The 57671-nt window shown below is 69.2% G+C and carries 50 protein-coding genes and 3 tRNA genes (1 of these 53 running past the window's edge); 46 read left to right on the top strand and 7 right to left on the bottom strand.

The features are described from left to right. Positions 1-1474, top strand: partial view of an AbgT family transporter gene (locus FIF60_RS13980; protein ID WP_144186705.1) — the 3' portion only. It extends 62 nt beyond the left edge of the window; only the last 1474 of its 1536 coding nucleotides appear in the window; its start codon lies off the left edge, out of view; it ends in the stop codon at positions 1472-1474. 40 nt (positions 1475-1514) lie between these two features. Next, positions 1515-3347: an SLC13 family permease gene (locus tag FIF60_RS13975; protein WP_144186704.1), complete on the top strand. Its 1833-nt coding sequence runs from the start codon at positions 1515-1517 to the stop codon at positions 3345-3347. A gap of 209 nt (positions 3348-3556) precedes the next feature. Here the strand turns inward: FIF60_RS13975 and FIF60_RS13970 are convergent, their stop codons facing one another. The 6 genes from FIF60_RS13970 to FIF60_RS13945 all read right to left on the bottom strand — a co-directional run bounded on the left by FIF60_RS13970 (position 3557) and on the right by FIF60_RS13945 (position 8103). Then, positions 3557-3871: a c-type cytochrome gene (locus FIF60_RS13970; RefSeq protein ID WP_144186703.1), complete on the bottom strand. Its 315-nt coding sequence runs from the start codon at positions 3869-3871 to the stop codon at positions 3557-3559. A gap of 154 nt (positions 3872-4025) precedes the next feature. Next, entirely contained in the window at positions 4026-4496 is a 471-nt protein-coding gene (locus FIF60_RS13965) for a CopD family protein (protein WP_144186702.1), read from the bottom strand. Continuing rightward, positions 4493-5140, bottom strand: a complete 648-nt coding sequence (parA, locus tag FIF60_RS13960) for a ParA family partition ATPase (protein WP_144186701.1) — start codon at positions 5138-5140, stop codon at positions 4493-4495. The genes FIF60_RS13965 and parA overlap by 4 nt, the downstream gene beginning before the upstream one ends. 9 nt (positions 5141-5149) lie before the next feature. Next, a complete protein-coding gene (locus tag FIF60_RS13955; protein WP_144186700.1) occupies positions 5150-6433 on the bottom strand; it encodes a D-amino acid dehydrogenase in 1284 nt (427 codons plus the stop codon). Positions 6434-6435: 2 nt separating this feature from the next. Beyond that, positions 6436-6783 (bottom strand): aldehyde dehydrogenase, encoded by a 348-nt coding sequence (locus tag FIF60_RS13950; protein WP_144186699.1) that lies wholly within the window; start codon positions 6781-6783, stop codon positions 6436-6438. A 6-nt stretch (positions 6784-6789) separates the two neighbouring features. Beyond that, on the bottom strand, positions 6790-8103 hold the full coding sequence (locus FIF60_RS13945; protein ID WP_144186698.1) for a sulfite oxidase: 1314 nt from the start codon (positions 8101-8103) through the stop codon (positions 6790-6792). Here FIF60_RS13945 and FIF60_RS13940 point away from each other — a divergent pair. From FIF60_RS13940 to FIF60_RS13930, 3 genes are read left to right on the top strand one after another with little or no spacing between them, the layout of a single operon-like run. Then, positions 8102-9634: an NAD(P)H-hydrate dehydratase gene (locus tag FIF60_RS13940; protein ID WP_144186697.1), complete on the top strand. Its 1533-nt coding sequence runs from the start codon at positions 8102-8104 to the stop codon at positions 9632-9634. The genes FIF60_RS13945 and FIF60_RS13940 overlap by 2 nt on opposite strands. Positions 9635-9658: 24 nt before the next feature. Further along, complete coding sequence (locus tag FIF60_RS13935; RefSeq protein ID WP_144186696.1) at positions 9659-11056, top strand: malonyl-CoA decarboxylase; 1398 nt, start codon at positions 9659-9661, stop codon at positions 11054-11056. 26 nt (positions 11057-11082) lie between these two features. Beyond that, the gene (locus FIF60_RS13930; RefSeq protein WP_408869870.1) at positions 11083-13494 is read left to right on the top strand and encodes a transketolase; all 2412 of its coding nucleotides are present in this window, start codon (positions 11083-11085) and stop codon (positions 13492-13494) included. A 15-nt stretch (positions 13495-13509) separates the two neighbouring features. Here the strand turns inward: FIF60_RS13930 and FIF60_RS13925 are convergent, their stop codons facing one another. Continuing rightward, positions 13510-14628 (bottom strand): aminotransferase class V-fold PLP-dependent enzyme, encoded by a 1119-nt coding sequence (locus FIF60_RS13925; protein WP_144186695.1) that lies wholly within the window; start codon positions 14626-14628, stop codon positions 13510-13512. Positions 14629-14875: 247 nt separating this feature from the next. Here FIF60_RS13925 and FIF60_RS13920 point away from each other — a divergent pair. The 41 genes from FIF60_RS13920 to FIF60_RS13720 form a co-directional block, all read left to right on the top strand. Next, positions 14876-14960, top strand: a tRNA-Leu gene (locus FIF60_RS13920). A 54-nt stretch (positions 14961-15014) separates the two neighbouring features. Next, positions 15015-16340 (top strand): trigger factor, encoded by a 1326-nt coding sequence (tig, locus tag FIF60_RS13915; RefSeq protein WP_144186694.1) that lies wholly within the window; start codon positions 15015-15017, stop codon positions 16338-16340. Positions 16341-16398: 58 nt separating this feature from the next. Then, positions 16399-17037, top strand: a complete 639-nt coding sequence (gene clpP / locus FIF60_RS13910; protein ID WP_144186693.1) for an ATP-dependent Clp endopeptidase proteolytic subunit ClpP — start codon at positions 16399-16401, stop codon at positions 17035-17037. A gap of 162 nt (positions 17038-17199) precedes the next feature. Further along, complete coding sequence (gene clpX, locus FIF60_RS13905) at positions 17200-18459, top strand: ATP-dependent Clp protease ATP-binding subunit ClpX (protein ID WP_144186692.1); 1260 nt, start codon at positions 17200-17202, stop codon at positions 18457-18459. A 241-nt stretch (positions 18460-18700) separates the two neighbouring features. Continuing rightward, a complete protein-coding gene (lon, locus tag FIF60_RS13900) occupies positions 18701-21133 on the top strand; it encodes an endopeptidase La (RefSeq protein ID WP_204251201.1) in 2433 nt (810 codons plus the stop codon). Between the two features lie 284 nt (positions 21134-21417). Next, on the top strand, positions 21418-21693 hold the full coding sequence (locus tag FIF60_RS13895; protein WP_144186691.1) for an HU family DNA-binding protein: 276 nt from the start codon (positions 21418-21420) through the stop codon (positions 21691-21693). A 109-nt stretch (positions 21694-21802) separates the two neighbouring features. Next, positions 21803-21877, top strand: a tRNA-Val gene (locus FIF60_RS13890). 86 nt (positions 21878-21963) lie between these two features. After that, a tRNA-Asp gene (locus tag FIF60_RS13885) sits at positions 21964-22040 on the top strand. 182 nt (positions 22041-22222) lie between these two features. Beyond that, positions 22223-22588: an NADH-quinone oxidoreductase subunit A gene (locus FIF60_RS13880; protein ID WP_158639215.1), complete on the top strand. Its 366-nt coding sequence runs from the start codon at positions 22223-22225 to the stop codon at positions 22586-22588. A gap of 19 nt (positions 22589-22607) precedes the next feature. Beyond that, entirely contained in the window at positions 22608-23168 is a 561-nt protein-coding gene (locus FIF60_RS13875; RefSeq protein ID WP_144186689.1) for a NuoB/complex I 20 kDa subunit family protein, read from the top strand. 10 nt (positions 23169-23178) lie between these two features. Next, positions 23179-23799 (top strand): NADH-quinone oxidoreductase subunit C, encoded by a 621-nt coding sequence (locus tag FIF60_RS13870; RefSeq protein WP_144186688.1) that lies wholly within the window; start codon positions 23179-23181, stop codon positions 23797-23799. Between the two features lie 5 nt (positions 23800-23804). After that, a complete protein-coding gene (locus FIF60_RS13865; protein ID WP_144186687.1) occupies positions 23805-25007 on the top strand; it encodes an NADH-quinone oxidoreductase subunit D in 1203 nt (400 codons plus the stop codon). Continuing rightward, positions 25004-25705, top strand: a complete 702-nt coding sequence (locus FIF60_RS13860; RefSeq protein ID WP_144186686.1) for a complex I 24 kDa subunit family protein — start codon at positions 25004-25006, stop codon at positions 25703-25705. Before FIF60_RS13865 ends, FIF60_RS13860 begins: the two co-directional genes overlap by 4 nt. 6 nt (positions 25706-25711) lie before the next feature. After that, positions 25712-27016 (top strand): NADH-quinone oxidoreductase subunit NuoF, encoded by a 1305-nt coding sequence (gene nuoF / locus FIF60_RS13855; RefSeq protein ID WP_144186685.1) that lies wholly within the window; start codon positions 25712-25714, stop codon positions 27014-27016. Positions 27017-27020: 4 nt separating this feature from the next. After that, positions 27021-29081, top strand: coding sequence for an NADH-quinone oxidoreductase subunit NuoG (nuoG, locus tag FIF60_RS13850; RefSeq protein WP_144186684.1), 2061 nt, complete (start codon positions 27021-27023; stop codon positions 29079-29081). A gap of 6 nt (positions 29082-29087) precedes the next feature. After that, positions 29088-30104 carry an NADH-quinone oxidoreductase subunit NuoH gene (gene nuoH, locus FIF60_RS13845; RefSeq protein ID WP_144186683.1) on the top strand — a complete coding sequence of 339 codons (1017 nt, stop codon included), beginning with the start codon at positions 29088-29090 and terminating at the stop codon, positions 30102-30104. A 78-nt stretch (positions 30105-30182) separates the two neighbouring features. Beyond that, entirely contained in the window at positions 30183-30671 is a 489-nt protein-coding gene (gene nuoI, locus FIF60_RS13840; protein WP_144186682.1) for an NADH-quinone oxidoreductase subunit NuoI, read from the top strand. A 13-nt stretch (positions 30672-30684) separates the two neighbouring features. Next, positions 30685-31368: an NADH-quinone oxidoreductase subunit J gene (locus tag FIF60_RS13835; protein ID WP_204251200.1), complete on the top strand. Its 684-nt coding sequence runs from the start codon at positions 30685-30687 to the stop codon at positions 31366-31368. Further along, positions 31368-31679 carry an NADH-quinone oxidoreductase subunit NuoK gene (gene nuoK / locus FIF60_RS13830; protein WP_144186680.1) on the top strand — a complete coding sequence of 104 codons (312 nt, stop codon included), beginning with the start codon at positions 31368-31370 and terminating at the stop codon, positions 31677-31679. The genes FIF60_RS13835 and nuoK overlap by 1 nt, the downstream gene beginning before the upstream one ends. A 7-nt stretch (positions 31680-31686) precedes the next feature. Next, complete coding sequence (gene nuoL, locus FIF60_RS13825; protein ID WP_456305153.1) at positions 31687-33618, top strand: NADH-quinone oxidoreductase subunit L; 1932 nt, start codon at positions 31687-31689, stop codon at positions 33616-33618. A gap of 1 nt (position 33619) precedes the next feature. Then, positions 33620-35134: an NADH-quinone oxidoreductase subunit M gene (locus FIF60_RS13820; RefSeq protein ID WP_144186679.1), complete on the top strand. Its 1515-nt coding sequence runs from the start codon at positions 33620-33622 to the stop codon at positions 35132-35134. A gap of 15 nt (positions 35135-35149) precedes the next feature. Next, positions 35150-36577 carry an NADH-quinone oxidoreductase subunit NuoN gene (gene nuoN, locus FIF60_RS13815; protein ID WP_456305154.1) on the top strand — a complete coding sequence of 476 codons (1428 nt, stop codon included), beginning with the start codon at positions 35150-35152 and terminating at the stop codon, positions 36575-36577. Continuing rightward, complete coding sequence (locus tag FIF60_RS13810; RefSeq protein ID WP_144186677.1) at positions 36574-37305, top strand: biotin--[acetyl-CoA-carboxylase] ligase; 732 nt, start codon at positions 36574-36576, stop codon at positions 37303-37305. Before nuoN ends, FIF60_RS13810 begins: the two co-directional genes overlap by 4 nt. Positions 37306-37310: 5 nt before the next feature. After that, positions 37311-38090, top strand: coding sequence for a type III pantothenate kinase (locus FIF60_RS13805; protein WP_144186676.1), 780 nt, complete (start codon positions 37311-37313; stop codon positions 38088-38090). Beyond that, positions 38087-39736 carry a ribonuclease J gene (locus tag FIF60_RS13800; protein WP_144186675.1) on the top strand — a complete coding sequence of 550 codons (1650 nt, stop codon included), beginning with the start codon at positions 38087-38089 and terminating at the stop codon, positions 39734-39736. The genes FIF60_RS13805 and FIF60_RS13800 overlap by 4 nt, the downstream gene beginning before the upstream one ends. 3 nt (positions 39737-39739) lie before the next feature. Next, positions 39740-39988 (top strand): DUF1467 family protein, encoded by a 249-nt coding sequence (locus tag FIF60_RS13795; RefSeq protein WP_144186674.1) that lies wholly within the window; start codon positions 39740-39742, stop codon positions 39986-39988. Between the two features lie 337 nt (positions 39989-40325). Beyond that, positions 40326-40727 carry a hypothetical protein gene (locus FIF60_RS13790; protein ID WP_144186673.1) on the top strand — a complete coding sequence of 134 codons (402 nt, stop codon included), beginning with the start codon at positions 40326-40328 and terminating at the stop codon, positions 40725-40727. Between the two features lie 74 nt (positions 40728-40801). After that, positions 40802-42118, top strand: a complete 1317-nt coding sequence (proS, locus tag FIF60_RS13785) for a proline--tRNA ligase (protein WP_144186672.1) — start codon at positions 40802-40804, stop codon at positions 42116-42118. Between the two features lie 4 nt (positions 42119-42122). Next, positions 42123-43373: a lipoprotein-releasing ABC transporter permease subunit gene (locus FIF60_RS13780; RefSeq protein WP_144186671.1), complete on the top strand. Its 1251-nt coding sequence runs from the start codon at positions 42123-42125 to the stop codon at positions 43371-43373. Next, on the top strand, positions 43366-44058 hold the full coding sequence (locus FIF60_RS13775) for an ABC transporter ATP-binding protein (RefSeq protein ID WP_144186670.1): 693 nt from the start codon (positions 43366-43368) through the stop codon (positions 44056-44058). The genes FIF60_RS13780 and FIF60_RS13775 overlap by 8 nt, the downstream gene beginning before the upstream one ends. A 32-nt stretch (positions 44059-44090) precedes the next feature. Then, positions 44091-47525 carry a DNA polymerase III subunit alpha gene (gene dnaE / locus FIF60_RS13770; RefSeq protein ID WP_144186669.1) on the top strand — a complete coding sequence of 1145 codons (3435 nt, stop codon included), beginning with the start codon at positions 44091-44093 and terminating at the stop codon, positions 47523-47525. Positions 47526-47781: 256 nt separating this feature from the next. Continuing rightward, positions 47782-48588, top strand: a complete 807-nt coding sequence (gene rpsB / locus FIF60_RS13765) for a 30S ribosomal protein S2 (protein ID WP_144186668.1) — start codon at positions 47782-47784, stop codon at positions 48586-48588. 26 nt (positions 48589-48614) lie between these two features. Next, positions 48615-49517 (top strand): translation elongation factor Ts, encoded by a 903-nt coding sequence (gene tsf / locus FIF60_RS13760; protein ID WP_144186667.1) that lies wholly within the window; start codon positions 48615-48617, stop codon positions 49515-49517. A gap of 2 nt (positions 49518-49519) precedes the next feature. Next, the gene (gene pyrH, locus FIF60_RS13755) at positions 49520-50281 is read left to right on the top strand and encodes a UMP kinase (RefSeq protein ID WP_144186666.1); all 762 of its coding nucleotides are present in this window, start codon (positions 49520-49522) and stop codon (positions 50279-50281) included. A gap of 67 nt (positions 50282-50348) precedes the next feature. Then, positions 50349-50924, top strand: a complete 576-nt coding sequence (gene frr / locus FIF60_RS13750) for a ribosome recycling factor (RefSeq protein ID WP_144186665.1) — start codon at positions 50349-50351, stop codon at positions 50922-50924. A 108-nt stretch (positions 50925-51032) separates the two neighbouring features. Beyond that, positions 51033-51707 carry a polyprenyl diphosphate synthase gene (uppS, locus tag FIF60_RS13745; RefSeq protein ID WP_144186717.1) on the top strand — a complete coding sequence of 225 codons (675 nt, stop codon included), beginning with the start codon at positions 51033-51035 and terminating at the stop codon, positions 51705-51707. Positions 51708-51717: 10 nt separating this feature from the next. Next, complete coding sequence (locus FIF60_RS13740; RefSeq protein ID WP_239451630.1) at positions 51718-52569, top strand: phosphatidate cytidylyltransferase; 852 nt, start codon at positions 51718-51720, stop codon at positions 52567-52569. Beyond that, positions 52566-53759 carry a 1-deoxy-D-xylulose-5-phosphate reductoisomerase gene (gene dxr, locus FIF60_RS13735; protein WP_239451629.1) on the top strand — a complete coding sequence of 398 codons (1194 nt, stop codon included), beginning with the start codon at positions 52566-52568 and terminating at the stop codon, positions 53757-53759. Before FIF60_RS13740 ends, dxr begins: the two co-directional genes overlap by 4 nt. A gap of 70 nt (positions 53760-53829) precedes the next feature. Further along, positions 53830-54993, top strand: coding sequence for an RIP metalloprotease RseP (gene rseP / locus FIF60_RS13730; protein ID WP_239451628.1), 1164 nt, complete (start codon positions 53830-53832; stop codon positions 54991-54993). 95 nt (positions 54994-55088) lie between these two features. Next, complete coding sequence (gene bamA / locus FIF60_RS13725; protein ID WP_239451627.1) at positions 55089-57434, top strand: outer membrane protein assembly factor BamA; 2346 nt, start codon at positions 55089-55091, stop codon at positions 57432-57434. Positions 57435-57436: 2 nt separating this feature from the next. Continuing rightward, positions 57437-57671 (top strand): hypothetical protein (locus FIF60_RS13720; protein ID WP_204251199.1); only part of this gene is annotated, 235 nt, incomplete at its 3' end.

Here is a 57671-nt window from a genome sequence, read left to right as displayed (position 1 = left end):
CGGCAATGCGGTACCGCACCCCGTCGTCATCTTCGTGATCCTGATCGTCGCCGTGATCCTGCTCTCGGCCCTGCTCGCGCTTCTCGGCGCGCGCGTCTCTTACGACGTCTACGATGTCGAAACGGGCCAGATCGTCCGCGCGGCGACGGAAGCGCGAAGCCTGCTGACGATCGACGGCATCCGCTTCATGTACACCGGCGTTGTCGGCAACTTCATGAGCTTCCAGGCCGTCGGCGTAATCATCGTCGCGATGGTCGGCGTCGGGGTCGCCGAGGAATCGGGGCTGATCAAGGCGCTCATCCGCAAGCTCGTGGCGTCCTCCCCAGCCTGGTCGCTCTCCTACATCCTTACCCTGGTCGGCATCCTTTCCTCGATCGCGGCCGACGCGGGCTACCTCGTCGTCATCCCGCTTGCCGCGGCGGCGTTCTACAGCGTCGGCCGCCACCCTCTGGCGGGGCTCGCACTCGGCTTCGCCTCGGTGGCGTCGGCCTTCATGGTGAACTTCCTCGTCGTGCCGGTCGACGGCATCCTCGTCGGCATCACCAACGACGCGATCGCGCTCGTCGACCGCAACCGCTCCGTCGGCCTGCTCTCGAACCAGTGGTACGAGATGGCCTCGGTCATCCTGCTCACCGTGCTGATCGCGCAGCTGACCGAGCGTGTCATCGAACCGCGCCTCGGCGCCTACACGGGCGACTACAGCCTGCCGGAGGACGTGGAGGACGAGGCGGAGGTGGAGGCGAGGGGCCTTCGCTGGGCGCTCTGGGGCTTCCTCGGCGCGGTCGCCTTCATCGCGCTGATCACGCTCCCGCCCGGCGCCCCGCTGCGTGACCCGGTGAGCGGAGACATCATCGGCACCACGCCCTTCATGCAGAGCCTGATCGTCTCGATCGCGCTCATCTTCGTCGCGGCCGGCGGCGCCTATGGCTACGGCGCCGGAACGCTCGCCGACAGCGCGGCGGTCGTGGGCGCGATGCAGAAGGCGCTCGGCAGCCTCTCGGGGCTGATCCTACTCCTGCTCGTGATCAGCCAGTTCCTCGCCTTCTTCAACTACTCGAACATGGCCACCCTCGCTGCCGTCTCGCTCGCCGACGTGCTGACGGAGCTCAACCTCGATGCCCTGTGGCTGCTCATCGGCTTCATCATCGTCGTGTTCATCCTCGACCTCGTGATCACCGGCGCGATCCCGAAATGGGCGATCTTCGCGCCAATCTTCGTCCCGCTCCTGATGCGCCTCGGCGTCGAGCCCGACGCGGTGCTCGCCGCCTACCGCACGGGCGACTCGCCGATGAACGCGATCACCCCGCTCAACGCCTATTTCGCGCTCATCGTCACCTTCGCGCAGCGCTACCAGAAGGAAAGCGGGGTGGGCACGGTCATCGCGCTGATGCTTCCCTACATCGCAGCCCTCTGCGTGGTATGGACCGTGTTTTTCGCACTCTGGCACGTCTTCGGGCTGCCCTGGGGGATCTGACCTCGATGACCGACCTCATGCGCGACCGGTGCCGCGGCCGATGACGCTCGACCTCGCGCTCGTCCTCGGCCTGCTTCTGTCGGTGATCGTGATGTTCGTGATGAACGTGCCGCGGATGGATGCCGCAGCGCTGATCATGATCGTCGCCCTCCCCTTCACCGGCGTGATCACGATGAACGAGGCGATCGCCGGCTTCGCCGACCCGACGATCGTGCTGATCGCCGCGCTCTTCGTCATCGGCGAGGGGCTCGTTCGCACCGGCGTCGCGCGGAGGCTGGGCGACTGGATGTACGCCCGGGCCGGGGACAGCGAGACGAAGCTTCTCGTCCTCCTGATGCTCGCCGTGGCGGGGCTCGGCTCGCTGATGAGCTCGACCGCGGTGGTCGCGATCTTCATCCCCGTCGTTCTGCGCATCTGCCAGCAATCGGGAACGCCGCCATCGCGGCTGATGATGCCGCTCTCCTTCGCCGCGCTGATCAGCGGCATGCTCACGCTCGTCGCCACCGCGCCGAACCTCGTGGTGCATGGCGAGCTGCTGCGGCAGGGCTTCACCGGCTTCGGCTTCTTCTCGATCGCGCCGTTCGGCCTGCCCGTGCTCGTGCTTGCCATCCTCTACATGCTGGTTGCGCGCCGCTTCCTCGGCCGCGGAGAGGCAGGGGACGCCAGGACCATCCGTCGTCCGACGGTGCGCGACTGGATCGAGCAGTACGGGCTCGACGCACGCGACCACCGCGTCGGCCTCGCCCCGGGCTCGCCGCTGATCGGCCAGCGCATCGAGACGCTCGGGCTGCGCGATCGGGGGGTGAAGCTGCTTGCGGTGGAGCGGCCCCGGCGCTTCGGCATCGACATGCTGCGTGCCGCGCCGGAGCGAATGCTCCAGGAGGGCGACATCCTGCTGATCGACGTCGTGGGCGAGGACGTCGACATGGATGCGGTGCGGGCCGAATTCGGTCTCGAGCAACTCCCGCTCGACCCCGGGATCGGCTTCTTCACCGACCGCGTGCACGCGATCGGCATGGTCGAGGTTGTCGTGCCGGCCGACAGCTGGCTGGTCGGCCAGACCGTCCGCCAGGCCAAGCTGCGCGACGAGACGTCGCTGGTCGCGATCGGGATGAGGCGCGGCAGGAAGGTAATCGCAGCGCCGCTCCTCGAGGAGACGATCCAGGCCGGCGACACGCTGCTGCTCGTCGGGTTCTGGGACGATCTCAGGCGCATCCAGTCGGTGCGCAACGACCTCGTCCTGCTGAACATGCCGGCCGATCTCGACGACGTCGCCCCGGCGGCCGACCGGGCCGTGCACGCGCTCGGATCGCTCGTGCTCGTCGTCGTGCTGATGGTCACGGGCGTGGTGCCGAACGTGCAGGCCGCGCTCATCGGCTGCCTTCTGATGGGGCTGTTCGGCTGCGTGGACATGACATCCGCCTACCGGGCGATCTCGTGGAAGAGCCTGGTCCTGATCGTCGGCATGCTGCCCTTCTCGCTGGCGCTGCAGCGCACGGGCGGCGTCGATCTCGCCTCCGAGGCGCTCGTCGCGCTCGTCGGCGATGCTGGGCCGAGGGTCGTGCTCGGGCTGCTCTTCGCCGTCACGGCAGCGCTCGGTCTCTTCATCTCGAACACGGCGACGGCCGTACTGATGGCACCGGTCGCGCTCGCGCTCGCCGAGGAGCTCGGCGCCTCGCCCTATCCGTTCGCGATGATCGTCGCGCTCGCGGCTTCGACGGCGTTCATGACGCCGATCTCATCGCCCGTGAACACGCTCGTGGTGGGGCCGGGCAACTACACGTTCGGGGATTTCGTGCGGATCGGCGTCCCGTTCTCGCTCGTCGTGCTCGTGGTCAGCGTGCTGCTCGTGCCGCTGATCCTGCCGCTGTAGGGGAAGGAGGGATGGGGGAGCCAGGGAGGAGGGTCATCGGAGGCCCCGGTTTTCCTTGAGTAGGCTAGGAAACCGGGGGTCCGACCCGCGGCAGTACCTTCTCGCCGCGTTTGAGGAGCATCGCATGCAGCGGTTACGCTGGCGTTAACGGCACGCGACGGTTGCGTTGCACCGAGGCAAACAGCTGCGTCGCACGCGGCCAAGCCGCCTCAGCGGCTCCTCAGACCAAGGATATAGGCAACGAGGTCATCGGTTTCATCGCGCGTGAGGCTCAGGTCTGGCATGCGGCCGTGTGGCGTCCGCAGGAACACGTTGAGCGACATCGCGGTCGTCGAAGGCATCTCGGCGATCGAGCGAAGTGTCGGTGCCCCGTCGGTCGCCGGTCCCCGTGTCGGGCCGACGGCGTGGCAGCCCGTGCACCAACGCTCGGCGATGCGCGCGCCGGAGACGGGGTCGCCCAACGGGTCCTGCGCGGCGGCAGGCAGGGCGAGGCCAAGCGTCAGAGCCAGGATCATCCATCGCATGCGGCACGCTCCCCATAACTGGGGGCAGCTTGCCCCGGCGCGGCGAGGGGTACCTTGACCGGGATCAATCCGGCTCGGCGGCATCGCGTGCCTGCCTTCTGGTGCTCACGGCCATCTGGTCGCTGCTCACGCCAGCGTAGTCTCGGACGGCCTCTCAGAGCCCCCAGCGCCCGAAGCCCGCGACGACCGAGGTGACGAGGCCGAGAACGAGGTTGGCGGTGATGAGAATGCGGACGCGGTTGGCGGCCGCCGCTGCCGCGGGGCCTTCGCCGCGTGTCATGGCGGCGCGGAACACGGCGTAGGGGCCGAACCAGATGGCGAGGAACACCACCGCCATGACCACACCGGCGAGGTTCATGATGTGCACATGCACGCCCGCATCGCGGAACCCGCCATACCAGCCGAACAGCATCGCCCAGCCGGTGATCAGCAGGATCGGCATCGCATGCCACACGATCAGGAAGAAGCGGCGGAAAACCTGCGCGTGCAGGAGCAGCCTCTGCGCCGGCTCGAGGACGGAGAGGGACGGGCGAAGCACCAGGATGGCGAAGGCCATCCCGCCAACCCAGACGATGGCGCCAAGAAGGTGCAGGACGAACAGCGTGGTGGGGATCGTCGCCGTCATCGCCGTTCCTTTCCGAGCCAGGGCGAGAGCGAGGCGGCGAGCGCGCGAACCTCTTCTGCCGCCAGCGTGCGCGGCGCGCTCTCCGTCACGCCGAGGCCGGCAGCCATCGCCATCGCGTAGGCCGAGCGGTTGCCGAGCGAGGCTTCGAGGGCAGGGAAGGTGCCCCGAGCGATCTCGGCCTGCGCGGCGTGAAGAAGCTTCCCGCGCGCCGGGGCGCGGTTCAGCACGATCCGTGCCTCGCGCTTCTCGGCCTTGGCGAGATCGAGCGTCGGGCCGGTCGCCCAGAGGTCGAGCGGGCTCGGCTGCACCGGAACGAGCACGAGATCGGCCGCGCGCACGGCAAGCCGCGCCTCCGTCTCGGCGTGCGGGGGGCTGTCGATCAGCACCACGTCATGGTCGGCCCGGAGGCGTTCGATCTCTGAGGAGAGCCGCCAGCCAGCGGTGTCGGCGAAGGTGAGCCCCGCGGCCGCCGCGCGCGCGTGCTCCTTGCGCAGTTCGTGCCAGCGCGTGAGCGATTTCTGCGGGTCGATGTCGAGCACGGCCACCCGCCTGCGCTCGGCAAGCACGGCGGCAAGCTGGGCCGCGAGCGTCGTCTTGCCCGCGCCACCCTTCTGCTGCGCAACGGTGAGCACGATCGCTGCCATGGGGAGAGGCTAGCCTGCCGACTCGCGCGGCACCAACCATCCGAAGCGGCCCGGCCGGTAGGGGGCGGGGTCGAGCTCGGCCGTGGCACCGGTCATCAGCGCGGCGAGGAGCTTGCCGCTGCCCGCGCCCATGGTCCAGCCGAGCGGGCCGTGGCCCGTGTCGAGCCAGAGGTTGCGCACGGGGGTGCGGCCGATCAGCGGCCGTCCATCGGGGCTCATGGGGCGGAGCCCGGTCCACTGCGTTGCGCGGGCGTAGTCGCCCCCCTCGGGGAAGAGGCGCTTCAGCGCAGACAGCGTCGCATCCGCGCGACGTTGGCTCGGCGTCTTGTCCCAGCCGGCGAGCTCGAGCGTTCCCGCCGCGCGCAGCCTGTCGCCGAACCGGGCGACGTAGATCTTCGCGTGCTCGTCGACGACCGCCATGCGCGGCGCGCCGTTGCGGCCCGCGATCGGCACGGTCGAGGAATAGCCCTTGCCGGGATAGACGGGGATGCGCAGCCCGGCCGTGCGCGCAAGCTGGACAGACCAGCTTCCGGCCGCGAGGACGACCGCATCGGCCGGGAGGGTCTCGCCGCCCTCGAGCACGACGCCTGTTGCCGCCCCAGCCGTGACGACGAGGCGCTCGACCCTCGCGCCATAGCGGAACCGCACGCCGCGCGCCTCGGACGCCTCCGCGAGGCCCCGGGTGAAGAGGTGCGCATCCGCGGTCTCGCCGTCCTTGGCGAAGAGGGCGCCGGCGTAGCGCGGCGCCGCCTCGGCGAGCGCAGGCTCTGCCGTGGCGATGCCCGCGGCGTCGAGAAGCGTGGCCTCGAAGCCCGCCTCGCGAAGGCGCTTCTCCTTCCCCTCGGCAGACGCCATCTCGGCCGGCGTGGTCAGGAGCGTGATCGTGCCGAGGGTGGAGTTCTGGTCCTCGATGCCGAGCGCCTCGCGAAGCGCGGCCGTCTCCGCCCCGGAATAGCGGCAGAGTCGGCCGATCACCTCGGCGTTCGCGGCGTAGTCCCGCGCGGTGCAATTGGCGAGGAAGCGCGCGCCCCAGGACCACAGGGCCGGGTCCCACCGGAAGGGGCGGAGAAGCAGCGGCGCGTCCTCGCGGCCGAGCCATTTCAGCATCTTGCCCGGAACGTCCGGCGCCGCCCACGGGCCGGAGGCGACGGAGATGTGCCCGCCATTGGCGAAGCTCGTCTCCAGCCCCGGCCCCTCGCGCGCCTCGATCACCGTCACCTCCGCGCCGGCCGCGCGCAGGTACCAGGCGGCGGAGACACCGACGATCCCCGCGCCGAGAACGATGACGTGCATCGTCAGTTGGTGGAGAAGGGGTTGCTGAAGGCAGGCGGCCGCGCCCGCCGCGGCGGGAAGACTTCGGCGAGATAGTCGACGATCAGCTTCCGCTCATCGGGTTCGAGCGGGTTCATGTTCTGCTTCTCGACCATCCAGTCCATCAGGTCGTCCCACTGCTGCCGCGTGAAGCCGGAGCGGCGGATCACCGCCGTTGAGTGGCAGGCGGTGCAGGCATAGAAGGTCTCGTCGCGGCCATGGCCTTCGGGAAGCACGGTCGGCTCCTCCGGCTCTTCTGCCAAGGCGGGCGAGGGGGCGAGTGGGGATGCGAGAAGCATCCCCCCGACCAGCGCGGCAAGCAGGCTCCGCATCCAGCCTCAGCCCACCAGGATGGCGGCGCGGCTGACGGGGTTGCCGCCATAGCCCTGGGGGTTCCAGTTCGCCGCGGCGTGCGGCTGCATCCGGCCGTCGCTGTCGGTCGCGCGGTACCAGACCTCGAAGTAGCCGTCCGACGGCAGCTCGACCGTGCCTTCCCACCGCTGCCACGCGTATTTGTTGGCAGGCGCGGTGACCGTCATGCGCTTCCACGTCGCGCCGAAATCGACCGACACGTGCACGGCGGAGATGGTCTTCTCCCCCGCCCAGGCGGCGCCGCGGACAGGAAGCTGCCGCGTTCCCGTAGGCAGGCGGGTGCCGTTGGCGACGTTGGTCAGAACCGAGCGGACGGGCATCGACGTCATGTCGACGAAATCGGTCCCGTCATTGCGCGAGCCGGGCACGATCGGCGTGACGGGCACGCGGTAGCTCGTGCCGCCCATGCCCTGGCCGGTGTGCGGCTTGTCGAGGATGACAATGCGGGTGAGCCATTTCTGGCTGAGCGAGCCTGGCCAGCCGGGAACGATCAGCCGTACGGGCGCGCCGTTGATGTGCGGGATCGGGCCGCCATTGACCTCGAAGGCGATCAGCGTGTGCTCCTCCATCGCCTTCGCGATGACCATGCCGCGGCTGATCGCGGCCCGGTCGGTCGCGCCCGAGAGGTGCGGGTCCGCGCCGTAATGGCCGGTGTGCGAGGCCGAGGGCTTGAGCCCCGCGGCGGTGAGCACGTCCTTCAGCCGCACCCCCGTCCAGGCCGCGTTGCAGATCGCGCCGTTGCCCCACTGGTTGCCGCGCGTCTCGGGCACGAAGAAGCTCCGCCCATTGCCGCCGCACTCCATCTGCAGCTGCAGCGTCACCACCGGGAAGCGGCTGCGCAGCTCGCCGACGGTGAGCTCGATGGGCGTGTTCACCTCGCCCTCGATGCGGATCTTCCAGGCATCGGGGTTCGCGGCAGGCTCGGGGATCTGGCCATTGTTGCGGATGAAGATGCGGTTGTTCGGCGTGACCGCGTCGTCGAGAAGCGTCTCGGGCGTCTCGCCGACGAGCGGGCGGTCACCCTGCAGGATCAGCGGGTCCTTGCCGGGGAATTCGAGCATGCGCGGGCCGGCCTGACCGCCTTGCGCGAGCGCCGCCGGAACGAGCCCCGCAGGCATCCTCGAGGAGAAGGGGATCGCGGCGCCGATGGCCGCCCCCATCGTCGCGAGCGAGACGCCCTTCAAGGCGCCGCGGCGGCGGAACACCAGCGCATCGGCGCGCTCGGCGTCGTCGGCGTAGAGTTCGGCGAGGCTCCGCTCGCGCGTTCCGGACCTGATCATGGCATCCTCCCGACATGGCGTTCGTGTCGGTGCAAGCGTTGCACGGGCGCGGCGGATCGGAAAGGAGGATGTCATCGCGGCTGCGAAGATAGAGCCGGGCGTGCCGCCGTCCTGCGCGGTGCTGACGCCCGAGGAGATGGGCCGGGCGGACCGTGCGGCGATCGAAGGCGGCATTCCTGGTTTCGCCCTGATGCGCAATGCCGGGCGGGCCGTCGCGCGCGCCATCCTCGCGCGGTTCCGGCCCTGCCGCGTCGCGGTGCTCTGCGGTCCTGGGAACAATGGCGGCGACGGGTTCGTCGTTGCGGCCGAGCTTGCAGCGCGCGGCTGGCCCGTCCGCCTCGCCCTGCTCGGCGAACCGGCGGCGCTTACGGGCGATGCCGCAGAGGCGGCCGCGCTGTGGGATGGCCCTGTGCTGCCCCTCTCCCCCGCCGTGCTCGAGGGCGCGGGCCTCGTCGTCGATGCGATCTTCGGCGCCGGTCTCGCGCGGCCCGTCACCGGTGCTGCGGCGGAGACGCTCTCCGCCTGGGCGGGCCTGCCCATTGTCGCGATCGACCTGCCTTCGGGCGTCTCGGGCCTCACCGGGCAGGTCCTCGGCGTCGCCCCTCGGGCGGCGCTCACCGTCACCTTCTTTCGCCTCAAGCCCGGGCACCTCCTCCTGCCGGGGCGGCTCCATTGCGGCGAGACGCTCGTCGCCGAGATCGGCATTCCCGCCTCGGTTCTGGACACCATCCGCCCCACCGCCGCCCGGAACGGCCCCGACCTCTGGCGCGACGTGCTGCCTCGTCGCCGCGAGACGGACAGCAAGTATGCCCGCGGGCACCTCACCATCATCGGCGGCACGGCGATGACCGGCGCAGCGCGGCTTGCGGCTGCCTCTGCCCGGCGCGTCGGCGCGGGGCTCGTGACCATCGCTGCGGGCGATGCCGCCTCTGCCGCGACCTACCGCGCCGCGGAGCCTGGCGTGATCGTCTCGGAGGCACCGGTGAGCTCGCTTCTCGAGGATGAGCGGCGCCGAACCTGGCTGGTCGGCCCAGGGCTCGGCCGGGGCGCGCGCACGAGCGAGGCGCTCGCCGCGCTGCTCGCTTCCGGTCGATCCGTGATCGTGGACGCGGATGGGCTCTCGGTCTGCGAAGGCCGGCCGGACGCGCTTCGGGGTGCTGCGCTGCTCACGCCCCATGCGGGCGAGTTCGCCCGGGTGTTCGGCCCCGTCGGTGACGACAAGCCCGACGCCGCACGCCGCGCCGCCGCGGCGACCGGGGCCGTGGTGCTTCTGAAGGGTGCAGACACGGTGATCGCCGCACCGGACGGGCGCGTGGCGATCGACGCTGCCGCACCGCCCGACCTCGCCACAGCAGGCACGGGAGACGTGCTCGCCGGCGCCGCCTCGGGGCTGATCGCGCAGGGGATGGAGGCTTTCCCGGCCGCCTGTGCTGCCGCCTGGGCGATGGGCGAGGCGGCGCGCCGCGTCGGGGCCGGTCTGATCGCTGAGGACCTTCCGCCCCTGCTGCCGCGGGCGCTTGCTGCGCTATAGTGCCGGTCGGCCAAAGGAGTTCGCATGGAAACCGCTGCCTCGGCAGGCTTGTTCGACCGCGCACTGAAGCGGCTGCTGGAGGCTTGGCGTGACGTCGCCGGCGGGGCGGACGACGAGGAGATCGGCGCGCAGATGCGTGCCTGCCTCGAGGCGAAGGGCGGCGAGGTATCGGCCCGGGCGCGGTCGGCGCGGCTGGCCCAGGCCTATCTCGCGGCCGATGCGGAGGGCAAGGCGGCCTTCCTGCGCACGCTCGCCGGGTTCGACAGCGACCCCGAGGAGGTCGCCCGCGCCGTCGAGGCCCTGCGCGCTGCAGGCGAGGACAAGACGGCGGCGGCGCAGGCGAGGATGCAGCTTCGCCGTGCGCTGGAGGCGCCGCGCGCGCGTCTCGTCACGCAGTTCACCTCCATCCCAGAGGGCGTAAAGTTCGTCGTCGACCTGCGTGCCGCGCTGCTGCAACTCGCCAAGAAGGACCCGGCGCTCGGCGCGCTCGAGGCCGACATGCGCGCGCTCCTCGCCGCCTGGTTCGACGTGGGCTTCCTCGAGCTGCGTCGGATCGACTGGCACAGCCCCGCCCATCTTCTCGAAAAGCTCGTGGGTTACGAGGCCGTGCATGAGATCCGCGGCTGGCGCGACCTCAAGAACCGCCTCGACAGCGACCGTCGCTGCTACGCCTTCTTCCACCCCCGCATGCCCGACGAGCCGTTGATCTTCGTCGAGATTGCGCTCGTGAAGGGGCTCGCGGGAGACGTGCGCGCGCTGCTCGACGAGAAGGCCCCGGTGGGTGACCCGCGCGCGGCGGACACCGCGATCTTCTACTCGATCTCCAACTGCCAGCAGGGCCTCGGCGGGATCAGCTTCGGCAACTTCCTGATCAAGCGGGTCGTCGATGTGCTGTCAGCGGAATTCCAGAACATCAAGACCTTCGCGACACTTTCTCCCATTCCAGGGTTCCGCCGCTGGCTCGAGGCGGCAGCCTCCGACGAGGCGCTTCTGAGCCCGGACGAGCGGGCCGGCCTTGCCGAGGCACTCGGCGGCGGCGAGTCCGAGACCCCCGCGCCACTGGCTGCGCTGCTGGCGCGCAAAGCCTGGCATCGCGATGCCGGGCTGGTCGGGGCGGTCAAGCCGGTGCTGCTCAGGCTCTGCGCCCGCTACCTTCTCGTCGAGAGCGCGGAGGGTCGCGGCGGGGCCTCGAAGCGGGCGCGTGATCCCGTGGCGCATTTCCACCTGTCGAATGGCGCACAGGCGGAACGCCTGAATTGGATGGCTGATAGGTCGGAAAAGGGGCTGCGCGAGAGCCTCGGTCTCATGGTCAATTACCTCTACGATCGGGAGTCGATCGAAGGGAACCACGAGGCCTATGTGGGCCAGGGCAAGCGCGCCGCCTCGACAGCGATGAGGCGGCTGTCGCGCGGCTGGTCCTGAGGCGGCAAGCCGGGAGAGAACACACCATGGCACCGGAGGGGATCGCAGGCCGCGCCGCGGCAGGTCCGGGCGAGGACGAGGCGCATCTGGCCATGCTGCGCCGGCTCGAGCAGAGGATCCTCTGGCTCGCCGCCTGGACCATCCACCACGCAAACCATGTCCGCCCCTCGCGCGACGGGCTGAAGGTCGGCGGCCACCAGGCCTCCTGCGCCTCCGTCGCGACGCTGATGACCGCGCTCTATCTCGACATCCTCCGCCCGGAGGACCGCGTCGCGGTGAAGCCCCATGCCGGGCCGGTGTTCCACGCGATCCAGTACCTGCTGGGGCGGACGACACGCGAGCGGCTCGAGGGGTTCCGCGAGTTCGGCGGCACCCAGCCCTATCCGAGCCGGACCAAGGATGGCGGGGACGTCGATTTCTCCACGGGCTCGGTCGGGCTCGGGGTGGCGATCACGAACTTCGCCGCGCTCGTGCAGGACTATGTGCGGCTCAAGGGCCTCACGCCCCAGGGCTCGCGGCCGGGGCGGATGGTCGCCGTCGTCGGCGATGCCGAGCTCGACGAGGGCAACATCTACGAGGCGCTTCTCGAAAGCTGGAAGCACGACATCCAGGATGTGTGGTGGTTGATCGACTACAACCGCCAGAGCCTTGATTCCATTGTCCCGGACAGGTTGTTCCATCGCATCGAGGGCCTGTTCCGCGACATGCGCTGGGATGTCGTGACCCTGAAATACGGCCGGCGCCTCGAGGCCGCCTTCGCCCAGCCAGGCGGCGAGGCACTGCGCGCCTGGATTGATGACTGCCCGAACTCCGTCTATTCCGCGCTCACCTTCCAGGGCGGCGCGGCCTGGCGCGAGGCGCTCGAGGCCGATCTCGGGCGTGACCGTCGCCTCAAGGCGCTGATCGACCCGCTTGCGGATGGCGAGCTTGCGGGGCTGATGACCAATCTCGGCGGGCACGACATGGCGACGGTCCTCTCCGCCATGCGCCAGGCCGCCGCCGCGCCGCGCCCGACCGCCTTCATCGCCTACACGATCAAGGGCATGGGCCTGCCGCTCGCGGGCCACAAGGACAACCATGCCGGGCTGATGACGGTCGAGCAGATGGAAACCTTCCGGTCCCAGCTCGGCATCGCGCCGGGCGACGAGTGGGAGGCCTTCGCAGGGCTCGACCCCGACGCGGCGGCGGAAGCCCGCGCCTTCCTGCGCTCGGTTCCCTTCGCCGCGCCGCTGTCCGGGGAGGGCGAGACGAAGGGGCGTCGCCGCGTCGCCCCGCCCGTGCCCGTGCCCGACGTCCTTCCCGAGCCCCGCCGTGCGGCAGGCCGGAAGATGTCCACCCAAGAGGCCTTTGGCCAGATCCTCTCCGAGATCGGGCGAGGCCAGGGGGAGCTCGCGCCGCTGGCTTCGCGCATCGTCACGACGAGCCCGGACGTGACGGTCTCGACAAGCCTCGGGCCCTGGGTGAACCGCCGCGGCGTGTTCAGCCGGCACCGTCGCAACGACGTGTTCCGTGACCAGAAGGTGGCCTCCGCCCAGAAATGGGTGATGACCCCGGACGGCCAGCACATGGAGCTCGGCATCGCCGAGCAGAACCTGTTCCTGCTTCTGGCCGCCGCAGGACTTTCGCACGATCTCAATGGCGTGCGGCTCATTCCTGTGGGCACGGTGTATGACACCTTCGTCCAGCGCGGCCTCGATGCGCTGTTCTACGGCTGCTACCAGGACGCGCGCTTCCTGCTCGTCTCGACGCCTTCGGGCATCACGCTCGCGCCCGAGGGCGGGCAGCACCAGTCGGTCTACACGCCCCTGATCGGCATCGGGCAGGACAGGCTCGCCTTCTACGAGCCAGCCCATGCGGACGAGCTCGGCGTGCTGATGGCGTATGCCTTCCGCCACATGCAGGCGCCGGACGGGTCATCCGTGTGGCTTCGCCTCTCGACGCGACCGCTCGTCCAGCCCGAGCGGACGCTCGGCGAGGCGGAGAAGGCGGCCATCATCGCGGGCGCCTATTGGCGCGTGCCGCCGGCTGAGGGGGCGGGCCTCGCCATCGCCTATGAGGGGCCGGTGGCGGAGGAGGCCGAGGCGGCGCATGCAGCGCTCGCCGAGGAGGTTCCGGGCCTGGGGCTTCTCGCCGTCACCTCGCCGGACCGGCTGCACGCCGAGTGGCTCTCGGCCTGCCGGGCGCGGCGCGAGGGCAGGGCGGTGCGGTCGCACATCGAGACGCTTCTCGCCCCGCTCGCCCCCGATGCCGGGCTGGTGACCGTGCTCGACGGCCATCCCGCCGCGCTCGCCTGGCTCGGCGCCGTGCGCGGGCAGCGAATCCAGGCCCTCGGCGTGGACCGGTTCGGCCAGACCGGAGACATCCCCGCGCTCTACCGCGCCTACGGGCTGGATACGGACGCGATCCTCGACGCAGCGGCCGCCGCCCTGCTCGGCTAAGCCGGCCGAGGGTGGTCATGCCGTCCGGAGCGTCCGCATCGCGTCGGCGATCGCGGCGACGTCGCGGTCGCCGTTGTAGCCGTGGAAGCTGAAGCGGACGCGCCCGCGCCCGCCCCAGGCAAGGATGCCGAAGCGATCCTCTAGCGCAGCGACGAGGGCATCGGCATCGGGCAGCGCAACGCAGACGCTCGCGCCGTGCTCCGCCGGGTTCCCCGGCGTCGTGACGGGAAGGCCGAGCCCGGCGAAGTGCGCGAGAAGCGAGGTTGTCAGCCCCTGCACATGCGCCTGGACCCGGGCCGGCTCGAAGCCCGCGAGATACTCGAGTGCGGAGACGAGGACGTAGAGCGAGGCGTGGGCGGGGTTGCCGCGCGTCATCCGCATCGCATCCGGCTTCAGCCTCGGCCGCGCCTGGTAGTCGGGCTGGCCCATGCCGTCGATCGAGAACCAGCCTCCGGTCCTCGGCTGCCAGTCCGGCTGACGGTCGCGGTTCCAGTAGGCGATGGCCGTGCCGGTCATGCCGAGAAGCCACTTGTAGGTCGCGGAGAAGGCGAAATCGGCCGGTCCCGCCTCGAGCGGCATGTAGCCGGCTGCCTGGGTGTGATCCACAACAAGCATCGCGCCCACGCCGTCCGCGACGCGCCGGAGTGCGGCGAGGTCGTAGCGCCTCCCGTGCAGGTAGGAGACATGGCTGACGGCGAGCAGCCGCGTTCCCTCATCGACCACGCGGGCAACCGCGTCCGGGTCATGCATCGGGGCAAAGCGAACCTTCACGCCCTCGGGCAGGGCAAGCCGCAGCGGCACGACGAGCGAGGGATACTCCGACGCATCGACGCAGACCGACTGGCCGGCGCGCCAGTCGAAGCTCTCGACCAGGAGCGACATTCCTTCGGCAACAGAGGAGACGAAGCCGATGCTCTCTCGCGCGACGCCGAACAGCGCGGCCGAGAGGTCGCGCGCGCGCTCGACCATCGCGTCCTGCGCGATGCGCCCGCGCGGGCCGCGGCTCTTGTCCTCGGCGTAGCGCTGGAAGGCCTGGTCGTGGCGGAGCAGGAACGCGGTTTCCCCGCCCGCGCAGACATGGGTGATGCCGTCTCTCAGGCGGAAATCGGCGGTATCGAACAGAGGGGGCGACATCGAGGAGGACCGTGCTCCGGCGTTCCGGGTGGGAGCGATCCGGCCGGAGCGTCCGCCATCTTCGCCTGCCCGACAAGCGAGCGCGCGAGGGCGGGCTTGCGGCCCGTCGTCGCCTGGGCTGCATTGCTCGGCGTGGGGTGTCGCGCGCGGTTGCGCGGAAGCGCGATCAAGGCTACATGCGCGGCCTCTCGGGCGGCTCCGCCGCGCCGGCGATGGCGCATGCGGAGCAACCCGCACCGGGCCGGGCGCGGGCGTGGCGGAACTGGCAGACGCGCCGGATTTAGGTTCCGGTGACGCAAGTCGTGGGGGTTCAAATCCCTCCGCCCGCACCAGGCCAGAACACCCCGCGCCAGCCAAGGCGCGGGCCGACGGAAAGTACACGGACGATGCAGGTCACCGAGAAATCTGCCGAGGGATTGAAGCGCGCCTACGCGGTGGTGCTGCCGGCGGCCACGCTCGCCGAGCGGCGTGACGCGCGGCTCGCCGAGATCGGGCGCGACCTCCGCCTTCCCGGCTTCCGCCCGGGCAAGGTTCCGGCTGCCATCGTCAAGCAGCGCTTCGGCGGCTCGATCATGGGCGAGGTGCTCGAGAAGAGCCTCGACGAGGCCGCCCGCACCCTGGTGACCGAGCGTGGCCTGAAGCCCGCCCTTCAGCCGAAGGTCGAGATCGTGAACTGGTCCGAGGGTGCGGATCTCGAGTTCAACCTCGACATCGAAGTGCTGCCCGAGATCGCGCTTCCCGACCTCAAGGCGATCGCCATCGAGAAGCTCGTCGCCACCCCCGCGGAGAGCGAGGTGGAGGCCAGGCTCGGCGAGATCGCCAAGCGGCACCGCAATTCCGAGCCGGTCGAGGAGGCTCGCCCCGCCGCGGCCGGCGACCTGCTGGTGGTCGATTTCGTCGGCAAGATCGACGGCAAGCCCTTCCGCGGTGGCTCGGCCAACGACATGGAGGTCGAGGTCGGCGGCCCGGGCTTCGTGCCGGGCTTCACCGAGGGGCTCGTCGGGCTTTCGGTGGGCGAGACCAAGGACATGGACGTGTCCTTCCCCGCCGACTACGTCGCGACAGACCTCGCCGGCAAGACGGCGACCTTCACGGTGACCGGCAAGGCACTCCGCCGGGCCATCCCGTCCGAGGCGAATGACGAGCTTGCCAAGAAGCACGGCTTCGAGACGCTCCAGGCCATGAAGGACGCGATCCGCGGCGCGATCCAGCGCGAGTACGACCAGATGAGCCGGATGCGCATCAAGCGCACCCTGCTCGACAGGCTCGCAGAGCTTGCGACCTTCCCCGTGCCGGACGGCATGGTCGAGGGCGAGTTCGGCGCGATCTGGCAGCGCGTCGAGCAGGACCTGAAGGAGGGCCGGCTCGACGACGCGGACAAGGGCAAGGACGAGGAGACGCTGAAGGCCGAGTACCGCGCGATCGCCGAGCGGCGCGTGCGGCTGGGGCTGCTCCTTGCCGAGTTGGGTCGGGCGAACAATCTCTCCGTCAGCGAGGACGAGCTGAAGCGGGCGGTGATCGCCGAGGCGCAGCGTTATCCCGGGCAGGAGCGGAAGGTCGTCGAGTTCTACCAGCAGAACCCGCAGGCGATCGAACGCTTCCGCGCGCCGCTCTTCGAGGAGAAGGCGATCGACTTCGTGCTCGAGCTCGCGACCGTGACCGAGAAGACCGTGACCCCTGAGGAGCTTGCCAAGGAACCCGAGGCCGCCTGAGCGGCCGCGCGGTGCCTGCTCCCGAGGGGCGGTGAGGAAGGAAGGACGACGACAGACGATGCCCGAGCGCGACCCGTTCGAGATCTACAGCAACACGCTCGTGCCGATGGTGGTCGAGCAGACCGCGCGCGGCGAGCGGGCCTTCGACATCTATTCGCGCCTCCTGAAGGAGCGGATCATCTTCCTTACCGGCCAGGTGCATGACGGCGTCTCGAGCCTGATCTGCGCCCAGCTCCTGTTCCTCGAGAGCGAGAACCCGAACAAGGACATCGCCTTCTACATCAACAGCCCCGGCGGGGTGGTAACCTCCGGCCTCGCGATCTACGACACGATGCAGTACATCCGCAGCCCCGTGAGCACGGTCTGCATCGGGCAGGCCGCGTCGATGGGGAGCCTGCTGCTCGCCTCCGGTGCTGCAGGCAAGCGCTACTGCCTGCCGAACAGCCGCGTGATGGTGCACCAGCCCTCCGGCGGCGCCCAGGGCCAGGCGACCGACATCGAGATCCAGGCGCGCGAGATCCTTGCCGTCCGGGCGCGGCTGAACCAGATCTACGTGAAGCATACCGGGCAGAGCCTCGAGAAGATCGAGCAGACGCTGGAGCGTGACCGCTTCATGTCCGCCGAGGAGGCCAAGGAGTTCGGCATCGTCGACCAGGTGGTCGAGAGCCGGCCGCTCCCGGAGTCAGAGAAGAAGTAGCACCGCCTCCCAGGCCAAGGCTGAAATACGCCCCAAGCGCAGCCAAGGTGGCGGCCCGGCGCCCGGATCCGGGCCGGGCCGGCCGTGGAGGCTCGCTTGTGCCCCCCTGGCGAGGGGCGTAAGCTACAACCCGTAGGCGCCGCACCGAGCGCGGGAGCGAGCATGAGCAAGTCTGGCGACTCGAAGAACACCTTGTACTGCTCGTTCTGCGGCAAGTCGCAGCACGAGGTCCGCAAATTGATCGCGGGCCCGACCGTGTTCATCTGCGACGAGTGCGTCGAGCTGTGCATGGACATCATTCGCGAGGAGCACAAGACGCACCTCGTGAAGACGCGTGACGGCATTCCGACGCCGCGCGAGATCTGCAAGGTCCTCGACGACTACGTCATCGGGCAGGATCACGCCAAGCGGGTGCTCTCCGTCGCGGTCCACAACCATTACAAGCGACTCTCGCACGCCCAGAAGAACAACGACGTCGAGATCGCCAAGTCGAACATCATGCTGATCGGCCCGACCGGCTCGGGCAAGACGCTGCTCGCCCAGACGCTCGCACGCATCCTCGACGTGCCGTTCACGATGGCGGATGCGACGACGCTGACCGAGGCGGGCTATGTCGGCGAGGATGTCGAGAACATCATCCTGAAGCTTCTCCAGGCGGCCGACTACAATGTCGAGCGGGCGCAGCGCGGCATCGTCTACATCGACGAGGTCGACAAGATCAGCCGCAAGTCCGACAACCCCTCGATCACCCGCGACGTGTCGGGCGAGGGCGTGCAGCAGGCCCTGCTCAAGATCATGGAAGGCACGGTGGCCTCCGTTCCGCCGCAGGGCGGCCGCAAGCACCCGCAGCAGGAGTTCCTGCAGGTCGACACGACCAACATCCTGTTCATCTGCGGCGGCGCCTTCGCCGGCCTCGAGCGGATCATCTCCTCCCGCGGCAAGGGCACCGCGATCGGCTTCGGCGCCGATGTGCGCAGCCCAGAGGACCGTCGCACCGGCCAGGTGCTTCGCGAGGTCGAGCCCGAGGACCTGCTGAAGTTCGGGCTGATCCCGGAGTTCATCGGCCGCCTCCCGGTCGTCGCGACCCTCGAGGACCTCGACGAGGGGGCGCTGATCGACATCCTCACCAAGCCGAAGAACGCTCTGGTGAAGCAGTATGCGCGGCTCTTCGAGATGGAGGGGGTGAAGCTCACCTTCACGGAGGACGCTCTGCGGACCGTGGCGCAGCGGGCGATCGCGCGCAAAACGGGTGCGCGCGGCCTCCGGTCGATCATGGAAGGCATCCTGCTCGGCACGATGTTCGACCTTCCCGGCCTCGACGGGGTGGACGAGACGGTGATCAACCGCGAGGTGGCCGAGGGGCGCTCGGCGCCGCTCTTCATCTACGGCGAGCGCCGGGGCGAGGCGACCACCAGCGCCTGAGACGCCGCGGCCGCGCCGCCCTGGCCGGGTCGGACCACCCCGGCGTCCAGGCCGGCACCGCGTGGCCGCCCCTCCCACAGGGCATCGCTGGCGAGAAGGCGGGGCTGGCGGCAGGGCAGGGCTCAAGGAAGCGGGGTTGATCGGGTGCCCCGCATCCTCATTTAACCCGTAAGGAATTGGGGCTTTCGGGCCAGGGCATGGTGCATGACCCGGGGGCTGCCTCAGAAGGAAGCCAAAGGCAATGAGCGACGAGCAAGGCAAGGCGGAAGGCAAGGCAGTGGCGCCGGTTCCCGGCGACGTTCTGCCGGTGCTGCCGCTGCGCGACATCGTGGTGTTTCCGCACATGATCGTGCCGCTCTTCGTGGGGCGCGAGAAATCTGTGCGTGCCCTCGAGGCGGTGATGAAGGAGGACAAGCAGATCCTTCTCGTCGCGCAGAAGAACGCCGCGCAGGACGACCCCGGCGTCGATGACATCTTCCATGTCGGGACGGTCTCGACGGTGCTGCAGCTCCTGAAGCTGCCGGACGGCACCGTGAAGGTGCTTGTCGAAGGCGGCAAGCGCGCCCGCATCGTCGGCTTCAAGGAGACGGAGGCGTTCTTCGAGGGCTATGTCGAGACGCTGCCCGAGGCCGCAGGCGAGGGCCGCGAGGTCGAGGCGCTCGCGCGCACCGTCGTCGGCCAGTTCGAGCAGTACATCAAGCTGAACAAGAAGATCCCGCCGGAGGTGCTCGTCTCGATCAACCAGATCGAGGATGCCTCGAAGCTCTCCGATACCGTCGCCTCACATCTCGCCCTGAAGATCCCCGAGAAGCAGGACCTCCTGGAGACGCCCTCGGTCGCCGAGCGCCTGGAGAAGGTGTTCGGGCACATGGAGAGCGAGATCGGCGTGCTGCAGGTCGAGAAGCGCATCCGCAACCGCGTGAAGCGCCAGATGGAGAAGACCCAGCGCGAGTACTATCTGAACGAGCAGCTGAAGGCGATCCAGAAGGAGCTCGGCGAGGGCGAGGACGGCAAGGACGAGGCCGCCGAGCTCGAGGACCGCATCCGCAAGACCAAGCTCTCCAAGGAGGCGCGCGAGAAGGCGCTGGCGGAGCTCAAGAAGCTCCGCACCATGTCGCCGATGAGCGCCGAGGCGACTGTGGTGCGCAACTACCTCGACTGGATGCTCTCGATCCCCTGGAAGAAGAAGACCAAGATCAAGGCCGACCTGCAGGCGGCCGAGGACATTCTTGAGGCGGATCATTACGGCCTCGAGAAGGTGAAGGAGCGCATCCTCGAGTATCTCGCCGTCCAAGTGAGGAGCCCGAAGATCCGCGGCCCGATCCTCTGCCTCGTCGGGCCGCCTGGCGTCGGCAAGACCTCGCTCGGCAAGTCGATCGCCAAGGCGACTGGCCGGAACTTCGTGCGCATGTCGCTCGGCGGCGTGCGTGACGAGGCCGAGGTGCGCGGCCACCGCCGCACCTATATCGGCTCGATGCCCGGCAAGGTGATCCAGGGCATGAAGAAGGCGAAGAGCTCGAACCCGCTCTTCCTTCTCGACGAGATCGACAAGCTCGGTGCCGACTGGCGGGGCGACCCCTCGAGCGCGCTTCTCGAGGTGCTCGACCCCGAGCAGAACTCGACCTTTGCCGACCACTACCTCGAGGTGGACTACGACCTCTCCGACGTGATGTTCGTGACCACCGCGAACTCGCTCCGGATGCCGCAGCCCCTGCTCGACCGGATGGAGATCATCCGCATCCCCGGGTACACCGAGGACGAGAAGGTCGAGATCGCCAAGCGCCACCTGCTCACGAAGGTGTCGGAGGCGAACGGGCTGAAAGAGAAGGAGTGGTCGCTCTCCGACGACGCGATGCGCGACCTCATCCGCTACTACACGCGCGAGGCGGGGGTGCGTAACCTCGAGCGCGAGATCGCAGGCCTCGCCCGCAAGGCGGTGCGCGAGATCGTGCAGAAGAAGACGGCGAAGGTCGCGATCACACGCAAGAACCTCGAGAAGTATGCGGGGGTGCGCCGCTTCCGCTTCGGCGAGGCCGAGCTCGAGGACATGGTCGGCGTCGTCACCGGCCTTGCCTGGACGGAGGTGGGCGGCGAGCTTCTCTCGATCGAGGCGGTGCTGATGCCCGGCAAGGGCAACGTGCGCCACACCGGCAAGCTCGGCGACGTGATGCAGGAGAGCGTTCAGGCGGCAATGAGCTATGTCCGCTCGCGCGCGCTCTCCTTCGGCATCAAGCCACCGCTCTTCGAGAAGCGCGACATCCACGTGCACGTGCCGGAGGGGGCGACGCCGAAGGATGGTCCCTCTGCGGGCGTCGCGATGGCGACTGCCATCGTCTCGACGCTGACCGGGATCCCCGTGCGGCGCGAGATCGCGATGACGGGCGAGATCACGCTGCGCGGCCGCGTGCTGCCGATCGGGGGTCTGAAGGAGAAGCTGCTCGCGGCGCTGCGCGGCGGGCTGACCACCGTTCTCATTCCGAAGGAGAACGAGAAGGATCTCGCCGAGATTCCCGACAACGTGAAGAAGAACCTGAAGATCATCCCCGTCGCCTCGATCGACGACGTGATGCGCGAGGCGCTCGTGCGCGTCCCCGAGGCGATTGCCTGGGAGGAGCCTGCCGAGCCTGCGACCAAGCCGGGCACCGAGCAGGGCACGGCGCGCGTCGCGCACTGACGGGCGCGACTCGGCGCAAGCGAACAGGGGCGCCTCCCGCGGGGGGCGCCCTTTTTTCGCGCCCGCGTCCCGAGTCGTGGCGCCGGTCAAGGTCCAAGCGGTGGCGTTTCGGTCGCGAAAGGCCGAAACATGGCGGATTCCCTGGGGAAAACAGGGTCGGCTGCATTGACGCGCCAAAAACGCGCTGCCTAGAGTGCACGCGTGCGTTGCGGCTTTGTGGCGGGTTTCCGCGGCGGGCGGCGCGCAACCCTTTCCGCTCCAGTCACGACAAAGAGGGCAGACCCGTGAACAAGAACGACCTGGTGGCCGCAGTCGCCGACAAGACCGACCTTCCCAAGGCCAAGACGGCCGAGGTGCTCGACGCGGTGTTCGACGCGATCACCGCCGCGCTGAAGAAGAAGGACGGCGAGGTTCGCCTCGTCGGCTTCGGAACCTTCTCGAAGTCAAAGCGCAAGGCGGGCGTGGGCCGCAACCCGCGCACCGGCGAGCAGATCAAGATCGCCTCCTCAACGTCCGTCCGCTTCAAGGCGGGCAAAGCGCTGAAGGACGCCGTGAACTGATCTCCCGATCCTGATCGGTGAGGCGAGGGGCCGGAGGCGGGAACGCGTCCGGCCCTTCCGCTTTCGGGGCCCTGTTGCGCGCGGCGCGGCGCGGCCCTAAGCACAAGGCGGGCGATTAGCTCAGCGGTAGAGCGCCTCGTTTACACCGAGGATGTCGGCGGTTCGATCCCGTCATCGCCCACCAGCCCGAAGCCCACTTCGGCAGCCAGACGGGCCAGCCACCGCGCTTGACACCGCAGGGCGCAGCACCTATCACGCGCCTCCTGTTGCGCGGGTGTAGCTCAGTTGGTTAGAGCGCCGGCCTGTCACGCCGGAGGTCGCGGGTTCGAGCCCCGTCACTCGCGCCACTTTCCCTCAATCTCCAATGTGTTCCGCCGCGTTCCGGGGCCTGGGCGCACCCTCCGTCCGCGTGGTGCTGCACTGCGGCAATCGCATGCCAACGGCCGGTGGAAACCTCTGCCGAAGCCGGATAAGGTCGCGCCGCAGCGAGACCGGGCGGGCGAGCCCGGCCGAGGGAGTGCATTGGACGATGCAGACGATGCTGGCCGCGTACTTCCCCATTCTCGTCTTCATCGGCATCGCCGCGGGCGTGGCGGTGGCGATGGTCGCGGCCTCGCTGATCCTGGCCCGCCAGGCGCCTGATCCTGTGAAGCTTTCGGCCTATGAGTGCGGCTTCGAGCCGTTCGACGATGCCCGCCGCAAGTTCGACGTGCGGTTCTACCTCGTCGCCATCCTGTTCATCATCTTCGACCTCGAGGTCGCCTTCCTGTTCCCCTGGGCCGTCAGCCTCGCCGAGATCGGCTGGCTTGGCTTCGGCTCGATGATGGGCTTCCTCGGCGTGCTGACGGTGGGCTTCATCTACGAATGGAAGAAGGGGGCGCTGGAATGGGAATGAGCGCCGCGGAGAGCCGAGCATGAGCTCCACCAACGACACCACGATCGCCTGGAACCGTGAGGCGCTGGCGCCGGGCGCGGCGCAGGATGCGCTGCTGCGCGACGTCACCGGACAGATGCAGGAGAAGGGGTTCGTCGTCGCGCAGCTCGACAAGCTCGTGAACTGGGCGCGCACGGGAAGCCTCTGGCCGATGACCTTCGGGCTCGCCTGCTGCGCCGTCGAGATGATCCACGCCTACATGAGCCGCTACGACCTGGACCGGTTCGGCATCATTCCGCGGGCGAGCCCCCGGCAGTCGGACGTGATGATCGTCGCCGGCACGCTGACCAACAAGATGGCGCCGGCGCTCCGCCGCGTCTACGACCAGATGCCCGAGCCGCGCTGGGTGATCTCGATGGGAAGCTGCGCGAATGGCGGCGGATACTACCATTATTCCTACTCGGTGGTGCGCGGCTGCGACCGCATCGTCCCGGTCGACATCTACGTGCCTGGCTGCCCGCCGACGGCCGAGGCGCTCGTCTACGGCATCATGCAGCTGCAGAAGAAGATCCGCCGCACCGGCACGGTGCTGAGGCGCTGAGGGCCAGATCGTGAGCGAGGAGACGCAGAAGTCGCTCGGCGAGCTGATCGCCGAGACGGCACCGGAGGCGGTGATCGAGCATGCGGTTCGCCTCGGCGAGCACGAGCTGGTGGCGCGCGCCGAGGCGCTCGTGCCGCTGATGGCGCGGCTGCGCGACCATCCGCGATTCGCCTTCACGCAGCTGATGGATCTCTGCGGCGTCGACTGGCCGGAGAGGGCGGAGCGGTTCGACGTCGTCTACCATCTTCTCGCGCCGGCCTCGAACGCGCGGCTTCGCGTGATCGTCCCGGTCGCCGACGGCGTGGCGGTTCCCTCGGTCGTCTCCATCTGGCCGTCTGCCGGCTGGTTCGAGCGCGAGGCGTGGGACCTCTACGGCATTCCCTTTGCCGGCAATCCCGACCTGCGGCGGCTCCTCACCGATTACGGCTTCGAGGGACATCCGCTGCGGAAGGATTTCCCGCTGACGGGCCATGTCGAGCTCCGCTACGACGAGGAGCAGAAGCGCGTGGTGTACGAGCCGGTGAAGCTCACGCAGGAGTTCCGCAACTTCGACTTCCTCTCTCCCTGGGAAGGCATGACGACGCTTCCCGGAGACGAGAAGGCAGTCAGAGACCAGGCGGGCAGGGGCTGACGCACATGGCCGAGGCAGAGACGCAAGGCACGGGCGCACCCGCCATCCGCACCCACACGATGAATTTCGGGCCGCAGCATCCGGCCGCGCACGGCGTGCTGCGCCTCGTTCTCGAGATGGACGGCGAGGTGGTCGAGCGTGCCGATCCGCATATCGGGCTTCTGCATCGCGGCACCGAGAAGCTGATCGAATACAAGACCTACATGCAGGCGGTGCCGTATTTCGACCGGCTCGATTACGTCGCGCCGATGTGCCAGGAACACGCCTTCGCGCTGGCGACCGAGAAGCTTCTCGGCATCGCCGTGCCGCCGCGCGGGCAGTATGTGCGCGTACTGTTCGCCGAGATCAGCCGCATCCTGAACCATCTCCTCAACCTCACCACCTACGCGATCGATGTCGGCGCGATCACGCCGGCGCTCTGGGGCTTCGAGGAGCGCGAGAAGCTCATGGAGTTCCATGAGGCGGTCTCTGGCGCGCGGCTGCACGCGAACTACTTCCGTCCCGGCGGCGTGGCGAAGGACATGCCGGCGGGGATCGCAGAGCGCATCGGCGAATGGGCCGAGGGCTTCCCGAAATTCATCGACGACCTCGAAACGTTGCTGACGGAGAACAGGATCTGGAAGCAGCGGACGGTCGATATCGGCGTCATGTCGCTCGAGGAGGCGCTTGCCTGGGGCTGGTCGGGTCCGTGCCTGCGCGCCTCAGGTGCTGCGTGGGACCTCAGGAAGTCGCAGCCCTATGACTGCTACGGCGAGATGGAGTTCGACATTCCCGTCGGCCGCAACGGCGACTGCTATGACCGCTACCTCGTGCGCGTCGCCGAGATGCGCGAGAGCCTGAAGATCATCCGCCAGTGCCTAGCACGGATGCCCGAGGGGCCGATCAAGACGCAGGACCACAAGATCACGCCACCGAGCCGCGGCGAGATGAAGCGCTCGATGGAAGCGCTGATCCACCACTTCAAGCTCTACACCGAGGGCTATCATGTGCCTGCCGGCAGCACCTATACCGCCGTCGAGGCGCCGAAGGGCGAGTTCGGCGTCTATCTGATCGCGGACGGAACGAACAAGCCGTATCGCTGCAAGATCCGCGCGCCGGGCTTCGCGCATCTGCAGACGATGGACCACATCGCCAAGGGCCACATGCTGGCCGACGCGGTCGCCATCATCGGCAGCCTCGACATCGTGTTCGGAGAGATCGACCGGTGACAGATCGGGCGTCCCCCGCCGCCGCCTACGAGGGCGGCCCCGACAACTTCGCCTTCAGCGAGGCAACCCGGAAGCTGGCCGAGAAGCAGATCGCGAAGTACCCGGAAGGCAAGCAGGCCTCCGCCGTGAAGGGGCTGCTCGACCTCGCGATGCGCCAGATGGAGGACGAGACCGGCTCGCGCTGGCTTCCCCGCGCGGCGATGGACCATGTCGCCGGCATCCTCGGCATGGCGCCGATCCGCGTCTACGAGGTCGCCTCCTTCTACACGATGTTCAAGACGCGCCCCGTCGGCCGTCACCATCTGCAGGTCTGCACGACGACGCCGTGCTGGCTGCGCGGGTCGGATGCGGTGCTCGCCGCCTGCCGTCGCGCCGCAGGCAACGTGCCCGACGGAACGGTGAGCGAGGATGGCGAGTTCTCCGTCGAGGAGGTCGAGTGCCTCGGCGCCTGCGTGAACGCGCCGGTTCTCTGGGTCGGCGACTATTTCTACGAGGACCTGGATGGTCAGGCCACGGAACGGATCCTCGAGGCGCTGAAGCGCGGCGAGCACCCGGCCCCCGGCTCGGCGAAGGGGCGGCAGACCTCTGCCCCCGAGGGCGGCCCGACGACGCTGAAAGAGGTTCCGCCGCACCAGCCCTACAGGCCCGACCCGCCGGCGCCGGAGCCAGCCGCGCCGCAAGCCGACGCCGGGGAGTGACGAGCGATGCTGCATGACCGGGACCGTATCTTCACCAACCTCTACGGCCAGCATGCCTGGCGGCTCGAAGGCGCCCGCGCGCGCGGTGACTGGGACGGCACGGGCGCACTGATCGCCAAGGGGCGCGACTGGATCGTCGAGGAGGTCAAGCAGTCGGGCCTGCGCGGCCGCGGCGGCGCGGGGTTCCCCACCGGGCTCAAGTGGTCGTTCATGCCCAAGGCCTCGCCCGACGGGCGGCCCTCCTACCTCGTGGTCAACGCCGACGAGAGCGAGCCCGGCACCTGCAAGGACCGCGACATTCTGCGCCACGATCCGCACAAGCTGATCGAAGGCTGCCTTCTCGCCGGCGTCGGCATGGGCGCGCATGCGGGCTACATCTACATCCGCGGCGAGTTCCACGCCGAGTACAAGAACCTCCAGGCGGCGATCGACGAGGCCTACGAGGCGGGGCTGCTCGGCAGGAACGCCTGCGGCTCGGGCTTCGATTTCGACCTCTACGTCTCGCGCGGCGCAGGCGCCTATATCTGCGGCGAGGAGACGGCGCTGATCGAGAGCCTCGAGGGCAAGAAGGGCATGCCGCGGCTGAAGCCGCCGTTCCCCGCTGCCGTCGGCCTCTATGGCTGCCCGACCACGGTGAACAATGTCGAGAGCATCGCGGTGGTGCCGACGATCCTGCGCCGCGGCCATGCCTGGTTCGCCGGCCTCGGGCGGCCGAAGAACGCGGGCACCAAGGTGTTCTGCATCTCCGGCCACGTGAACAAGCCCTGCAACGTGGAGGAGGAGCTCGGCATCCCGCTCAAGGAGCTGATTGAGCGCTACGCGGGCGGCGTGCGCGGCGGGTGGGACAATCTTCTCGCCGTCATCCCCGGCGGCTCCTCCGTGCCGCTCCTTCCGAAGTCGATCTGCGACACGGTGCTGATGGATTTCGACAGCCTCCGCGAGGTGCGCTCGGGCCTCGGCACGGCGGCGGTGATCGTGATGGACAAGTCCACCGACGTGATCGCCGCGATCGCGCGGCTGTCGCGCTTCTACAAGGTGGAGAGCTGCGGCCAGTGCACGCCCTGCCGTGAGGGCACGGGCTGGATGTGGCGGGTGATGGAGCGGATGGTGCAGGGCCGCGCCGAGCCCGAGGAGATCGATGTTCTCGAGCAGGTGACGCGCCAGGTCGAGGGACACACGATCTGCGCGCTCGGCGACGCCGCGGCCTGGCCGATCCAGGGCCTGATCCGGCATTTCCGTCCGCTGATGGAGGAGCGGATCGCCGCCTACAAGGCAGGGCGCGCGCGGCCGATGCCGCTCGCTGCGGAGTGAGACGATGCCGAAACTGACAGTCGACGGGATCGAGGTCGAGGTTCCGCCCGGGGCGACGGTGCTGCAGGCCTGCGAGATGGCAGGCAAGGAGATCCCGCGCTTCTGCTACCACGAGCGGCTCTCGATCGCCGGCAATTGCCGGATGTGCCTCGTCGAGCTCGAGAAGGCGCCGAAGCCGATCGCGTCCTGCGCCTACCCCGTCGCCGACAACATGGTGGTCCACACCGACACGCCGACGGTCCGGGCAGCCCGCCGCGGGGTGATGGAATTCCTGCTGATCAACCATCCGCTCGACTGCCCGATCTGCGACCAGGGCGGCGAGTGCGACCTGCAGGACCAGGCGATGGGCTACGGGTTCGACCATTCGCGCTACGCCGAGAACAAGCGGGCGGTGAAGGACAAGGAGCTCGGCCCGCTCATCAAGACCTCCATGAACCGCTGCATCCACTGCACGCGCTGCGTCCGGTTCGCGACCGAGGTGGCCGGCGTGCCGGAGCTCGGCGCAACGGGTCGCGGCGAGCAGATGGAGATCGGCACCTATGTCGAGCATGCGCTGACCTCCGAGCTCTCTGGCAACATGATCGACCTCTGCCCCGTCGGCGCGCTCACCTCCAAGCCGTACGCCTTCGTCGCGCGCCCGTGGGAGCTCGTGCGCACCGACGGCATCGACGCTACGGACGCGGTCGGCTCGAACATCCGCATCGACAGCCGCGGCCCGCAGGTGCTCCGCATCCTCCCCCGCCTGAACGAGGCGGTGAACGAGGAGTGGATCAGCGACAAGGCGCGCTTCAGCGTCGATGGGTTGACGCGCCGGCGCCTCGACCGCCCGTGGATGAGGGAAGGGGGCAAGCTTCGCCCAGCGAGCTGGGCCGAGGCGTTCGCGGCGATCGCGGCACGCGCCAGCGGGCTCGGCGGCGACAGGATCGCCGCGCTTGCCGGCGACATGGCCGACCTCGAGAGCATGGTCGCGCTGCGCGACCTGATGGCCGCACTCGGCTCGGGCAACATCGACTGCCGGCAGGATGGCGCGCGCATCGATGCCTCGCGGCGTGACTTCTACCTGTTCAACTCGACGATCGCAGGCATCGAGCGGGCCGACGCGGCGCTGCTCATCGGCACCAACCCGCGACGCGAGGCGGCGGTGCTGAATTCGCGGCTCCGCAAGCGCTGGCTCGCCGGCCGCTTCCCCATCGGCGTGATCGGCGAGGCGGCCGATCTCACCTACGGCTACGAGCATCTGGGCGACGGGCCTGCGGCGCTGACCGCGTTGCTTGACGGCTCGGCCGCCTTCCTCGAGACGTTGAAGGCGGCAAAGCACCCGATGGTGATCGTCGGCCAGGGCGCGCTCGCCCGGCCCGATGGCGCCGCCGTGCTCGCTGCGGCCTGGACGGTCGCGCGCGAGATCGGCGCGCTGTCGGAGGAGTGGCACGGGTTCAACATGCTGCACACGGCGGCGGCCCGCGTCGGCGCGCTCGACATCGGGTTCCTGCCGCATGGCGACGGACGGGGCCGGGACGGCATCCTCGCCGGGTGCGAGCAGGGCGACGTTGATCTCGTCTGGCTGCTCGGCGCCGACGAGATCCCGATGGAGCGGCTCGGCCGCGCCTTCGTGGTTTACCAGGGCCATCACGGCGATGCGGGGGCGAAGCGGGCGGACGTGATCCTTCCTGGCGCGGCCTATGTCGAGAAGGATGGAACCTGGCTCAACACGGAGGGGCGCCTGCAGCAGGGCTTCCGGGCCGTGTTCCCGCCAGGCGAGGCCAAGGAGGATTGGGCGATCATCCGCGCCGCCTCGGCCGTGCTCGGTGCGACGCTTTCCTACAACGACCTCGCCGGTGTGCGCGCCCGTGCGGCGGCCCTCGGCGCGGGGCGGCTGGATGCCCCCGTGGGCGGCGGCTGCGCCGATCTCGGCGGCCCCTCGGGTGACCCGCGGGCGCTCGCCACCGATGCCTTCGCCTCGCCTGTGCGCGACTTCTACCGGACGGACCCGATCGGCCGCGCCTCGCCGACCATGGCGGCCTGCGCGGCGACGGTGGCGGCACCCGAAGCCGTGGCGGCGGAGTAGCCGGTCATGCAGGAGTTCCTCGCCACGCCGTTCGGCACGCTTCTCTTCACCGTCGTCGCGGTCCTCGTGATCATGGTGCCGGTGCTGATCGGCGTCGCCTACCTCACCTACGCCGAGCGCAAGGTGCTCGCGGCGATGCAGCTCCGGAAGGGGCCGAACATCGTCGGGCCATTCGGGCTGTTCCAGCCCTTCGCCGACGCCATCAAGCTGATGATGAAGGAGACGATCGTCCCCACCGGGTCGAACCGCCTCCTGTTCCTGATGGCGCCGATGCTGACGTTCGCGCTGGCGCTGATCGCCTGGGCGGTGATCCCGTTCGGGCCGGGCCTCGTTCTCGCCGACATCAACGTCGGCGTGCTCTACCTCTTCGCAATCTCCTCGCTCGGCGTCTACGGCATCATCATCGCCGGCTGGGCGTCGAACTCGAAATACGCCTTCCTCGGCGCGCTCCGCTCGGCCGCGCAGATGGTGAGCTACGAGGTCTCGATCGGCTTCGTCATCATCACCGTGCTGCTCTGCGTCGGCTCGCTGAACCTCACCGAGGTGGTGCTGGCGCAGCAGGGCCTGTGGTTCGCCATCCCGCTCTTCCCGATGTTCGTGGTGTTCTTCATCTCTGCGCTCGCGGAGACGAACCGGGCCCCGTTCGACCTGCCGGAGGGCGAGAGCGAGATCGTCGCGGGCTTCTTCGTCGAGTACAGCTCGATGAGCTTCGCGCTGTTCTTCCTCGGCGAGTACGCCAACATGATCCTGATGAGCGGGATGACGACCATCCTGTTCCTCGGCGGCTGGCTGCCTTTGTGGGACATCGCGCCGCTGAACTGGATCCCGGGGCCGATCTGGTTCGCGCTGAAGATCTGCCTCTGCCTCTTCGTGTTCCTCTGGGTCCGCGCGACCTTCCCCCGCTACCGCTATGACCAGCTCATGCGGCTCGGCTGGAAGGTGTTCCTTCCCTTCTCGCTTCTCTGGGTGGTGCTGACGGCCGGGGCGCTGATGGCGTTCGGCTGGCTGCCCGGCCAGACATGAGCAGGCTCATGCGGATCGGCGGTTGCGGCGCGGCACGCGCGGGGCTAGGAACCCCGGCAGTCGAGGAAGGAGCGTAGAATGGGCGTGATGGACCGCACGGTGCGCGGCCTGTTGCTGTCCGAGCTTGTCTCGGGCATGGCGCTGACGCTGCGCTACTTCTTCAAGCCCAAGGTCACGATCAACTACCCCTACGAGAAGGGCCCGATCAGCCCCCGCTTCAAGGGCGAGCATGCGCTGCGGCGCTACCCGAACGGCGAGGAGCGCTGCATCGCCTGCAAGTTGTGCGAGGCGGTCTGCCCGGCCCAGGCCATCACGATCGAGGCCGAACCGCGCGAGGATGGCTCCCGCCGCACCACGCGCTACGACATCGACATGACCAAGTGCATCTATTGCGGCCTCTGCGAGGAGGCCTGCCCGGTCGACGCGATCGTGGAAGGGCCGAACTTCGAGTTCTCGACGGAGACGCGCGAGGAGCTGATGTACAACAAGGACCGGCTGCTCGCGAACGGCGACCGCTGGGAGGCCGAGATCGCCGCGCGCCTCGCGGCAGATGGACCGTACCGGTGAAGGCGCACGCGCGGTGATCGCAACGCTCGCCTTCTACGCCTTCGCATCGGTGCTCGTCGCCTCCGCGGCGATGGTCGTGACCTCGCGGAACCCGGTGCACGCAGTGCTGTTCCTGATCCTTGCCTTCTTCAACGCGGCGGGGCTGTTCCTGCTCGCGGGCGCCGAGTTCCTCGCGATGATCCTCGTCATCGTCTACGTCGGCGCGGTGGCGGTGCTGTTCCTGTTCGTCGTCATGATGCTCGACGTGAACTTCTCCGAGATGCGCTCGGGCTTCGTGCGCTACCTGCCGATCGGCGGCGCCGTGGGCCTCGTGCTTCTTGCCGAGCTGTTGATGGTCGGCGCGGTGTGGTCGGTCTCGCCTTCGGCGCCGCGGCTCATTGCCGTACCGGTGCCGGGCGGCGTCACTAACACCGAGGCGCTCGGGCGGGTCCTCTATACCGACTACATCTACCTGTTCCAGGCGGCCGGCATCGTGCTGCTCGTCGCCATGATCGGCGCGATCGTGCTGACGCTGCGCGACAGGCCCGGCACCAAGCGGCAGGACATCGCCCGGCAGATCGACCGCTCCCGCCGCGAGACGCTCGACATGGTCAACGTCGAGGTCGGGCAGGGCATGGTCGTTCCACCCAAGCACGAGCCGGCGAAGCAGCCGGAGCACGCGAACGGCAACGGCCACCACGGGGGAGGGCACCACTGATGCTCGCCGTCGGGCTCGGCCACTACCTCGCTGTCGCGGCGATCCTGTTCTCGCTCGGCGTGTTCGGGATCTTCCTGAACCGGAAGAACGTGATCGTCATCCTGATGTCGATCGAGCTCCTGCTGCTCGCCGTCAACATCAACCTCGTCGCCTTCAGCGCCCATCTGGGCGACCTGACGGGCCAGATCTTCGTGATGTTCATCCTCACCGTTGCGGCTGCGGAGGCGGCAATCGGGCTTGCGATCGTCGTCGTCTACTTCCGCAACCGCGGCTCCATCGCGGTCGAGGACATCAGCATGATGAAGGGGTGAGCGGGCCGTGATCGAGACCGGAGCCGTCTTCTTCCCCCTGCTCGGCGCGATCATCGCCGGGTTCTTCGGCCGCTCGCTCGGCGACCGCGGGGCGCAGCTCGTCACCGTCGGCTGCATGGCGCTCGCTGCCGCCTGCGGCGTCGCGCTGTTCTTCGACGTCGCCTTCGCCGGCAACGCGCGCACGGTGGTGCTCGCGACCTGGATCGACAGCGGCAGCTTCGAGGCGAACTGGGCACTTCGCTACGACACGCTGTCTGCCGTCATGGTCGGGATGGTCACCTTCATCTCGACGCTGATCCACATCTATTCAGTCGGCTACATGAGCCATGACCGCAGCATCCCGCGCTTCATGGCGTACCTCTCGCTGTTCACCTTCGCGATGCTGATGCTGGTGACGGCGGACAACCTGATCCAGCTCTTCTTCGGCTGGGAAGGCGTCGGTCTCGCCTCCTACCTTCTGATCGGATTCTGGTTCGACCGCGAAAGCGCCAACCGCGCCGCGATGAAGGCCTTCATCGTCAACCGCGTCGGCGATGTCGGCTTCGCGCTCGGCATCTGCGGCGTGTTCGTGCTGACAGACAGCATCGCCTTCGACGCGGTGTTCGCAGCCCTCGCCGGCCATGGCTCGACGATGGTGAGTGCATTCGGCGGAGAGGTGCGCGCGGTCGAGCTCTGCGCCGTCCTGCTGTTCATCGGCGCGATGGGCAAGTCGGCCCAGCTCGGCCTGCACACCTGGCTGCCGGACGCCATGGAGGGCCCCACCCCGGTCTCGGCGCTGATCCATGCAGCGACCATGGTGACAGCAGGCGTCTTCCTCGTCGCGCGCATGTCGCCTCTGTTCGAGATGGCGCCGGTCGCGCTCGCGCTCGTCACGATCATCGGCGCCTCGACGGCGCTGTTCGCCGCCACGATCGGCTGTGTGCAGAACGACATCAAGCGCATCATCGCGTACTCGACGTGCTCGCAGCTCGGCTACATGTTCTTCGCAGCCGGCGTCTCGGCCTACCCGGCGGCGATCTTCCACCTCTTCACGCACGCCTTCTTCAAGGCGCTTCTCTTCCTCGGCGCTGGCAGCGTGATCCACGCGATGAGCGACGAGCAGGACATCCGCCGCATGGGCGGCATCTGGCGGAAAATCCCCGCCACCTATGCGCTGATGTGGATCGGCAACCTCGCTCTCGCCGGCGTGCCGTTCTTCGCCGGCTTCTACTCGAAGGACATGGTGCTCGAGGCGGCCTGGGGCGCGCACACCGCTGTCGGCCAGTACGCGTTCTGGTGCGGCATCATCGCTGCCTTCCTCACCGCCTTCTACTCCTGGCGCCTGCTCATCCTCACCTTCCATGGCGAGCCGAGGGCAGACCATCACGTGATGGAGCATGTGCACGAGAGCCCGCCCGTGATGGTGCTGCCTCTTGTCGTGCTCGCCATCGGCGCGGTGTTCGCCGGCGCGGTGTTCTACGAGCCCTTCGTCGGCCACCACTGGCAGGATTTCTGGCGCACCGCGATTGTCGTCGCGCCAGGCAACGACGCGATGGAGAACGCCCACCACGTTCCGCTCTGGGTGAAGTGGCTGCCGGTCGTCATGGGTGTCTCGGGCATCGCGCTCGCCTACGCGCTCTACATGGGCGCGCCCGGCCTGCCGGCGCGGATCGCGGCGCGCTTCCAGGGCGTGTACCAGTTCCTCCTGAACAAGTGGTACTTCGACGAGCTCTACGACGCATTGTTCGTCCGCCCCTCGATGGTCATCGGGCGCGCGCTCTGGAAGGGCGGCGACGGGGCGATCATTGACGGGTTCGGCCCGGACGGCATCGCCGCCGCGGCGAAGGCGACGGCCTCGAAGGTCGTGAAGCTGCAGACGGGCCTCGTCTACCACTACGCCTTCGCGATGATGATCGGCATCGTCGTTCTGGTGACGCTGTTCGCGACGGGGCGCTTCTGAGATGAACGACGCGGGCTTCCCGCTGCTCAGCCTCATCACCTTCCTTCCCCTGCTCGGTGCCGCGATCATCGCGACCGTCCAGGGCGACGAGCGCACCGTGGCGCAGAATGCGCGCTGGACCGCTCTGTGGACGAGCTCGATCGTCTTCGCGATCTCGCTGATCCTCTGGTTCCGCTTCGACACCGACAGCGCGGGCTTCCAGTTCGTCGAGCAGGGGCTGTGGCTCGAGGGCCTCGGCATCGGCTACCACATGGGGGTCGACGGCCTTTCCGTCCTCTTCGTCCTGCTCTCGACGCTTCTGACGCCGATCTGCATCGTCGCCTCCTGGCAATCGGTCCAGACCCGCGTTCGCGAGTACATGATGGCCTTCCTCGTCCTCGAGACGATGATGGTCGGCATGTTCTGCGCGCTGGACATGGTGATCTTCTACGTCTTCTTCGAAGGCGTGCTGATCCCGATGTTCCTGATCATCGGCGTCTGGGGCGGAGCGCGGCGGACCTACGCGGCGTTCAAGTTCTTCCTCTACACGCTGCTCGGCTCGGTGCTGATGCTTCTGGCGCTGATCTGGATCTATCTCGACGCCGGCACGACCGACATCCCAGCGCTGCTGCAGCACCGCATCGCGCCCGCAGCACAGACCTGGCTGTTCCTCGCCTTCTTCGCCTCCTTCGCGGTGAAGGTGCCGATGTGGCCGCTGCACACCTGGCTGCCCGACGCGCATGTGGAGGCGCCGACGGCGGGTTCGGTGATCCTCGCGGGCGTGCTCCTGAAGATGGGCGGCTACGGGTTCCTGCGCTTCTCGATCCCGATGATGCCGGACGCGACCGTCGAGCTCGCGCCCTTCATCTTCGCGCTGTCGGTCATCGCCGTTGTCTACACCTCGCTCGTCGCGCTCGCGCAGACTGACATCAAGAAGCTGATCGCCTATTCCTCCGTGGCGCACATGGGGCTCGTGACGCTCGGGCTGTTCACGCTGAACCAGCAGGGCATCGAGGGCGCGATCTTCCAGATGCTCTCGCACGGTGTCGTCTCGGGCGCCCTCTTCCTCTGCGTCGGCGTGATCTATGACCGGATGCACACGCGCGAGATCGCTGCCTATGGCGGACTTGCGAGCACCATGCCGCGCTACGCGCTTCTCTTCATGCTGTTCACCATGGCCTCCGTCGGCCTTCCCGGGACTTCCGGGTTCGTCGGCGAGTTCCTCGCCATCGTCGGCGCCTGGCAGGTGAGCAAGCTGCTCGCGCTTCTCGCCGCCTCAGGCATGGTGCTCGGCGCGGGCTACATGCTTTATCTCTACCGGCGCGTGATCTTCGGCGCGCTGACCAAGGAGAACCTGAAGGGGCTCGGGGACCTCTCGCCGCGCGAGATCGCGGTGTTTGCGCCCCTCGCGGTGCTGACGCTGTGGATGGGCATCTACCCCACCACCTTCACCGCCTTCTTCGACCAGTCCGTGTCCCGCCTGATCGCCCAGCACCAGGCGGCGATTGCGGCGACACGCCAGCTCGCAGGGCTCTGAGCGATGACGGCCACGATGAACTGGACGATCGCCGCGCCGGAACTGGTGCTTGCCTGCGCCGCGATGGCGATCCTGATGGTTGGCGTGTTCGCGCGACGCGATGCGTGGACGATGGTCTCGATGCTCTCCTTCGGCGCGCTTCTTGGCACGGCGGTGCTCGTCATCGCTGGCGGGCAGGGACCGGCGGTCGCCTTCTCCGGGCTGTTCGTGGTCGATGGGTTCGCGGTGTTCGCGAAGGTTCTGATCCTTCTCGCCGCCGGGCTGGGGCTCCTGCTCGCGCTCGACTGGCACCAGCGCGAGGGCATCGCGCGGTTCGAGTATCCCATCATCGTGCTGCTCGCCACGCTCGGCATGATGATGATGGTGAGCGCGAATGACCTGATGAGCCTCTATGTCGGGCTCGAGCTCTCCTCGCTCGCGCTCTACATCGCCGCCTCCTTCGCGCGCGACGACCTTCGCTCGACCGAGGCCGGGCTCAAGTACTTCATGCTCGGCGCGCTCGCCTCCGGCATGCTGCTCTACGGCGCCTCGCTCACCTACGGCTATGCGGGCACGACGCGGTTCGCCGGCATCGCCGAGGCGCTGGGCACGGCGCCGGCCTCCGCGGGCCTCGTCGTCGGCCTCTGCTTCATCGCCGCGGGCCTCGCCTTCAAGGTCTCCGCCGTGCCGTTCCACATGTGGACGCCGGACGTGTACGAGGGCGCGCCGACGCCGGTGACGGCGTTCTTCTCGATCGCGCCCAAGGTGGCGGCGATCGCGCTGTTCCTCCGCGTGATGACAGGCCCCTTCGCTCCGGTCATCGCTCAGTGGCAGCAGATCATCATCCTGATCTCGGCGGCCTCGATGCTCGTCGGCGCCTTCGCCGCGATCGGGCAGACGAACGTCAAGCGCCTGATGGCCTATTCCTCGATCGGCCATGTCGGCTACGCGCTGATCGGGCTCGCTGCCGGAGACGAGGCGGGCATCCGCGCGGTGCTCGTCTACATGGCGATCTACGTGGTCATGAACGCCGGCGCCTTCGGCTGCATCGTCGCGATGCGCAAGGGCGGCAAGGCGACGGAGCGGATCGAGGATCTCGCCGGCCTCGGCAGCACCGCGCCGATGATGGCGCTGGCGATGGCGGTGTTCATGTTCTCGATGGCGGGCATCCCGCCGCTCGCAGGCTTCTTCGGCAAGCTCTACGTGTTCGTCGCAGCGGTTCAGGCGGGGCTGTGGCCGCTCGCCATCCTCGGCGTCCTCGCCTCCGTCGTCTCGGCCTTCTACTACCTGCGGATCGTGAAGGTGATGTACTTCGATGCGGGCGATGTCGCGCTCGATGCTCGGCCTGCCTCGATCTCCTTCGTCGTCGCCGCCACCGGGGCCGCCACGGTCCTGTTCGCCGCCCTTCCTGCGCCGCTTCTCGGCGCGGCGGCGATGGCGGCACGCTCCCTCGTCGGCGGATGAGCGACACCCCGCCCGTCTCCTGGCGGATCGAGCGGCACGCGCGCCTCTCCAGCACCAATGACCGTGCCATCGAGGCCGCCGATGCGGGCGAGCCGCCTGGGCTCGTCGTTCTCGCAGGGGAACAGACGGCCGGCCGCGGCCGGTCGGGGCGGAAATGGCACTCGCCTCCCGGCAATCTCTACTGCTCTGTATTGCTGCCGCCGGGCGAGGGTCTCGTCGGCGGCGCGGCAGCGCTGCTCTCCGGGCTCGCGCTGCACGATGCGCTGAGCGTATATGCGCCTGGGCTTCGGCTCAAATGGCCGAACGACCTCCTCGCCGGAGCGGCGAAGCTCGGCGGCGTTCTCGTCGAGGGCGGAACGACCCGCCACGGCGCGCCCTGGCTCGTGGCGGGGATCGGCGCGAATCTCGCCTCCGCTCCGGAACTTGCGGACAGGCAGGCCACGTCGCTCGCTGCGCTCGGCGCTGCCCCGACACCGGAGGAGGTCGCCGACCGCCTCGTCGCGCGCCTCGCGGCGCGGCTCGAGGCGTATGGGCAGGGCGCGATGGCGGGCCTCGTCTCCGCCTGGGCAGAGCGTGCGCTGCCCGAGGGAACCGCGATGTCGGTCAAGGCCCGGTCTGGCATGCTCGCCGGGCGGTATGCGGGGCTCGACCGCGACGGCGCGCTCCTGCTCGCCACCGAACAGGGGCTTCGCCGGGTCGTCGCCGGCGAGGTCTTCGCGGAGGTCTGAGGTCCATGCTTCTCGCGATCGATGCGGGCAACACCAACATCGTCTTCGCCGTGTGGGACGGCACCGCCTGGCGCGGACGCTGGCGGCTCGCGACGCAGGCCGACCGCACGGCGGACGAGTACGCGGTGTGGCTGTCGCAGCTCATGAGCTGGGCGGGGCTCCGGCGCGAGCAGGTCACCCGTGCCGCCATCGCCTGCGTTGTGCCTGCCGCGCTCTACCACCTGCGCAACCTGTGCCGGGTGTGGTTCGGCCAGGAACCGCTGATCGCCCGTGCGGCAGGGCTCGAGTGGGGCTTCCCGGTCCTGGTCGACAACCCGAACGAGGTCGGCGCGGACAGGCTGGTCAACGCGCTTGCGGCGCATGTTCGCTACCAGGGCCCGCTCGCCGTGGTGGATTTCGGAACAGCCACCACATTTGATGTCGTGGACCGTACCGGCGCCTATCTCGGCGGCATCATCGCCCCCGGCATAAACCTCTCGCTCGAGGCCCTTCACAGGGCAGCGGCGCAGCTTCCGCGCGTCGCGATCTCGCGGCCGCAGGCGGTGATCGGCCGCTCCACCGTGCCGGCCATGCAGGCCGGCATCTACTGGGGCTATGTCGGGCTGATCGAGGGGCTCGCCAAGCGCATCGAGGCGGAGCTCGGCGAGCCGATGAAGCTGATCGCCACAGGTGGGCTCGCGCCTCTCTTCGCCGACGCCACCGCCTCGATCGGACATCTCGACCCCGACCTCACGCTCGACGGGCTCGTGCTGCTGGCCGAGCGGAACAGGCCGCCCGCCGGATGATCCATCGCCAGGAGGGTCTCGTCTTCCTGCCGCTAGGCGGCACGGGCGAGATCGGCATGAACCTGAACCTCTATGGCTGCGATGGCGCATGGCTCGCCATCGATTGCGGCCTCGGCTTCGCCGAGAGCGCGCGGCCCGATCTCGACATCATGGTGCCCGACCCGTCCTTCATCGCCGAGAGGCGGGACGCGCTCGTCGGGCTCGTCATCACCCACGCGCATGAGGACCACATCGGCGCCGTCGCCTGGCTCTGGCCGCAGCTGCAATGCCCCGTCTACGCCACGCCCTTCGCCGCCGCCGTGCTTCGCCGGAAGCTCGGCGAGCGAGGCCTCGCGGGCCAGGTGCCGCTGCACGAGTTCGCCCCAGGCGCATCGCTCGAACTCGGGCCGTTCTCGCTCCGGTTCATTTCGATGGCCCACTCGATCCCCGAGGCGCAGGCGGTCGTGATCGACACGCCGCACGGGCGCGTGCTGCACACGGGCGACTGGAAGCTCGACCCCGATCCGCTCGTCGGCCCCCGCACCGACGAGGCCGCGCTCGCCGCCGTGGGCGAGCAGGGCGTGGACGTCCTCGTCTGCGACAGCACCAACGCGATGGTGGAGGGGCATTCCGGCTCGGAGGCCGATGTGCGCCGCACCCTTGCCGCGCTCGTTCGCGGGCTCCGCGGGCGCGTCGCCTTCACCTGCTTCTCCTCCAACATCGCGCGCATCGAGAGCATCGCGCTGGCCGCGGAAGCTGCGGGGCGCAGTGTCGCGCTGGTCGGCCGGTCGCTTCGGAACATCGCCGCCGCTGCGCGCGAGACGGGCTATCTCAACACGCTTCCGGCCTTCGTCGAGGAGGAGGAGGCAGGCTACCTGCCAGACGATTCCGTCCTGTTCGTCTGCGCCGGAAGCCAGGGCGAGCCGAGGAGCGCCCTGTCGCGAATCGCCGCAGACACGCACCCGAACGTGTCGCTCGGCGAGGGCGACACGGTGATCTACTCCTCGCGTGTCATTCCGGGGAACGAACGGGCGATCCTGATGGTTCAGGATGCGCTTGCCCGCCGCGGCGTGACGGTGATGACCGAGCACGACCACATGGTGCATGTCTCCGGCCACCCTGCGCGCGACGAGCTTCGCCGCCTCTATCGTCTCGTGAAGCCGAAGCATGTCGTTCCGGTGCATGGCGAGTGGCGGCACATGAGCGAGCATGCCGCGCTCGCGCGCGAACTCGGCGCGATCCCGCACCTCATCGAGGATGGCGACATGCTCCGCCTCGCGCCAGGCGCGCCGGAGGTGGTGGAGAGCGTGCCGGCCGGGCGCCTCGCGGTGGACGGCGTAAGGCTGCTGCCGGTAGACGGTCCCGTCCTGGCCGAGCGGCGCCGGATGCTGGAGAGCGGCCTCGTTGTCGCCTCCCTCGCGGTGGATCGCGTCGGGCGGCTTGTTGGCGAGCCGGTGATCTCCGCGCCCGGGCTCTTCACCGACGACGAGGTTGGCCCGCGGCTCCTGGTGCGCGACCTCGGCAGCGCGATCGCCGGGCTTTCGCACACGGTGCTGCGCGACGACGAGGCGGTGCGCGATGCCGCCGCGGCGGCGCTGCGGAGCGCGGTGCGCCGGGCCGCGCCCGCCAAGCGACCGGTCGTTTCCGTGCACGTTCTCAGGGTCTAGACGATGACCTGGTTCACCGGCCTCGTCGTCTACATCCTCGTCTGGTGGCTGACGCTTTTCGCCGTCCTGCCGTTCTGGACGAAGCCCGTGGTCGACCCCGAGACGCCGGAGCATTTCCGAGGTGCGCCGGAGAGGCCGTTGCTCCTGCGCAAGGTGCTCGTCACCACCCTCGTCGCAGCGGTGATCTGGTTCGGCATCTGGCTCGTCATCGAGAACGACCTCGTCAGCTTCCGGGCGATGGAGGCTGGCTGACCCGTCGGGGTGGGAATGCCCTGCGCGAAGGCCGCGTGTGACCAAACTCCGGGCATTGTGCCGATGAATTGGGCAAGTCACGTCCGGACCGAGGAAATACTGCCGAATTTCCGGGCGAATCCGCTTTGATGCGGCAAGCCAGCCCGATAAGAATCAACGGCAGGAAGAGGGGTGTCCTCTTCCTGCCGTGTGACTGGCGTTTCCTCCCTAAACTTGGGCCGCGCTGCCTTTCGGGGCGCGCGGCCTTTTTCTTGTTAGCCGAATGATAAGCCTGCGTCCATAGGCTAGCGGTGACGATCGTGCGTTGCAGTGCAGCAAAGCGATAGAAAGTTGCCGAATGCTCCGGTTGGCCATATCGATCGTATCCTACGTGCAGTGCGCGCTCCTGCTCGCCGCGCCTGCCGCGGCGCAGGCGCGCCTGTCGCCGGAGGATTGTGCGCGCGTCGTCGCCCACGTGCCGGATGCCTCGGTCGCCTACCAGCCTGGCGTCGGAGCAGGCGGGCGCCGCGTTGCGCCGGCCGATCTCTCCCCTCCGCCCCAGGTGCTGCCCGAGACGCCTGTCTTCTATCTCGGCGTCGACCTGCAGCGTCGCTACGGCCTGCCGCGCTCGCTCGTGGCAGACCTGCCGATCGGTGTCGTCGCCCTCGAGGGCAACCGCCTGCTTCTCAACGGCCGCCCCCTCGCGGCGGAGGACCAGTCCTCCCTCGCGGCAGCGTGCGCCGCGGCCCGGCGGCGCTGAGCCCCGCTCCCTTCCGCCCATCCCCCTCCGCCTCTATTGTGCGCGCCCTGCCACTCCGGGGGTGATGACCGCGCATGCGCCTGTCCCGCTACTTCCTGCCGACGCTGAAGGAGAACCCGGCCGAGGCGCAGATCGTCTCGCACCGGCTGATGCTGCGCGCCGGCCTGATCCGCCAGCAGACCGCCGGCATCTACTCCTGGCTGCCGCTCGGCCACCGCGTTCTCTCCAATATCGCGCGCATCGTGCGCGAGGAGCAGGACGCCGCCGGCTGCCAAGAGCTGCTGATGCCGACCCTCCAGCCCGCCGAGCTCTGGAAGGAGAGCGGCCGCTATGACGACTACGGCAAGGAGATGCTGCGCATCATCGACCGGCACGAGCGCGAGCTGCTCTACGGGCCGACGAACGAGGAGATGGTCACCGACATCTTCCGCGCCTCTGTGCGGAGCTACCGTGACCTGCCGATGACGCTCTACCACATCCAGTGGAAGTTCCGTGACGAGGTGCGGCCGCGCTTCGGCGTGATGCGCGGGCGCGAGTTCCTGATGAAGGACGCCTACTCCTTCGATCTCGATGCAGCCGGCGCGCGGCGGAGCTACAACAGGATGTTCGTGGCCTACCTCCGCACCTTCGCGCGGCTCGGGCTGAAGGCGATCCCGATGCGCGCCGATTCCGGGCCGATCGGCGGCGATCTCTCCCACGAGTTCGTTATCCTGGCCGAGACCGGCGAGAGCCAGGTCTTCGTCCACCGCGAGCTGGTGGAGCGCGACATCCTCGGCGAGGCGCTGGATTACGAGAGCGACCTGCAGCCGATTGTCGATTCCTGGACCACGCTCTACGCCGCGACCGACGAGAAGCACGACCCGATTGCCTTCGGCGCACTCGCGGACGGTGACCGGCTGGAGGCGCGCGGTATCGAGGTGGGCCACATCTTCCACTTTGGCACCACCTACTCCAAGCCCATGGACGTCAGCGTGCAGGGGCCGGACGGAAAGCCCGTCCATCCGGAGATGGGAAGCTACGGCATCGGCGTCTCCCGCCTCGTTGGCGCGATCATCGAGGCGAGCCACGACGAGGCCGGCATCATCTGGCCGGAGAGCGTCGCCCCCTTCCGCGTCGGGCTGATCAACCTCAAGCCCGGCGATGCGGCGGCGGATGCGCTCGCGGGCGAGATCTACGCCGCGCTGCGCGAGGCCGGAACCGAGGTGTTGTACGACGACCGGGACGAGCGCGCCGGCGTGAAGTTCGCCGACATGGACCTGATCGGCCTGCCCTGGCAGGTGATCGTGGGGCCCCGCGGTGCCAAGGAAGGCCGGGCCGAGATCAAGCGCCGCCGCGGCGGGGAGCGGCACGAGCTCGACAAGGCGGCGATCCTCGAGCGGCTGCTCGCCTGAGCCGATGTTCGGGCCTTTCGAGCGGCTCGTCGCCTTCCGCTACCTGCGCGCGCGCAAGGCGGAGGGGTTCGTCTCCGTCATCGCAGGCTTCTCGCTCGCCGGCATCGGCCTCGGCGTCGCCACGCTGATCATCGTGATGAGCGTGATGAACGGGTTCCGCGCCGAGCTTCTCGGCCGCATCCTCGGGCTGAATGGGCATCTCGGCGTCTACGGCCTCGGCGAGACGCTCGCCGACTACGATGCGCTCGCCGCCCGCCTCCGCGCGGTGCCCGGCGTGCGGTCGGCGACGCCGATCGTCGAGGGCCAGGTGCTCGGCACGGGCGAGCGCGGCGGCGGGGCGGGCGTTCTCGCGCGCGGCATCGCGCCGGAGGAGCTCCGCGCGCGCTCGATCATCGCGAGCAACATCGTCGCCGGAGGCCTCGACGGGTTCGGCGGTGACGATGCGATCGTCGTCGGCTCGCGGCTGGCCAGCCGCCTCGGCATAAGGGTGGGAGACCGCCTCTCGCTCGTCTCGCCGCAGGGCCAGGTGACGGTGATGGGCACGGTGCCGCGCATCCGCGCCTATCGCGTCGTCGGCCTGTTCGAGGTCGGCATGTACGAGTACGACAATTCCTACGTGTTCATGCCGATCGGCGCCGCGCAGGCCTATTTCGCGACAGGCGACCGCGCGACGCAGATCGAGGTGTTCGTCGACGACCCCGACCGCGTGCGCGAGGTGAACCGCGCGATCCGGGCGGCGGTGACCGACCGGCAGATCCGCATCCTCGACTGGCAGCAATCAAACAGCGCGTTCTTCGCCGCCGTGCAGGTCGAGCGGAACGTGATGTTCCTGATCCTGACGCTGATCATCGTGGTCGCCGCCTTCAACATCGTCTCGTCGCTCGTGATGCTGGTGAAGGACAAGGGGCGGGACATCGCCATCCTCCGCACGATGGGGGCCACGCGCGGTGCGGTGATGCGCATCTTCCTGATGTGCGGCGCCTCGATCGGCGTGCTCGGCACGGTGTTCGGCGTCTCGCTCGGCCTCGTGATCGCCGCCAATCTCGAATCGATCCGCCAATGGCTTCAGGGGATGACCGGGCAGGAGCTGTTCCAGGCGGAGATCTACTTCCTCTCTCGGCTTCCCTCGGTCGTCGATCCGTGGGAGGTGGCGCAGGTCGCGGCGATGGGGCTCGGCCTGTCGCTCCTTGCCACGCTCTACCCGTCCTTCCGCGCCGCCCGGCTCGATCCTGTGGAAGCGCTTCGGCATGAGTGAGGCGCCGCTCTCGCTCACCGGCATCGTCCGCCGCTTCCGCACCGGCGACGGCATGCTCGAGGTGCTGCGCGGCGTCGATCTCACCCTGTCGGCCGGCGAGATCGTCGCCCTCGTCGCGCCCTCCGGTGCCGGCAAGTCGACGCTCCTGCACATTGCCGGGCTTCTCGAGAAGGCCGACGAAGGCGAGGTGCGCGTCGCGGGCCGTTCGACGAAGGACATGGGCGAGGCGGAGCGGACGGAAGCGCGCGGCCGCGCGATCGGCTTCGTCTATCAGTTCCACCACCTGCTTCCCGAGTTCTCCGCGCTCGAGAACGTGGTGATGCCGCAGATGATCCTCGGCACGGGCCGGCGCGAGGCGGAGGGGAGGGCGCGAATGCTGCTCACCCAGCTCGGGCTCGGCAAGCGCCTGTCGCACCGCCCGGCCAGGCTCTCGGGTGGCGAGCAGCAGCGCGTGGCGATCGCCCGCGCGCTCGCCAACGACCCGAAGGTGCTGCTGGCCGACGAGCCGACCGGAAATCTCGACGCGACGACCGCCGATGTCGTGTTCGGCGAGCTTCTCTCGCTCGTGCGCGACCATGGCGCGGCCGCGCTCGTCGCCACCCACAACCCCGAGCTCGCCGCGCGGATGGATCGGACGGTGACGCTGCGCGACGGGCGGATCGTTCCGGCCGCAACGACGCGCTGACAGCCGCGCCCGACTCGCGGCACACTGCGCGCATGCAGTCCTTCGTCCATCTCCGCGTCCACTCTGCCTATTCGCTCTCCGAAGGCGCGATCAAGGTGGACAAGATCCCTGTTCTCGCGCGCGACGGCGGGATGCCCGCGGTGGCGCTGACGGACACGGCGAACCTGTTCGGCGCGCTCGAGTTCTCCGATGCGTGCGCCAGGAAGGGCATCCAGCCGATCCTCGGCCTCGCCCTGCCGCTGATGCTGCCGGGCCGTGCCGTGCGCCCCGGCCTGCCGCCGCCGCGGCCGGAGCGCGTGGGCCTGCTCGCCGCGAACGAGGCGGGGCTTGCCAACCTCATGCGGCTCTCCTCGTGCGCCTTCCTCGACCCGCCCGCGGGGGCGGAGGCACAGCTTCCGGTCGAGACGCTGCTCGAGCATGCCGAGGGGGTTTTCCTTCTGACGGGCGGCGGAGAGGGGCCGTTGGGGCGGCTTCTCGAGGAAGGCCAGGTCGAGGCGGCTTCGGCTCTGATGGAACGCTTCGCCCGCGCCTTCGGCGACCGCACGCTCGTTGAGATCACCCGCCTCGGCACGCAGCGCGACGCCGCCACCGAGCCGGGCTTCCTGATACTCGCCGAGCGCTTCTCGCTTCCGATCGTCGCGACCAACCCCTGCTACTTCGCCTCCCCGCAGATGGCCGAGGCGCATGACGCGCTTCTCTGCATCGCAGAGGGGCGCGTGCTCGCCGAGGCAGACCGGCGCCGCGCGAGCCCGGAGCAGTGGTTTAAGCCCGCCGACGAGATGCGTCGCGTGTTCGCCGACCTTCCCGATGCCGCCGAGAACACGCTTCTCGTGGCGCGCCGATGCGCGGTGATGGCGCTGTCGCGCAAGCCGCTCCTGCCCGTGTCGCGCAAGGTGGGGGAGGGCAGGAACGAGGCGGAGACGGTGGCCGACATGGCGCGGGAGGGGCTCGCGCGGCGCATGGAGGCGATGGGCGCCGATGCGGCGACCCGCGCGGTCTATACCGAGCGGCTCGACTACGAGCTCGGCGTCATCGAGCGCATGGGTTTCTCCGGCTACTTCCTGATCGTGGCCGATTTCATCCAGTGGGCAAAGGCGAACCGCATCGCGGTCGGCCCTGGCCGCGGCTCGGGCGCCGGTTCGGTCGCGGCCTGGGCGCTGACCATCACCGATCTCGACCCGCTCCGCTTCGGGCTGCTTTTCGAGCGCTTCCTCAACCCCGAGCGCGTGTCGATGCCCGACTTCGACATCGATTTCTGCCAGGAGCGGCGCGACGAGGTGATCGCGTATGTCCGCCGCGAGTATGGCGAGGACCGGGTCGCGCAGATCATCACCTTCGGCAAGCTGCAGGCCCGCGCGGTGGTGCGCGATGTCGGCCGCGTGCTCGCGATGCCCTATGGGCAGGTGAACCGGATCGCGGAGCTGATCCCGAACAACCCGGCGAAGCCCGTGACGCTCGCGCAGGCGATCGAGGGCGAGCCGCTGCTTCAGCGCATGCGCGACGAGGACGAGACGATCAAGCGCCTGCTCGAGATCGCGCTCCAGCTCGAGGGCCTCTATCGCCACGCCTCGACCCATGCCGCCGGCGTGGTGATCGGCGACCGGCCTCTCGTCGAGCTCATCCCCCTCTACCGCGACCCGAAATCCGACATGCTGGTCACGCAGTACTCGATGAAGCATGTCGAGATGGCCGGCCTCGTGAAGTTCGACTTCCTCGGCCTGAAGACGTTGACGGTCCTCGAACGCGCGGTTGCCCTTCTCAAGGGCCTCGGCATCACCGTCGATCTCGCCGCCCTTCCGCTCGACGACGGCCCGACCTACGCGATGCTCGCCAAGGGCGATGCGGGGGGCGTGTTCCAGTTCGAAAGCCAGGGCATGCGCGACGTGCTCCGCGCCATGCGCCCCGACCGGTTCGAAGACCTGATCGCCGCCGTCGCGCTCTACCGGCCGGGGCCGATGGCGAACATCCCCGCCTATTGCGCGCGCAAGCACGGCGAGGCGTGGGAAGCCCCGCACCCCGCGATCCACGACATCCTCTCCGAGACCTACGGCATCATGGTCTACCAGGAGCAGGTGATGCAGATCGCGCAGGTGCTCGCCGGCTACTCGCTCGGTGCGGCCGACCTTCTTCGCCGCGCGATGGGCAAGAAGATCCGCTCGGAGATGGAGGCGCAGAGGAAGATCTTCTGCGACGGCGCCGAGGCGCAGGGCATCGAGCCCGCGAAGGCCGCCGAGATCTTCGACCTCATGGAGCGCTTCGCCGATTACGGCTTCAACAAGAGCCACGCGGCGGCCTATGCGCTCGTCTCCTACCAGACGGCCTGGCTGAAAGCGAACCACCCGGTAGCGTTCCTCGCCGCCTCGATGAGCCTCGACATCACCAACACCGACAAGCTCGCCGCGCTGAAGCAGGAGGCGGAGAGTCAGGGCATCACGCTGCTGCCGCCCGACATCAACCGCTCCGATGCCGATTTCACGATCGAGCCCCTGCCGGATGGCCGGCTTGCCATCCGCCACGCGCTTGCCGCCGTGAAGAAGGTCGGTATCGCTGCGATGCAGCAGGTAGTGGAGGAGCGGCGCCGCGCGGGGCCGTTCCGCTCGCTTGCCGACTTCGCCCGCCGCGTCGACCCGCGCGCCATCAACAAGATGCAGGTCGAGAACCTCGCCCGCGCCGGCGCCTTCGACGCGATCGAGCCGAACCGCGCCCGCCTCTTCGCCGGCGCCGAGGCGGTGATCCGCCGCGCGCAGGCGGCAGCCGAGGATCGCGGGTCGGACCAGATCGCCCTCTTCGGCGGCCTGCCGCAGGCCGAGCCGGAGCTTCGCCTTCCCGACATCCCCGACTGGCCGGTGCACGAGAAGCTCGAGCACGAGGCGGAGGCGATCGGCTTCCACATGACCGCCCACCCGCTCGATGCCTATGGGCGCGCGCTGGCGCGCCTCGGCGTCGTGCGCATCGCAGACATCGCCGCCCGCGTCGCCTCTGGCGCGGGGCGGCTGAAGCTCGCGGGGTCGGTGGTCGGCACGAAGGAGCGGGACACGAAGAGCGGCAGCCGCATGTGCTGGCTCCGCCTCTCCGACCCCTCGGCCTCGACGGAGGTGACGCTGTTCTCCGAGGTGCTTGGCCGCTCCCGCCCGCTTCTCCAGGCGGGAACGCCGCTCCTCGTGACGACCGATGCGCGGCTCGACGGCGAGACGCTGCGGCTGACGGCGGTCGAGCTCGAGCCGCTGGAGCTTGCCGCAGCGCGGTCGGGCAGCGGCATGCGCGTCCGGCTTGCCTCCGACGCGGCACTCGACCCCATCCGCGAGATGCTCGCCGCGCTCCCCCGGGGGCGGGGGCGCATCACGGTCCTCGCCCCCACGGGAGGCCGCGAGGTCGAGATCGCGCTGCCGGGGGCGCACAGCATCACCCCGCCCGTGATCCAGGCGCTCGGCGCGCTGCCGGGCGTGGCGGCGGTGGAGGAGGTCTGAACGTCGCGGGGGGCGCCGGACGGTGGCGCACCCCAGCCCGACGCCCGCCGAGGCTTGCCTTGCCCGTCAGGGTCAGGCATACCGCCGCCCGAGCCGCGCCGGGGTCCGCCCCGGCCGGACAATCCACACGCGGGGCACCTTTCCCGCCTTCTCGTAGTCGGTTCGTGACGAACAGGGTTCGGGGGGCGGGTTCCGGTCGGCTCATGCCGCAGGGCTCCGCGGAGGCATAACCGGACGATCAGGAAAGGTCAGGCCCATGGCCCTGCCAGTCTTCACTCTGCGCCAGCTTCTCGAGGCCGGCGTGCATTTCGGCCACCACACCCGCCGGTGGAACCCGAAGATGGACCCGTATCTCTTCGGGGTCCGCAACCAGGTCCACATCATCGACCTGCAGCAGACCGTGCCGATGCTCTCGCGCGCGATGCAGGCCGTCCGCGATGCCGTGGCCGGCGGCGGTCGCGTGCTGTTCGTCGGCACCAAGAAGGCGGCGGCCGAGCATGTGGCCGAGGCGGCGAAGCGCTGTGGCCAGTACTACGTGAACCACCGCTGGCTCGGCGGCATGCTGACGAACTGGAAGACCATCCAGAACAGCATCAAGCGCCTGCGCACGATCGAGGACCAGCTCTCCCAGGACGTCACCGGCCTGACCAAGAAGGAGACGCTGGTGCTGACCCGCGAGCGCGAGAAGCTCGAGCGCGCGCTGGGCGGCATCAAGGAGATGGGCGGGCTGCCCGACATCCTGTTCATCATCGACACGAACAAGGAGAAGATCGCGGTCGACGAGGCGAGGAAGCTGAACATTCCCGTCGTCGCCGTGGTCGACAGCAACTCCGACCCCGATGGCGTTACCTACCCGATCCCCGGCAACGACGACGCGATCCGCGCGATCACGCTCTACTGCGTGCTGATCTCCGGCGCCGTGCTCGACGGCATCTCCGCCGAGATGGTCGCCTCCGGCATCGATCTCGGCGCGTCGGAGGAGGCGCCCGAGGAGGCGCTGCCCGAGGGCGAGGGCGCCCCCGCAGCGGGGGCTGACGAGCAGGCCGCGCAGCCGCAGGCCTGAGTACGAGAGAGGACCGGGGAAAGAGCATGGCCGAGATCACGGCTGCGCTGGTGAAGGAGCTTCGCGAGAAGACCGGCGCCGGCATGATGGACTGCAAGCGCGCGCTCAACGAAACGGGCGGCGATCTCGAGGCGGCGATCGACTGGCTGCGCAAGAAGGGGCTCTCTGCCGCGGCGAAGAAGGCAGGGCGCGTCGCCGCCGAAGGTCTCGTCGGCGTGCATTCCGAGGGCACGAAGGGCGCGATCGTCGAGGTGAACGCCGAGACCGACTTCGTCGGCCGCAACGAGACGTTCCAGGCCTTCGTCGAGACCTGTGCCAAGCTCGCGATCGAGGCCGGCGGCGATGTCGAGAAGCTGAAGGCGATGCCCTTCCCCGGCAGCGGCCGCAGCGTAGCGGACGAGCTCACCCACCTGATCGCGACGATCGGCGAGAACATGTCGATTCGCCGCTGCACGATGCTGTCGGTCGAGAAGGGCGCGGTGGCGAGCTATGTCCACTCCGCCCTGAAGCCGGGTCTGGGGCGCATCGGCGTGCTCGTCGCGCTCTCGGGGGACGCGACCGAGGCTGTGCTCGCCCTCGGCCGCCAGGTCGGCATGCATGTCGCCGCCGCGCAGCCGCAGGCGCTCGACATCTCCTCGGTCGACCCTGGCTCACTCGCGCGCGAGAAGGATGTGCTCACCGAGCAGGCGCGACAGTCGGGCAAGCCCGACGCAATCATCGAGAAGATGGTCGAAGGCCGGGTGCGCAAGTTCTACGAGGAGGTCGTCCTCCTCGAGCAGGTCTGGGTGCATGACGGCGAGAGCCGCGTGAAGGCGGTGGTGCAGAAGGCGGGCGTGACGCTTGCCGGCTTCGTGCGCTACCAGCTCGGCGAGGGCATCGAGAAGCAGGCCTCCGACTTCGCGGCCGAGGTCGCCGCGGCGGCGCGCTGAGCATGAGCGCCGGTCCCGACACGACGGAGGCGAGCACGGCGGAGGCGGGGCGTCCCGCCTATCGCCGCGTCCTCCTCAAGGTGTCGGGTGAGGCGCTGATGGGGACGCGCGAGTACGGCATCTCGACCGAGGTCGTTGGCAAGATCGCTGCCGATATCGGCTCCGTGGTCGCGATGGGCGTCGAGGTGTGCCTCGTGATCGGCGGGGGCAACATCTTCCGCGGCGTCTCCGGCGCAGCGGCGGGGATGGAGCGTGCGTCGGCCGACTACATGGGCATGCTGGCGACCGTGATGAACGCGCTCGCGGTGCAGAACGCGCTCGAGAAGCGCGGCGTGCAGACGCGGGTCCAGTCGGCCATCCCCATGGCGTCGGTCTGCGAGCCCTATATCCGCCGCCGTGCCATCCGCCACATGGAGAAGGGGCGGGTGGTGATCTTCGCCGCCGGCACGGGCAACCCGTTCTTCACGACCGACACGGCCGCGGCGCTGCGTGCGGTCGAGATGGGGTGCGACGCGTTGCTCAAGGGCACGCAGGTCGATGGCGTCTACTCCGCCGATCCGCGCAAGGACCCGGGCGCGACGCGCTACGAGCGGCTGACCTATCTCGACGTGCTCGCCCGCGACCTCGCGGTGATGGATGCCTCCGCGATCAGCCTCGCGCGCGAGAACGGCCTGCCGATCGTCGTGTTCTCGATCCATGCCCCCGGCGCCTTCGCCGAGGTGATGGCGGGGCGCGGCCGGTTCACGGTTGTGACTGACAACTGACACCAGAAGGGCCCCGCCGTGCTTCGGGAGCGCGGTCGCGGGCGGACGAGGCAAGGAGACGCCGAGCATGGCAAAGCCCCCTCCGACACTGGACGACATCACGGGCGACCTACGCCGCCGGATGGACGGCGCGCTCGAGACGCTGAAGAAGGAGTTCGGCGGGCTTCGCACCGGCCGCGCGAGCCCGGCCCTGCTCGAGCCGGTCAAGGTCGAGCTCTACGGCACCGAGATGCCGCTCACGCAGGTCGGCACGATAGGCGTGCCAGAGCCGCGCATGCTGACGGTGCAGGTGTGGGACCGCGGCGCCGTGAGTTCCGTCGAGAAGGCGATCCGTGATGCGGGCCTCGGCCTCAATCCCTCCTCCGACGGCCAGCTCGTGCGCGTGCCGCTGCCGCCGCTGACGACGGAACGCCGCAACGAACTCGCCAAGCTCGCCGGCAAGTATGCCGAGGCCGCCCGCGTCTCGGTGCGAGGGGTGCGCCGCGACGGGATGGAGACGCTGAAGAAGCACGAGAAGGACGGAGCGATCAGCCAGGACCTGCAGCGCGACTGGTCCGAGTCCGTCCAGAAGCTGACCGACGGCTACATCAAGCGGATCGACGAAGCGCTCGCTGCGAAGGAAGCGGACATCAAGCAGCCCTGAGGCGCGAGAGAGCCGGAGCGCGCGGTGCAGAAGCCGCTCGAGACCTACCCTTCCGACGACGCGCCGCCCGTTCCGGCGACGCCGGTCCCGCAGCATGTCGCGATCATCATGGACGGCAACCGCCGCTGGGCCGCCAAGCGCGGCCGGCCGGCGCTGTTCGGCCATCGCGCCGGCGCGGAGGCCGCGCGCCGCGCCGTCGATGCCGCGATCGACCACGGCGTCCGCTGGCTCACGCTCTATGCCTTCTCCTCGGAGAACTGGCGCCGCCCCCAGGACGAGGTGGGCGGGCTGATGCGGCTCCTGCACCAGGGGCTCGAGCGGCACATGGACGAGATGATCAAGCGCGGCGTCCGGCTGCGCATGATCGGCGACCGCGCCAGGCTCGATGCGACGACGCGCGGCAAGATCGAGCAGGCGGAGGAACGCTCGCTCGGCAATGACAGGCTCGATGTGGTGATGGCGCTCTCCTATGGCGGCCGTGACGAAATCGCCACCGCCGCGCGCATCCTCGCAGAGCGCGTGCGCGCCGGCACGCTCGACCCCGCCGCGATCGACGACCGGATGTTCGCCTCCGCCCTCTCGACCGCGGGCATGCCCGATCCGGACGTGATCGTGCGCACCTCCGGCGAGCAGCGGCTCTCGAACTTCCTGCTCTGGCAGGGCGCCTATGCCGAGCTCGTGTTCCTCGACGTGCTGTGGCCCGATTTCGACAAGGCCTGGTTCGGACGCGTGCTCGAGGCCTATGCCGGGCGCGAGCGGCGCTATGGCGCACGGCTCGGCTGAACCGCCGCGGGTGAGCGACGAGCAGAAGCGCTGGCGCGACCTTCGCAAGCGCGCCATCTCCGCCGCCATCCTCGGGCCACTCGCGCTGCTCGCGATCTGGCTGGGCGCGGGCTGGTACACGCTGATGATCTCGGCCGGCACGGCGATCCTCGCCTGGGAATGGGTGCATCTCTGCGGCAAGCGGGTGCGTGCTCTGCCCGGCCTTGCCGTGCCGGTCGCGCTTCTCGCGGCAGGCTTCGCTGCGGTGGCCAACCACCACCTTCTCGCGCTCATGCTTCTGCCCCTCGGCGCGCTTGCCGCGACCTGGGCGGCCGAGCCGCCGCCGCGCCGCGTTCCGGGCGGCCCAGCGCTCTGGCTCGGCGCGGGCGTCGTCTATATCGGGCTTGCCGGAGTGGGGCTGATCTGGATGCGCGGGGAGGGCGAGGCAGGCCGGGCAGCGGTGCTCTTCATCGTCCTGATCGTCTGGGCTTCCGACATCGGCGCCTACATGGTGGGCCGAATGGTCGGCGGGCCGAAGCTCGCCCCCTCGATCAGCCCGAACAAGACCTGGTCCGGCGCGCTCGGCGGGCTTGCCGCCGCGGTCGCGGCCGGGCTTGCCGTGGCCTTCTGGTTCGACGCCCTTGCCCGACCCGTGCAGGTCGCGCTGATCGCCGCCCTGCTTGGCATCGCCGCCGCTGCCGGGGACCTTCTCGAGAGCGCGATCAAGCGGCGCTTCCATGTGAAGGACAGTTCGGGTCTCATCCCCGGGCATGGCGGGCTGCTCGACCGGGTGGACGGGTTGCTGGCCGCCGTGCCCATGGCGTGCGTGATCGCGCTCGCCCAAGGCTTCACGCGGGGAGGAGAACGATTCCTGTGGACATGATGCCCGCCGCACCCGGCGGCGCCGGCAGCGCGCAGCGCCGCGTCACCGTGCTGGGTGCCACCGGCAGCATCGGGCGGGCAACGCTCGACCTGATCGCCGCGGCGCCAGAGGGCAGCTTCGCCGTACAGGCGCTCGTCGCCAATGGCAACGCGGTCGCCCTTGCCGAGGCCGCGCGCCGGGTTCGCGCCGCCCGCGCCGTGGTGGCGGACGAGGCCGCCTATGCCGCGCTGAAGGAGGCGCTCGCGGGCTCCGGCATCGCCTGCGCGGCAGGCCAGGAGGCCGTGATCGAGGCTGCCACCCTGCCGGCGGACTGGACGATGGCCGGGATCGTCGGCGCAGCCGGGCTCGCCCCGACACTCGCTGCCGTCGCCCAGGGCGGGCTCGTGGCGGTCGCCAACAAGGAGTGCCTGGTCTGCGCCGGTGCTGCGCTGATGGCCTCGGCCCGCGAGGCAGGCACGATGCTCCTGCCGGTGGACAGCGAGCACAACGCGATCTTCCAGGCAATGGACAGCGCCGGGCCCGATGGCGTCGAGCGCATCGTGCTCACCGCCTCGGGCGGGCCGTTCTGGGGCTGGAGCCTCGCCGAGATGGGTCAGGCGAGCCCCGCCCAGGCGGTCGCCCACCCCGTGTGGCGGATGGGCGCGAAGATCTCCGTCGATTCGGCGACGATGATGAACAAGGGGCTCGAGATCATCGAGGCCGCCCACCTGTTCGACCTCGAGGAGCACCGCATCGGCGTGCTCGTGCACCGCCAGGCGCTGGTGCACGGCCTCGTCTACTATGGCGACGGGTCGGTCGTGGCGCAGATGGCCCCGCCCGACATGCACACGCCGATCGCGCATACGCTCGCCTGGCCGCGGCGCATGCGCGTGCCCGGTGCGCGACTCGACCTGGCCGCGGCCGGCCAGCTCAGCTTCGAGGTTCCGGACGAGGCGCGCTTCCCGGCACTTCGCCTTGCCCGCGCGGCACTCCGCGCCGGCGGCACCGCTCCGGCGGTGTTGAATGCCGCCAACGAGGTGGCCGTGCGCCTTTTTCTTGACGGGAAGATCGGCTTCCTGTCCATCGCTGCGATGATCGAGGCAGTGCTGGACCGCGTCGAGGCGACCGAGGCAGAGGATCTTGGCGCCGTGCTCGCGGCCGACGAGGCGGCCCGTGCCGTGGCCGAGGAGCAGGCGAAAACCTTCGCCTGAGGCGGCGCGCGCGGCGCTGGCGGGCGGTTCGGGCGAACCGGCCCCCGCCCGCGCGGAGAGGAGGAACCTGGTGGAGGCTTTGTCAGGGCTGTTCGGCGGCGTGCTCGGCACGCTCGGGCCCTTCATCCTGGTGCTCGGGGTGCTGATCTTCATCCACGAGCTCGGCCACTACCTCGCTGCGCGGTCGGTCGGCGTGCATGTCGACGTGTTCTCGATCGGCTTCGGCCGCGCGATCGCCGGCTGGACGGGGCGCGACGGCACCTACTGGAAGATCGGCTGGATCCCCTTGGGCGGCTTCGTGAAGCTTCACGGCCAGGAAAGCCCGGAGGATCGCGCCGCCGCGGAGGCCGAAGCGCGCAGCAAGGGCGAGCCCGTCCCCGTCTGGCGCGACGGGCAGACCTTCAACGAGAAGAGCGTCGGTGCCCGCGCCTGGGTGGTGGCGGCCGGGCCGCTCGCGAACTTCCTCCTCGCCGCCGTGCTTCTCGCCGCGCTCTACGCCACCGCGGGGCGGCCGAGCACCGCCGCCGTGGTCACAGGCGTGCAGGAGAACTCTGCGGCAGCTCGCGCTGGCCTCGTTCCGGGCGACAGGATCGTCGCGATCGATGGCCGCTCGATCGCCCGCTTCGAGGAGGTACAGGCGACCGTCCGGCTTCGCCCCGGGCAGACGCTTGCGCTACAGGTCGAGCGCGAGGGGGAGCGCCTGCCGCTGACCGCGACCCCCGACCGGCGCGAGCTGACCGACCGGTTCGGCAACGTGCAGGTGATCGGCCTGCTCGGCGTTTCGGGTGGCGTGCCCGAGTACGCGCGACTCGACCCGTTCACAGCGCTTCTCGCCGGCGCTGGCGAGACCGTGCGGCTCACCGAGCAGACGCTCGTGGCGCTGTGGCAGATGGTCACCGGCCGCCGTGGAACCGACGAGATCGGCGGGCCGCTTCGCATCGCACAGCTCTCCGGGCAGGTGGCAGAGGGGGGCTTTGCCCCTCTGATCGGGTTGATGGCGCTGCTCTCCATAAACCTTGCACTGATCAACCTCTTTCCGATTCCCGTTCTCGACGGTGGCCACCTCATGTTCTACGCGGCCGAGGCGATACGCGGTCGCCCGCTGCCGCCGCGCGCTCTGGAGTATGGATTCCGCGCCGGGCTGGCCCTGATCCTCGCGCTTTTCGTCCTCGCCACCTGGAACGACCTCACGCAGTTGCGCGTGATCGACTGGGTGGCAGGGCTCGTCGGGTGACACCTGAGGTGGGTGCCGGTATTGTGCGCCGCGCGGCGCGCCGTGCGGGCGGCGCCATCACGGCAACCGGGTTCCGTCAGGGTGCGATCCCAACGATGATGCGTCTGTTCCACGCGGTTGCGATGATCGCCGCGGTCCTGGTTCCCCTGTCGGCTGCGTCGCAGACGCAGCGCCAACCGGCGCGCGCCGCACAGTCGCTCGGGCCGTCCTTCGGCGTGCTGCCGGCCTCGGGCGGCATCGTGCGCGAGGTGCGCGTCGAGGGCGCGCAGCGAATCGAGCCCGGAACGGTCCTCTCGTACATGGTGATCCAGGCCGGGGACCGGTTCGAGGCCGAGAACATGGACCGGAGCATCAAGACGCTCTACGCCACCGGGCTGTTCCAGGACGTGATGCTGCGCCGCGAGGGCGACACGCTGATCGTGACCGTCCGGGAGAACCCGATCGTCAACCGTGTCGCCTTCGAGGGCAACCGCAACCTCGGCGACGACGTGCTTCGGGGCGAGGTGCAGACGCGCCCGCGCGCGGTGTTCACGCGCACCCTCGCGCTCGAGGACCGCCAGCGCCTGCTCGATGTCTATGCGAGGCGTGGACGCTACGCCGCGGCGGTCGAGCCGAAGATCATCGAGCTCGACCAGAACCGTGTGGATGTCGTGTTCGAGATCGTCGAGGGGCCGAGCACGCTGATCCGCCGCGTCGGCTTCGTCGGCAACCAGGCCTTCAGCGAGAGCGAGCTCAAGGACGTGATCGCGAGCCGCGAGAGCGCCTGGTGGCGCTTCCTCTCGACGGCCGACCAGTACGACCCCGAGCGCCTCGCCTTCGACCGCGAGCTGCTGCGTCGCTTCTATCTCCGCAACGGCTATGCCGATGCCGAGATCCGCACCGCCCTGGCCGAGCTCTCTCCGGACCGGACGAGCTTCTTCGTCACCTTCACCATCGAGGAGGGCAAGCGCTACCGCGTCGGCAAGGTCGAGATCGACAGCCGGGTGCGCAACCTCGATGCCGAATCGCTGCGCAGCGCCGTGACGCTCGAGAGCGGCGACTGGTACGCCGGGGACGAGATCGAGGTCTCGGTCAATGCGCTCGAGACGGCGGTGCAGAACGCAGGCTACGCCTTCGTCGAGATCCGCCCCCGCTTCCAGCGAAACCGCGAGGAGCTCACGGTCGACGTCACCTTCGAGGTGGTGGAGGGGCCGCGCGTCTATGTCGAGCGCATCGACATCGTCGGCAACGTGCGCACCAAGGACAAGGTGATCCGCCGCGAGGTCCGCATCGCCGAGGGCGACGCCTACAGCGCCGCCCGCATCCGCCGGTCGCGCCAGCGCATCCAGGACCTGAACTATTTCGGCAAGGTCGATGTCCAGACGGCCGAGGGAAGCGCCCCCGACCGAGCGGTCGTCACCGTCGAGGTCGAGGAGAAGCCGACCGGCGAGCTCACGATCGGCGGCGGCTACGGCACCGATGTCGGCTTCCTCGGAACGGTGGGGCTGCGGGAGCGGAACCTCGCAGGCACCGGCCTCGAGGCGCGCGGCGAGGTGACGATCGGCCAGCTGCGCAGCCAGGTCGACCTGTCGCTGACCGACCCCTACTTCCTCGACCGCAACCTCGTCGCCGGCATCGACCTCTTCTACATCACCCGCGACAACCAGGACATCTCGGGCTTCAACGAGGAGCGGGCCGGCATCGTGCTGCGCGTCGGCTACGCGATCAACGAGCACCTGAGGCAGAACTGGGCCTACTCGCTGATCCGCCGCGACATCACCAACATCGACCAGTTCGCCTCGATCTACATCAAGGACCAGGAAGGCGTCTCGACGAACTCGATGGTCTCGCAGATCCTGACCTATGATCGCCGCGACAGCCGCATCGACCCGACGGACGGGTACCAGATCCGCCTGTCGACGGACGTCTCCGGCCTCGGCGGCGACATCGGGTTCTTCCGCCCGCGGCTGGACGGCGTGTACTACCAGCCTCTCGCCTTCCTGACCGGCAGCAGGCAGTGGACGCTCAGCTTCCGCGGCAGCATCGGCTACCTGTTCCAGTACGGCGAGAAGGAACGGATCATCGACAACTACTTCCTCGGCGGCGAGAACCTGCGCGGCTTCAAGATCGGCGGCGTCGGCCCGCGTGACCTCAGCACCAACGACGCGCTCGGCGGCCGGTTCATCTGGACGCAGAGCACCGAGGTGCGCTTCCCGATGCCGTTCCTGTCCGAGGATCTCGGCGTGTTCGGCCGCGCCTTCGTCGACGTCGGCGACCTGACCGATCCGGGCTTCACAGGCCCCAACGTGGTCGACACGGGCGGGCCGCGCGTCGGCGCTGGTGTCGGCGTGACCTGGCGTTCGCCCTTCGGCGTGGTGAACGTCGATATCTCCCAGGCGGTGGTCAAGGAAGACTTCGACCAGACAGAGACAATCCGCTTCGGATTCGGAACGAGGTTCTGACCATGAAAAGCCCGCTCCTTTCCACGGCGGCCGCAGCCGCGGCCGTGTTCGCCTTTCTGCTCGCCCCGCTCGCCCCTCTGCCTGCCTTCGCGCAGCAGGGCGGCCAGCAATGGTTCGTGCCCGGCCAGCAGCAGCAGCAACAGCAGCGGCCGCCCGCGCAGCAACAGCGCCCGGCCGCGCAGCCGCAGCGCCCCGCCGCGGCCCCGCAGGGCCAGGTGGCCGGCCCGCAGGAGCCCG

Source organism: Elioraea rosea, assembly GCF_007644105.1.
Taxonomy (GTDB): domain Bacteria; phylum Pseudomonadota; class Alphaproteobacteria; order Acetobacterales; family Acetobacteraceae; genus Elioraea_A; species Elioraea_A rosea.
The sequence above is the reverse complement of the archived record's forward strand: the minus strand, read 5'-3'. Positions and strand labels throughout refer to the sequence as shown.

Excerpts from the sequence above, each read along its gene's own strand:
- clpP (WP_144186693.1), top strand. The coding sequence starts at position 16,399 with ATGCCCGAGCGCGACCCGTTCGAGATCTACAGCAACACGCTCGTGCCG.
- FIF60_RS13970 (WP_144186703.1), bottom strand. The coding sequence starts at position 3,871 with ATGCGATGGATGATCCTGGCTCTGACGCTTGGCCTCGCCCTGCCTGCC.
- FIF60_RS13875 (WP_144186689.1), top strand. The coding sequence starts at position 22,608 with ATGAGCTCCACCAACGACACCACGATCGCCTGGAACCGTGAGGCGCTG.
- tig (WP_144186694.1), top strand. The coding sequence starts at position 15,015 with ATGCAGGTCACCGAGAAATCTGCCGAGGGATTGAAGCGCGCCTACGCG.
- nuoN (WP_456305154.1), top strand. The coding sequence starts at position 35,150 with ATGAACTGGACGATCGCCGCGCCGGAACTGGTGCTTGCCTGCGCCGCG.
- dnaE (WP_144186669.1), top strand. The coding sequence starts at position 44,091 with ATGCAGTCCTTCGTCCATCTCCGCGTCCACTCTGCCTATTCGCTCTCC.
- FIF60_RS13950 (WP_144186699.1), bottom strand. The coding sequence starts at position 6,783 with ATGCGGAGCCTGCTTGCCGCGCTGGTCGGGGGGATGCTTCTCGCATCC.
- FIF60_RS13805 (WP_144186676.1), top strand. The coding sequence starts at position 37,311 with ATGCTTCTCGCGATCGATGCGGGCAACACCAACATCGTCTTCGCCGTG.
- nuoG (WP_144186684.1), top strand. The coding sequence starts at position 27,021 with ATGCCGAAACTGACAGTCGACGGGATCGAGGTCGAGGTTCCGCCCGGG.
- uppS (WP_144186717.1), top strand. The coding sequence starts at position 51,033 with ATGGACGGCAACCGCCGCTGGGCCGCCAAGCGCGGCCGGCCGGCGCTG.
- pyrH (WP_144186666.1), top strand. The coding sequence starts at position 49,520 with ATGAGCGCCGGTCCCGACACGACGGAGGCGAGCACGGCGGAGGCGGGG.
- clpX (WP_144186692.1), top strand. The coding sequence starts at position 17,200 with ATGAGCAAGTCTGGCGACTCGAAGAACACCTTGTACTGCTCGTTCTGC.
- nuoF (WP_144186685.1), top strand. The coding sequence starts at position 25,712 with ATGCTGCATGACCGGGACCGTATCTTCACCAACCTCTACGGCCAGCAT.
- FIF60_RS13935 (WP_144186696.1), top strand. The coding sequence starts at position 9,659 with ATGGAAACCGCTGCCTCGGCAGGCTTGTTCGACCGCGCACTGAAGCGG.
- FIF60_RS13800 (WP_144186675.1), top strand. The coding sequence starts at position 38,087 with ATGATCCATCGCCAGGAGGGTCTCGTCTTCCTGCCGCTAGGCGGCACG.
- FIF60_RS13880 (WP_158639215.1), top strand. The coding sequence starts at position 22,223 with ATGCAGACGATGCTGGCCGCGTACTTCCCCATTCTCGTCTTCATCGGC.
- FIF60_RS13775 (WP_144186670.1), top strand. The coding sequence starts at position 43,366 with ATGAGTGAGGCGCCGCTCTCGCTCACCGGCATCGTCCGCCGCTTCCGC.
- FIF60_RS13945 (WP_144186698.1), bottom strand. The coding sequence starts at position 8,103 with ATGATCAGGTCCGGAACGCGCGAGCGGAGCCTCGCCGAACTCTACGCC.
- FIF60_RS13820 (WP_144186679.1), top strand. The coding sequence starts at position 33,620 with ATGAACGACGCGGGCTTCCCGCTGCTCAGCCTCATCACCTTCCTTCCC.
- frr (WP_144186665.1), top strand. The coding sequence starts at position 50,349 with ATGGCAAAGCCCCCTCCGACACTGGACGACATCACGGGCGACCTACGC.
- rpsB (WP_144186668.1), top strand. The coding sequence starts at position 47,782 with ATGGCCCTGCCAGTCTTCACTCTGCGCCAGCTTCTCGAGGCCGGCGTG.
- tsf (WP_144186667.1), top strand. The coding sequence starts at position 48,615 with ATGGCCGAGATCACGGCTGCGCTGGTGAAGGAGCTTCGCGAGAAGACC.
- nuoK (WP_144186680.1), top strand. The coding sequence starts at position 31,368 with ATGCTCGCCGTCGGGCTCGGCCACTACCTCGCTGTCGCGGCGATCCTG.
- FIF60_RS13810 (WP_144186677.1), top strand. The coding sequence starts at position 36,574 with ATGAGCGACACCCCGCCCGTCTCCTGGCGGATCGAGCGGCACGCGCGC.
- nuoH (WP_144186683.1), top strand. The coding sequence starts at position 29,088 with ATGCAGGAGTTCCTCGCCACGCCGTTCGGCACGCTTCTCTTCACCGTC.
- dxr (WP_239451629.1), top strand. The coding sequence starts at position 52,566 with ATGATGCCCGCCGCACCCGGCGGCGCCGGCAGCGCGCAGCGCCGCGTC.
- FIF60_RS13955 (WP_144186700.1), bottom strand. The coding sequence starts at position 6,433 with ATGCACGTCATCGTTCTCGGCGCGGGGATCGTCGGTGTCTCCGCCGCC.
- FIF60_RS13795 (WP_144186674.1), top strand. The coding sequence starts at position 39,740 with ATGACCTGGTTCACCGGCCTCGTCGTCTACATCCTCGTCTGGTGGCTG.
- FIF60_RS13925 (WP_144186695.1), bottom strand. The coding sequence starts at position 14,628 with ATGTCGCCCCCTCTGTTCGATACCGCCGATTTCCGCCTGAGAGACGGC.
- FIF60_RS13940 (WP_144186697.1), top strand. The coding sequence starts at position 8,102 with ATGGCATCCTCCCGACATGGCGTTCGTGTCGGTGCAAGCGTTGCACGG.
- FIF60_RS13865 (WP_144186687.1), top strand. The coding sequence starts at position 23,805 with ATGGCCGAGGCAGAGACGCAAGGCACGGGCGCACCCGCCATCCGCACC.
- FIF60_RS13975 (WP_144186704.1), top strand. The coding sequence starts at position 1,515 with ATGACGCTCGACCTCGCGCTCGTCCTCGGCCTGCTTCTGTCGGTGATC.
- lon (WP_204251201.1), top strand. The coding sequence starts at position 18,701 with ATGAGCGACGAGCAAGGCAAGGCGGAAGGCAAGGCAGTGGCGCCGGTT.
- FIF60_RS13965 (WP_144186702.1), bottom strand. The coding sequence starts at position 4,496 with ATGACGGCGACGATCCCCACCACGCTGTTCGTCCTGCACCTTCTTGGC.
- FIF60_RS13930 (WP_408869870.1), top strand. The coding sequence starts at position 11,083 with ATGGCACCGGAGGGGATCGCAGGCCGCGCCGCGGCAGGTCCGGGCGAG.
- FIF60_RS13780 (WP_144186671.1), top strand. The coding sequence starts at position 42,123 with ATGTTCGGGCCTTTCGAGCGGCTCGTCGCCTTCCGCTACCTGCGCGCG.
- proS (WP_144186672.1), top strand. The coding sequence starts at position 40,802 with ATGCGCCTGTCCCGCTACTTCCTGCCGACGCTGAAGGAGAACCCGGCC.
- bamA (WP_239451627.1), top strand. The coding sequence starts at position 55,089 with ATGATGCGTCTGTTCCACGCGGTTGCGATGATCGCCGCGGTCCTGGTT.
- parA (WP_144186701.1), bottom strand. The coding sequence starts at position 5,140 with ATGGCAGCGATCGTGCTCACCGTTGCGCAGCAGAAGGGTGGCGCGGGC.
- nuoI (WP_144186682.1), top strand. The coding sequence starts at position 30,183 with ATGGGCGTGATGGACCGCACGGTGCGCGGCCTGTTGCTGTCCGAGCTT.
- FIF60_RS13790 (WP_144186673.1), top strand. The coding sequence starts at position 40,326 with ATGCTCCGGTTGGCCATATCGATCGTATCCTACGTGCAGTGCGCGCTC.